The sequence below is a fragment of the Micromonospora marincola genome, assembly GCF_056150385.1.
On the sequence record NZ_JAXCFT010000004.1, the window covers coordinates 323,348 to 381,018 of the forward strand.

Consider the following 57,671-nt stretch of genomic DNA (forward strand, 5'->3'; position numbering starts at 1 on the left):
TCGCCGGGTTCGCCCCAGCCGTTGAGCATGACGACGCCTTGGCGCAACCATTGTCCGGTGGAAGGGCGGAACACCGCGGGGTCGCTTTTGCCGTCGCCGTCGTAATCACTGAGCCGTACGCCTTTGCTGCGCCACTGCGCCACAGTTTCGCCCCGCAGGACACTCAGCAGTGCGAGCTTGTTGTCGAGGCTCGTGACCTTGTTCCGATCCTCGCTCAGATGGATGTGCCAAAGGTGCGACGAGTCCGACGAGACCGCGTAGTCGTACCGGAAGTCCCAGCCCTCCACGGTGCTGTCACTGTCAGTCTGTCCGTAGAATTCCCGCCATCCGTCCAGCCGGGGATCGTTGGGATCCTTGCCGGAGGTCAGTAGTCGCGTGGAATACCGGGCGATGCGGCGGTAGTCAGCGTTGAGGGCCTGGGCGTTCGGGGCGACAGGGTCGGCGGACGGCGACGGATCACTGTCGTCCACCCGGTACCCTTGGCCCTCCGTCATCGTCGATGGGTTACCGTTCAGCGCAGCAATCCCTTGAGCCTCGGGGAAGGTCCAGTCGTAGGCGGCTGCCTTGTCCGACGGCCCTCCCTGATCCTCGGTGTCACGGACGGAATAGTTGTTCGAAACGTTCGCCGCGCGAGTGTTGTGGTAGCCGCTCTTGTTGGCATAGATGCCGCCGTTCTGCGTACCCGAATCAAGCTTCAGGAGCTCCTCCATCAACCACCAGGAGGCGTCGGTGATCCTGGATGGATTCGGATTGCTGGCAGCGTTGGCGGGTGAAGCCAGAGCCGGGGTGATGCCGGCGAACAGTAAGATTGAAGCGGTTGCGGCGAGCCCGCGTAGATTCATCGTTCTGGTATCCATTCAGACAGAGTTCTTCCTACTGGCGGACGCGCGTAGACATTCGTCAGTTAAAGATCGGATGTCGGCGCGAGGCTGTATCGTCGTCGATCAGACGATTCGCCAGAATTGCAGCCTGGAAGTCTGGAGTAACGTCAGGCACGCCAAGCGGTGCGCCTGCGTCAATCCCAGGTTTACCTGGGTCAAGGCGACGAACGCTTGTTCCTGCGGTCAGTGTGCGCGCTGGCCAGAGCTATGCTGGCTGGACCGAATTGACACGTATCGTGTCGTGGAGCGATTCGTCGGCACCCGCTAATGGATATGCATCGATGTCGTGCATCGTTATGGCCCCCGTAAGCCGTGAATGTGACACACCCGCCCGACCACTAACTTCGCAGGGCGGATTGGCGCAACTGTATAGGCGCGCGGGCGATCGGGCAAGACCCTATACGCAAAGGTCATTGCGTTGTCGGGTAGCTACTGTTCACGGCGGGGATTAGCTCGTCCGCACTTGGCCTTGGTGGCTGCTGGACGGACCGCTCGGAGGGTGCCCGCGCGACGCGGGCACCCTCCGAGAGCCGGCGGTGCCGGATCCCGGCTCGACCTCAGCTCGTGGGGCCGGACGCCGCCCCACCGAGGGTCACCTTGAGGATCTTCTCGTTGCTGTTGTTCGGGGTGCTGTCCTTGTCCCCGCCGGTGCTCGTGGTCAGCCACAGGTTGCCGTCGAGGGTCGGTTCGACGGTGCGCAGCCGGAAGTACGTCCCGACGAAGTACTGCTGGAGGTTGGTGAGCGTGTTGCCGCTGATCTCCGCGCGGTACATCCGGTTGCCACGCAGGCAGGCGATGTAGAGCACGTCCCGGACGATCGCGATGCCGCTGCACGAGGCGTCGGCCACCGGGTACGTCCGGATCGGGGCCCTGAAGTTCGGGTTGGCGCAGTCGCCGGAGGTGCCCTCGCAGGCGGGCCAGCCGTAGTTGCCGCCCTTGACGATGATGTTGGTCTCGTCCATGACGTTGTTGCCGAACTCCTGCTCGAAGAGCCGGCCCTGGGAGTCGAAGGCGAGTCCCTGCGGGTTGCGGTGGCCGTAGCTCCACACGTAGTTGCCGAAGGGGTTGTCCGCAGGCACGGTGCCGTCGGGGTTGAGCCGGAGTACCTTGCCGCCCAGGTTGTTGGTGTCCTGGGCCACGTCCGGGTCCTGTCCGTCACCGGCGGCGGCGTAGAGCTTGCCGTCGGGGCCGAAGCGCAGCCGGCCGCCGTTGTGGTACTTGTTGCGCGGGATTCCCGTGACGAGTACCTGCCTGGTGTCGGTTTGCAGCGTGCCGTCGTAGCGGATGCGCACGATCCGGTTGTCGGTCGTGGTGGTGTGGTAGATGTACAGCCAGCGGTCGGTGGTGAAGCTGGCCGAGACGGCCAGCCCGAGCACGCCGCCCTCGCCGTTGGTGCCGGCCACGTTCGGCACGGTGCCGATGCTGTGCTTATTGGTGCCGTCCGGGTTCATGGCGACGATGTCGAACAGGTCGCGCCGGCCGTAGAGGACCGTGCCGTCGGGCAGTTGCACCAGGCCCCAGGGCAGGTCCTTCTCGGTGGTGACCGCCGTGGCGCCGCAGATCGGGCTCGTGCAGCCCGAGCCGGTGTGCGCGGTGACCGCGGCGCTCGCCCCCGAGACATTGCCCTGGGCGTCCCGGGCGGTCACCGTGTACCGGTAGTCGGTGTTTGGCGTCAGCCCGGTGTCGGTGAACCTGGTCGCCGGCGGGTTGCTGGCGGTGCCGGTGGTGGAGCCGACCGCCGTACCGTTGCGCAGGATCGTGTAGCCGGTGACCGCGACGTTGTCGGTGGAGGCCGACCAGGTGAGGGTCACGTCCGTGCCGTTGACAGTCGCGGCCGGGTTGGTCGGCGTGCTTGGCGCAGACGTGTCCTGCTGGCAGAACGGCGGGGTGACCGAGAGCGTGGAGCTGGCCTGCGAGACGTTGCCGGCGGCGTCGCGGGCGTTGACGTACCAGCCCCAGGTGACACCCTGCACGACGCTGAGCGTCGCGGTCAGCGTCCGTCCCGGGACCGAGGTGACGAGCTGGCCGTCGTGGTAGATGTCGTAGAAGGCGACGCCCACGTTGTCCCGGGAGGCGTACCAGGAGAGCGTGACGGACTGGCAGGTCAGCCGGGTGCTGCGCAGGCCGGTCGGCCGGGTGGGCGGGCTGGTGTCGGCGGCGAGCCGGGCCGCCTGCCGGCTCCCGGTCGCCGGCGCGGCCGGCGCGGCGTTGGCGGGTACGCCGGTCAGGATGGTGCCGGCGCAGACCAGGAGGGCGAGCGGGACGCGGTGTCGGCGCTGGCGAGGATTAATCCGCACGGATGCTTTTCCTTCCGGGGGTTCTTGGTCAGTACGGGTAGCCGGGGACGTTGAGTCGCACGCTGTACAGGCCGGAGTCGTTCGTCCGGCCGGAGGTGATGTAGAGGGTCTGCCGGTCGGTTCCGCCGAACGCCACGTTCGTGGTGCCGGCGCCGCCGGAGCGGATAGTGCCGAGCTGCGCGCCGGCGGGCGAGTAGACGTGGATCAGCCCGTCCGAGCCGGAGGCCCAGTACACGTTGCCGGCGCAGTCGATGGTGACCCCGTCGGGACCGCCGAGGTAGTTCACGAAGACGCTGCGGGCGCCGGTGCTGCCGTCGGGCTGGACGACGTACCTGTAGATCTTGTTCTCGGAGTAGGCGCCCACGTAGAGCGTGCTGCCGTCCGGGGAGAGCGCGATGCCGTTGGGTTGCCGCAGCCGGTCGTCCACGAGCGACACCTGGCCGCCGGAGACGCGGAAGACGCTTGTACGTCCGCTCATCTGGTCGGGTCGGTTGCCGCGCTGGAAGTTGGGGTCGGTGAAGTAGACGACGCCGTCGGAACGGGCCGTGACGTCGTTAGGTGAGTTGAACGCCCGGCCCTGGTAGTTGGCGGCGACGGTGCTGCGGGTCTGGTCGCTCAGCCGGTATGCGGAGACGTTCCGCTGGTCGTGGGTGGCGGCGATGATCTGCTGGGCGTCGGGGCTGAGCGCCAGGCCGTTGCTGCCGGCGTTGGCGATGAAGGTGTCGAAGGTCGCCGGCGGCGTGAACCGGCGAATCGTGGATGGTTGCACGTTGTTCGGCCCGGTGCCCGCGGCCATGTCGGACATCAGCAGGTAGCCGCCGTCGGCGATCCAGACCGGCCCTTCGAGGAACGAGAACCCGCTCTGGATCTTCGTCGCGGACACGGAGCTGGCCGGCAGGGGTGGGCCGTACCCGGTGCCGCCCGGGCAGACCCCGGGGGGCGCGCCGGGTGGGCCGGCGAACGGGCTGGTGTGAACGTTCACATGAGCGGCGTCCCGAGGTGCCGGGGGTGCGGGTGTGGCACCGGCGGGGCCTGGTGCGGTGGTGAGCGCGAGGCCCAGGCCGGCGAGTGCGGCGATGGTTGGACGCCAGGTCATCGGGGTACTCCAATCGGGGTCGGTGAATGCGAGGCCCGTGGTTGTCGGTGAGCTGGCCCGGCCACCGACGCCTGTTATCGATAAACATCAATATATACGTGACGCAGCTTAGGCGAGGAAGCAGCGCCCCGCATCAGTTCCCCACGATCACCTTGTCCCGGTGGCCGGGTTGAGCGCGTGGTGCCTCGACTATTCCTCTCGGGCGGGACAAAGCACCCGGCGCACGGCGTCACGCAGCCATTGGTGGGCGCCGTCGACGCTGTGGCGTGGGTGCCAGGCCATGCCGATCGTCAGCGGCGGCAGTGGCAGTGGGATTTCCAGTAGGCGCAGTCCCAGCGCATGCGCCGCGTCGCTGAGCCGTGACGGAGGCTCGCCCGGCAGGGCGGTCGGCACCAGGCAGACCATGTCCTCGGCTGCGGCCAGCATCATCGCGGCGAGGTGTCCGGGCAGGACTGCGCCGACCTGACGGCTGAGCCCCTGCGCGGCCAAGGCCGTGTCCAGCGGCCCGGTAAAGCGTCCGCGGCGGCTGACCGCCACGTGCTCGGCCGCAGCGAGCCTGGCGGCCGTCAGAGTTCCTTCGGTGAGTGGGTGCCCGGCCCTCACGCCAGCCGTCATGCGCAGGGTGACGAGTTCTTCGACCCGGGTCTCCGGGTCGACGTGGTCGATGGCCCCGATCTCCAGGTCGATCCGTCCGTCACGCAGTGCGGGGCCGGCCTCCCACTCCTCCGCCAGCACCCGCAGCGAAACGCCCGGCGCCTGGCGTCGGGCGAGCCGGAGCAGACCGGGCGCGACTGCGGCGCCGACCAGGTCCGCAGCCTGCACGGTGAAGGTGCGCCGCAGTGCCGCGGGGTCGATCCCGCCGCTCGGGGCGAGCAACGCCTCCAGCCGTCGTACCACCGCTGCGGCCTCGTCCCGCAGCGCCTCGGCGCGCGGAGTGGGCACCATCGTCTGTCCGGCCCGCACAAGTAGTGGATCTCGGAGCACCCGGCGCAGCCGGGCCAGGGTGCGGCTCATCGCCGCGGGGGAGGTCCGCAGCCGAGCGGCGGCGCGGGTGACGCTCTGCTCGGTCAGTAGGGCGTCGAGAGCGACGGCGAGGTTGGCGTCAAGGTTCGGGGTTGGGCTGCTCACCGCACTTATTCCACTCCAGGCAATGATTGGATGCTGAGGTTCCCATTGTGGCAATGCGGCGGCCCCCGCACGATGAATGAGTCCCGCCGAGCCGACAATCGAGGTTTCATGATCGTCATTACCGGTCCCACCGGAAACATCGGGCGGCAGTTGCTGTCGCTGCTGATCGAGGCCGCACCCGCAGTCCGTGAGGAGTTACGTGTCGTCGTCCGGGATCCGGCCCGGCTGCCCGAAGGCGTCCGTGGACGGGTCGAGGTGATCCTCGGCTCGCACGGCGACGCCGCGACCGTGGAGCGAGCCCTCACCGGGGCGGACGCCGTTTTCTGGCTGGTGCCGCCGGACGCCTCCGTCCCGCCCGACGAAGCCTACAGCGGCTTCACCCGCCCGGCCGCGCGGGCTTTCGCCACTCACGGCGTCGGCCATGTTGTCGCCGTCTCGGCGCTCGGCCGTGGAACCCCGCAGGCCGCCCAGGCCGGGCTGGTCACCGCCTCCCTGGCGATGGACGACCTGATCGCCGGCTCCGGCGTCGCCTACCGCGCCCTGGCCTGCCCGTCCTTCTTCGAGAACCTGCTGGAGGAGGTCGACTCGATCCGCGACGACGGCGTCTTCACCGACACCGCCGCCGCGGACCGTCCGGCCCCCATGGTGGCGGTCGCCGACATCGCCGCCACCGCGGCCGTGCTGCTGTTGGACCGCTCTTGGGCCGGCGTGGGCAATGTCCCTGTGCTCGGCCCGCAGGACCTCTCGCCCAACGATCTGGCCCGCATCATGACCGAGGAACTGGGCCGTCCGGTCCGCTATCAGCGTCAGTCGCTCGACGAACTGCGCTCCACCATGCTCGGCTACGGCCTCAACGAGGCGTTCGTCGAGGCCATGGTCGACATGAAACGCGCCAAGGATGAAGGGCTGGACTCCGGCGTCGACCGCTCCCCGCAGGCGGGACCGGCAATCGCATTCGCGCGGTGGTGCGCCCGAACGCTCAGGCCCGCCGTCCTCGCCACGCAGGAGATCGTCGATGCCCACTGAGCGAACCGAGCCACCGGTCACCGCTTTCATGCTTGTCAAGACCACGCCCGAGTGGCTTGCGATGACCGTGGCCGAGCGCGTCGAGGCATTCACCACCCACGTTCTCCCCGTAATCCAGGCCCGCACCCGCGGTGTCCGCTCCCGCTTCTACGACACGGAGTTCTACTCAGCGCGGATCACCGACATCTGGGTCTGGGAGGCGGACGACCATGACGCCTACCGCCTGCTGATTGATGCGTTGCGCGAGACCCCCTTCTGGGACCGCTACTTTCAGGTCGTCGACCTGGTTGTGGGCATCGAGAACGGCTACGCCCGCACCTACGGCCTGAAGCCCCTGGCGACCCTTGCCACCTGACGCTCGACAGACCGGCGCGGCAGGTCGGTACGCTCGAACGGCAGGGATACCCCCCTGGCCGGCGGACCGGAACCCAGTTCCCCGATGGGAGCGATCGAATGGGGGGGTGGAGGTCCCGAACCCGCTGAACGAAGGTGTGGCGATCTACACGCGACGGCTCTGCGCGTCGGCGTGACGGCACAGCGATGCCCGTGCTGGTGGTGCGGCACGCCACCGGACTCGCGCGTGCCGGCCACCATCGACCGAGACGAGGAGTTGCCATGACCGAGGTCGTCACCTACCGGCCCGGACCGGCGGAGATGTCGTACACCTTCGGCGGCCGGGAGCCGGTCCTGCGGGTCCGGCCCGGCACCATCGTGCAGCTGTACACCGAGGACTGCTACGGCGGTCGGGTGCGGGGGATCGACGACCTGCCGTCACGGGTGTGTGAGTTCCCCTACCTCAACCCGGTGACCGGACCGATCCACGTCGAGGGCGCCGAACCGGGGGACACGCTCGCGGTGCACGTGGTGGCCATCGAACCGGCCCGGGACTGGGCGGTCTCCAGCACCTTTCCGCACTTCGGCGCGTTGACGGGTACGCACGTCACGGCCACGCTGCACCCGCCGCTCGATGAGCTGGTCTGGATGTACGACGTCGACGTCGCCGCCGCCACCGTGACGTACCGGGCCCGGCGTGGCGACTACACGGTGGCGCTGCCGCTGGATCCGATGCACGGGACCATGGGGGTGGCGCCGGCGGCGTTCGAGTCGCGGATGACAATCGTGCCGGACGCCCACGGCGGCAACATGGACTCGCCTGAGCTGCGGGCTGGCGTGACCGTGTACTTCGGGGTCAACGTGCCGGGCGCGCTGTTCGCGGTGGGTGACGGTCACTGTCGGCAGGGCCACGGTGAGGTGTGTGGCACCGGGGTCGAGGCGGCGATGAACACCACGCTGATTCTCGACCTGGTGAAGGGCGTATCGACCCCGTGGCCGCGACTGGAGGACGACGACGCGCTGATGAGCACCGGCTCGGCCCGGCCGCTGGAGGACGCGTACCGGATCAGTCAGCACGACCTTGTCACCTGGACGGCCGAGCTTGTGGGGTTGGACCAGCTCGACGCGTACCAGCTGGTCAGCCAAGCGGGGGAGGCGCCGGTGGGCAACGTCTGCGACCCGAACTACACGATGCTGGCCCGGGTGGCGCGGCGCTATCTGGGCGGGGTGGTCGCGTACGGCGGCGTGCACGCGCGACTGCGCGAGACGGGTCGGGCCCACCTGGCCCACCGATGACCCTCGATCTCGACCCGACGGCGGAAGGGGCGCGGTGCGCTCAGGGCGCCTGGTCGTCGTCCAGGAGCCACTTCTGGATCTCGGTCAGGAACTGCTGGCGCTCGCCCGTGCTCAGGCTGCCGACGACCTCGAGAACATCCTGCTCGGGGGAGACCACCAGGACCTGGCGGTCCCGCAGCGCGTCCTCGCCGAGTTCGCCGATGACGCGGCGCAGGTCCTCCTCCGGTTCCGGATCGCGGGCGATGATCGCATTCCAGCCGGTCTCGGCCAGGATTCCGCAGGCCATGAGGATCTCCGACCGATACTGGCGGATCTTGCCGTCGAGGCCCGACGCGGCGGAACGCTCCAAGATCTGGCGCAGGACGTCGGCTGCCTCGGGATAGCGGCGAGCCGCGCGATGCACCAGATAGATGTTCTCCATGGACATGATCTCGCCCGGTCCATGACCACGTCGCCGATAGCAGTCACGAGCCAGGTGGAGGAGATCCAGCGCCAGTGGCAGCCGACCGGCGCGGAGGTGGTGGTATCCACGTTCGTTGAACAGGCGGGCCTTCGACGCACGCTCGCCCGGGTTCTCGCCGATGTGCTCGCGCAGCTCGTTCCGCTTCCGTTCCCGGTCGACAGCGGCCTCGTCGGCGGCCTGCGCCTCGGCGTCCCGGCCCAGGGCGGAGAGGATCTGTGCCTGCTCCAGATGGACGACCGACAGCGACTCCAGCACGCCGTTGCGCCGCGCCACGTCCTCGTACGACGCCACGGCCAATTCTGTGTGGGCGAGGGCCGCCTCCGCCTTGCCCCGGCGGAACTGGAGGTCCGACAGCGCCCTCAGGGTCGTCCCGAAGTAGCGCGCCTGGGTGACGAGGTGGAAGTTGTCGAGTTGCCGGTACAAGGTCACCGCTCGTTCCAGCGCGGTCTCCGCCTCGTCCGGTCGGTCGAGGTCGGCCAGGAGCATCCCGCGTACGCTCACCGAACGGGCGAGGTGAGCGACCAGCTCGGCGTCCCCGCCGGCGGCCAGTTCCGTCCAGATGGCGATGGCCTCGTCGAGCGGGACGAGCGCGTCGGCCGGAGTATCCGTCCGCATCAGGGTGATGCCGACGCCGTGCAGCGCCGCGGCGAGGTTGACGCGGGCGGTGGGCGAGCCGTCCGCGGCGATCTCGCGGGCGAGCGCAACGGCTTCGGACACCGTTGCGTGGCATGCCTCCTGGTGTCCCAGCCGGCCCAGGTCGACCGCGAGGTTGGTAAGCGCGGTGACCAACTTCCCTCGGTACGCCGCCCCGGCGTCCGCGACCAGGTCCCGGTAGATGTCCACCGCCCGCCGGGACGCGGCCAGGGCGTCCTCGTGGCGCTCGAGTTCGGTCAGGACACTGCTGTACGTCAGCAGGAAGGAGGCGAGCCGAGCCGCCCGCGACCGCACCCGGTGCGGAACGTCGCCGAACCGGCGGGGCTCCTGACCCGGTGCCCCTTCCGTCCCCGCGAGCAGCCCCTCGTGAAGCTCGCTCGACTCGGCGAGCACGGCCGCCGCCTCGACCGATCGGCCGGTGGCGATCAGAATCTGCGCCGCCAGCACGGCGCCGCGGGCGAAGTCGAGACCGTACGCCTCGGCGTTCACCTCGAACAAACGCCGTCTTATCTCGAGCGACTCCGCCACCGATGCCTCGGCGGCGGTCCATGACTCCAGCTCCGTGTGGATGTCCGCCACATCGTGCAGGGCCTTCGCCAGGTCCGGCGAATAGGTGTCCGGACGTTCTTCGACGAGCCGCCGGTATATCCGGATCGAATCGATGAGCGGGCGCAGCGCCTCCCGGGGGCGGCCCAGGTTCTGCAGGGTCGCTCCCTGGGTGCCGAGCGCCATCGCGTGCTGCGCCAGGTGGTCGTGGCTGTCGTCGGCCGCCAGCGAGCCGAGGATGCGAACCGCCCTCTCGGCCGCTTGGAGCGCGTCTTCGCTCCGGCTGGCGCTGTTGAGATCCACGGCGAGGTTGTTGAGGGCGATGCCGAGACCAAAGTCCGTCCCGTGCTCCGTCTGGTTCAAGGCGGTCAGCAGCGTCACGCTCTCCTGCGTGGCGGCGAGGGCGTCCTGGTGGCGACCGACGTCGCTCAGTCGGAACCCGAGGTTCACAAGCGCGGCGGCGAGTTCCTTCGGGTACGGGTCGAATCCGTTCTGACGGAGGGCGCGGAGGAGCTGGACGACCCGCTCGGCCGCGGCCAGGGCCTGCTCGTGTTGTCCGGCGTAGGCAAGCCGCTCGCTGAGCTTCGAGTACCAGTAGTAGTGCTCTCTGACCGCGCTTGTCCGCCCGACATGGTGGTGAGCGAGGCGTTCGACGATGGCCGCGACCGCGGCGTCCAGATCCACGTGCCGTTGCGATGGCAGAGCGGGCTCGATGGCGCGGAGCACCGTCATCGGCGCGTACTCCGCCACGATCGACAGGGCGGTGCCGCCCATCTCCAGGATCAGACCCGGGTGGGCGGTCAGCAGCGGGTATACGTAGCCCTCGAGCACGTGCCGCCGGCGACGCCCGGTCTCCGCCAGGACCGTCCACACGGCGCGCCGGTAGCTCGTGACGACATCGTCGACAACGGCTGGCCCGTCGTCGGCGGCCCCACGGGCGAGCAGGCGTCTCGGCAGGTCGGCGCACCACTGGTCGCCGCCGCGCCCGCTCGTCGACAGTTGCCGGGCGATGAAGTCCTCCCCGAGCCGGTCGGGGTACAGCGGCTCCAGGGCCGTCTCCGCCCGGGCCGGGGGATAACTGCGCTGGTGGTCGTCGAGCAGGGTTTCGGCGGCCTGCGGCGAGGACGCAAGCTCCACCATGGCCAGGGTCCGCGCGGCGTCGGGCCGGGGCATCGGTCGGGTCAGGGTCGCGATGCTCACCAGGCGTCCCATCATCTGCGGATCCACCGTGAGGTGGCCGCCGTCGTGCAGAGCGGCCCAGTGCGCGTACTCCCGGTCGAGCAGGTAGTCCGACAGCGCGCCCGGGTCGGCGGGCGGCGTCCCGCCCCGGGCCGCCGCGTCGACGGCGACAAGCGCGGCCATGTGCAGCGTCAGGACCGACCGGTACGACGGGTCATCCAGCGGGCCGGGCGGATTCGACTCCGCCATCTCGGGCAGCCGATACGCCCTGCGGAACCGGCGTACGGCCGCGGCGTACACCTCCCGCCGCTGGTCCTCGGTCTCGCCGAGCGGAGTGAGGGCCTGCTCGCCCAGTCTGTAGCGGGCTGCGCGCAGCGGGTGACGCACCGCCAACCACCATGGGCCGGCGGTGCGGGCCAGCAGCAGCACCTTGAGGTCCACGCCGAGCCCCGGACCGGGGTCGCGGCAGAGAAGTCGTTCGAGCGTGGAGCGCGGCCAGCGGTCCGCGTAGTCCACGATCAGCAGCGTCTTCGCGGGGGAGTTCCGGTGGGTGGCCGGCCGGGCCGCGCCGGGGTGGTGGGCGGTGAGGACGGTCCATCCGGCCGCGGCGGAGCGGGTGGCCAACTGGCGGGCCAGCCGGGTCTTGCCCTGCCCGCCTGCGGCGTGGACCAGACGCAGCCCGGCGCCGGGGGTGTCGCGCCACCGGACCAACTCGTCCAGCTCCTGCTCGCGCCCGACGAAGTCCACCACCTCGTTCTGGCTGGCCAACAACTCGCTTGGGGGACAGCCGGTCCAGTCGGCGTCCCCGTCGCCCGGGGGAACGAAGCGGTCCAGTACAAAGTCGGTCAGCCCGAAGTGCTGGGTCCGTGCGAGGTAGAGATCGCGTCCCGCGTTCACGTCGTGGACCTCGTATGGGCCCTCCCGCTCGACGGTCATCGATCGGAGCGCTTCGTGGCGTCGGGCGGTTCGTCGCAACTGCCGAAGTACATATCGCGGTTGGCGATCGAGATGTTTCCTCCCGCATGCAGGTCACCGGTGCGGATCGACGAGGTGTGGGCGGTGTCGACGGCCGGCGTACCAGCACCCGGAGCGCTGTCGGGGGCGGACGACCGGCCGCCGTGCCGGGCCCGCCAGGCGATGAGGGTGCCGATGACGCCCGACCCCACGCCGACGGCGTTCAGGAACAGGCTGAGGATGCCGGCCAGTTGGCTTCCACGGGTGAGATCGGTGTGCGCGAGGAAGATGCCGAGCCCGACCAGGAGAGCGGCGAGGACGATGAATGCCACGGCGACGTAACGACGCGTCATCGCCGCATCGTGACACACTCCACGTCGGCGTCGACAGGGACGCCAGCAGCATCGGCGGTCAAGACCCGGTGTCGCGGCGTCACAGGGCGGCGGGCGGCGGGTGGGGCAGCGGGCGGGCGCCTTCCGGGCGTAGGCCGTCGAAGATGATGGCGAGGTATCGCCGCCACAGGTCGGGCGGGGCGTCTGACACATAGCTGGTGACGTGGTTGGGCGCGCACATCAGCAGGATGACGTCGGCGCCGGTGACGTCGGCCCGCACGGAGCCGTGTCCACGAGCCCGATCGACAAGCTTGTGCACAGTGCGGAACATCCGCTCGCGGGCCCTGATCACGTCCGCGTTCAGCTCGCCGGCCTCCTGCAGGAACGACAGGTCGCGTTGCTGTCGTTGGTCCGCGGCGACGGTGAGGAACTCCAGCAGCGCGGCGCCCGGGTCCGCCGCGTCGAGCAACTGTTCGCCGACCGTGTCGAGCGCGTCGATCCGGTCGAGGACGATCGCGGCGAGCAGGTCGTCCTTCGTGGCGAAGTGACGGAACAGGGTGCCCTTGCCGAGACCGGCCCGGCGGGCGATGTCGGCGACCGAGGCGTCCAGGCCACGCTCCGCGAACTCGTCGGCGGCGGCGGCCAGTAGCAACCGCCGGTTGCGGGCGGCGTCGGCGCGCAACGGGCGGGTGGTGGTCACGTCGCCACCCTAGCAAGTTGACCGTGCGGTCCGCTTATTGCTACCTTGGCGACCGGTAACATGACCGCTCGGTCCGTTTATGGGGGAAGCGCATGAAGGCAGTTGTCGTGACCGGCTACGGACCACCCGAGGAGTACACGGTGGGGGAGGTGCCGGCGCCCCGGCCCGGACCGGGACAGATCCAGGTCCGGATCGCCGCCGCATCGATCAACCCGGCGGACGTCCGGCTGCCCGGCGGCGATTTCCGTGCCGTAGTTCCACTGGAGTTTCCACACGTGCCGGGCAACGACTTCGCCGGCACGGTCAGCGAGGTCGGCGCCGGCGTAACGGCCTACCAGGTCGGCGATGAGGTCTTCGGTCAGGCCGTGCCACGGGCGCTGCGGGCGATGGTCGGCGGGACCCGGCCTTCGCTGAGCACCGGATCGCTGGCCGAGTACGCGGTCTTCGAGGCCGACACTCCGTTCCTGGCGCACCGCCCGGCCGGCCTCGACATCGAGCAGGCCGCCGCCCTTCCCACCGTCGGCCTGACCGCACGGGCGCTGATGGCCACCGCCAAGGTGCAGCCCGGCGAAACCGTCCTGGTCATCGGCGCGACCGGCGGCGTCGGAACCGCCGTGATCCCGTTGCTCGCTGCCGCGAAGGCGCGGGTGATCGCCACCGCGACCGCCGCTGACGCCGGCATCCTCCGCGCCCTCGGCGCCGACACAACCATCGGGTACGCGGAATCCGAATACCCCTCCGACGTCGACGTCGCGTTCAACCTGACCCTGCCGAGCGACAACCTCGCCGCAGTCGCGGGCGTCATCCGCCCGGGTGGACGCCTCCTCACGATCACCTACCCCGTACCGCAGCAGGACTGGATCGACCGCGACGACGTCGGGCTGCACTTCGTGCTGGACATGGACGGGACCCACGGCGGGATGCGCGAGGTCGGTGAACTCGCGGCAAACGGCGAACTGCCGGCCACGATCGGCCGCCGCTACACCCTCGACCAGGGCGCTCAAGCTTGCGTCGACTTCGTCCGCCGGCACACGACCGGGAAACTCGTCGTCACGATGTGAAACCCACTGCCGTCGACGCTCTTGCGCTCCGATCATCCAGGGACACCGCGCGTCGCTGGGCGCCCGCCTCCGGATCTTCCGGCGATGCTCGTCGACGGCCTGAGCGACGCGGGCGGCGAGCGTCGCCCCGACTGACCATGTGGGGAGGGAAGTCCGCTCGGTCGATGATTGAGCATCTCCGGCTCATCGGTGATGATGAGGCGTGCGGAGCGTGCGGGTACGCCGACTGCTCGCAGTCATCGTCATCGGCGCGGCCGTCGCCCTGCTCGCTTGGGTCGGCTGGGCGGTCCGCGCACGTGACCTCGACTGGGGCAACAAGGTTGCGGGCATCGCCGGATTCCTGCTCCTGGCCGCCGGCACGCTGGCGGCGGCCGTGAGCCGGCTCAGGGGATGGGCCCAGCCGAAGCCCCTGTCCAACGTCGACCTCCAGCAGGCTACCGAGAACCTGGCCGTGGCGCTCGGGCGCGTGTGGGCGAACGAGGAACGACTACGGCGGATCAACGATCCCTGGCCGCTGCCGGTGCGCTGGGAGACCGTCGACGGCCCGACCACCGCCGGCGGAACCGGCGGACCGATCGGCGCTCCGAGTCACAGTACCGGCGTGTTCACCGACGTCGCGGCGTTCTTCACCGCCATGACCACGCCACGGCTGGTCATCCTGGGGAGGGCCGGATCGGGTAAGAGCGTGCTGGCGGCCCGGCTGGTCCGCGATCTCCTGGCCGCACGGTCGGCCGGAGACCCCGTACCCCTTGTCGTCCCGTTGGGTAACTGGCAGGCCGGGGCGGCGCTGTCCCGGTGGCTGGCCGACGAACTGGTGAATCTCAGCCCGGGACTCGCCACGCGGGTCCTGGCCGGAGACGACACGCCCGTCACTCTCGCTCAGGCGCTTGTCGACGCCGGCGGCATCCTTCCCGTCCTGGACGGCTTGGACGAGCTGTCCGCGCCGGAACGCGCCTGGGTGATCGAGCAGATCAACGCCTACGGCTCGGACCGGCCGCTGGTGTTGACGAGCCGGCCGGAGGAGTACCGGCTCGCGGAGCACCACGCCGGGCGTTCGATAGCTCTGGCCACAGCGGTGCGCCTGCGCCCGCTGTCCACCGACGAGGTGCGGCGATACCTCCTGGACGCCACCGCGGGCGGTCGGACCGGGCGGTGGCAGGCCGTCTTCGATAACTTCACCGCCGCCCCGGACGGAGCGCCGGCTCAGGTGCTGACGAACCCGCTGATGCTGTGGCTGGCCCGAACCGTGTACGAGCGCCAGCACAACGATCCGACCGAGCTGCTCGGCTTTGCCGATGCGGCGGCGATGGAACAGCACCTGCTCGAAGCTTTGATTCCCGCGGTCTACGGCGATCGGCCCGGCCCGACCGGGTTTCGCTGCCGCCCCAAGCAGGCGCGGCGGTGGCTGGCTGCGCTGGCCGCCGACCTGAACCGCGCGGACAGCCGAGATCTCGCCTGGTGGCGGATGACCGATCCGAATCTCGCCTGGGCATCGCTCGTCGCGGCTGTGCGCTCCGCCGTACGCATGGCACTTCTCTGGGGCGCCGTCGCCCTCGTCGTCGCCATGGACGCGGCGGACGCGGGGCGGAACCTCTTCGTCGAGATGGGCAGGCTGGCGTCGGCGGGCCCCGTCGGCATCACCCTCCCGCCAGAAATCTCGAATGAGATCGATATCTTGTTCGAGCCTTACGGGCTGCCCCAGGTTGCCGTCGGCGTGCTGTTCGAACCGGGCATCTTCGCCTCGTGGGTGGTGCTGTGGATGATTCTGGGTGCCGCCTTCACCGCGCTGGGCCGCTCCGTCACGGTCCCGCCACTGCCCTCCGCCCTTGGACGCCGCCGTCTGCCCTGGCGGCTCCGGCTGGCCATGGCCTGGGCCGCCGTCGCGCTGGCAGGGCTGGTCACCGTCGGCGTGGTGCGGACCTGGCAACCACAGGTGGCGTTGCCGGAGCTCAACGGTTTCCTGATGGTGGCAGCGGTGTTCGGTGTCCTGGTGGCGGCGAACGCGCCAGCCTGGCTGGTGCAGCCGGTGGACGTCTCCCGCGCCGTCGGGCCCGCTCAGCTCATGCGGATGGACAGACGCGCCGGACTGATCGCCACGGTCGGCAGGCGCGCCGTCTACACGATCCTCATCTGGCTGTTCGCCGGCCCCGTCATGCTCGTCGGGTATCTGGTCTATGTCGTGGCCGACACCGCGGGGACCGCACTCTTCAGCGCCTTCGGCCCCGCGTCCCGGCGCTTCGCGGCGGTTCGGCTGTCCTACGCGCTCAGGTTCCGCCTGCCCTGGCGGATCATGCCATTTCTGATCGACGCCCACCGGCGCGGTGTCCTGCGACAGATCGGCGCCGTCTACCAGTTTCGTCACCTCCGGCTCCAGAACCATCTCGCCGAGGCCGATGCCGACAGCCTTGTGCAGAAGCGGTTGGAACAGTTCGTCACCTGGATCGAGCGGCGGCGAAACCTTCCCAGGGCGGGTGCGCTTGTCATGCAGCCGCTGCCCTGGTCCCGGCAGCGCTGGCGCGACCCCGCCCTGGCCGCGAGGCTCGCCGCCCGCCCGTCGCCTCCCAGGACCCAGGTTGCTGAGCCGCTCGACGGGTGGATCACCGACTGGACTGTCGCCCAGACCTGGCAGTTGGGTTCCTGGCGTCAACTGGCCGACGACAGCGCCACGCTTCCTGGCGAGCAGGTGAGACTTCACCTGCGCCTGCATCCTGTTGCGCTGCTTGTCCGGACAGCGGCACCAGGCGTCGTCATCAGCCTGTTCGTCCTTCCGTGTCTCTCCCTGCTGATTCCGAGCCGTCTCCTGCTGGCGGGCGTGCTGCTCATCGCGGTGGCTGTTCCACTCTTCCTCTCCTTCGATGATCATGTGACTGTCACCGACCGGCGGATGCTTGTGGTGGCGCTGTCCCACCGCGTCGAGGTGCCTCTGCAACGGATCATCGACCTGCACTACGAGCAGTCCCCACTGGGTCGGCTGTTCGGCTACGGACAGGTGGAGGTCGTCACCGCCGACATCGCCCAGGGCGGCGCGACAGCCCGACGGGCCAACCGCCGAAGTGTCGGCTGGCATGACGTGGAGGCAACCGCTGACGGGACAGTGGTTGCCCATCTCAGGGGCGTCCGAGATCCCGGCCGCACCTGTGAGCTGATCCGTCGCCTGCTCAACCCAGGAAACGCCCCACCCACCACCCAGCCCAACGGGTGCCCCACCGACACGTCGACCATGCCCTGAGCAGAATCGCTCGCTTCCCACCCTCTGCCGTGGGCAGGCTGTCGAAATGAGAGCGAGCTTCAGCGGTGAGTTGGCGACGTACTACGCGAGGCACCGACGCGGTTACCCGCCCCAGGTCCTCGACGCCCTCGTCGGGGCCTTCGGTCTCGGCGCCGGCGACCGGGTGGTCGACCTCGGCTGCGGCACCGGCCAGTTGAGCCTCCCACTCGCCGCCCGGGTCGGGGCCGTCATCGGCGTGGATCCGGAGCCGGACATGCTGGCCCTGGCCCGCCAGGCCGCCCACAACGCCGCACACGCCAACGCCACGTGGCTGCTCGGCGCGGACAGCGACCTGCCCGCGCTGGGCCGGCTACTCGGCGAAGGGACGATCGGCGCGCTGACCGTCGCTGTCGCTATCCACTTCATGGACCGCGACGTGCTGTTCAATGCCGCCCGGCCGCTGCTGCGTCCCGGCGGCGGCGTCGCCGTGATCACCAACGGCGCACCTCTGTGGCTGCAGGACACCGAGTGGTCCGGCGCGCTGCGCGGATGCATGGAACGGCTGTTCGGGCATCCCGTCACGGGGACGTGCCAAACCGATGAGGAGGGCCGCCGACGCAACCAGGACGCCCTCGTCAGCGCCGGCTATCGATACGCTGAGTCGTCGGTGCGGTACGACGCACCGCTCACCGTCGACGACATGGTTGGCGGCGTCTTCTCCGCCATGTCGGCCGACCGGCTGCCCTCCCCGCAGGGCCGGGCCGCGTTCGCCGGCGAGGTCCGCGACGCCCTCGGGGGGCGTGACAAGGTCACCGAGCGGGTCCACGTCCGGCTGCAGTTCGGCCTGCCGGACTGACCGCCGACGTGCCGGCTCACCGGCAGGGGACGCCGTTGAGCGAGAAGCTCGTGGGGGCGGCGTTGCTGCCGCTCCACGTCGCCTGGAAGCCGAACGAAACGCTCGCGCCGGCCGCGATCGTGCCGTTCCAACTGGGATTGCGGATCGTGACGGCGGAGCCGGACTGGGTGTGGGTGGCGCTCCAGAGCGTGGTGATCCGCTGGTCACCCGGGAACGTGAAGGTCAGGGTCCAACCGTTGACGGCGGTCGTGGTGGTGTTCTTGATCGTGACGTCGGCGACGAATCCACCGGACCATTCCGACTGCTTGTGGTAGGTCACCGCGCAGGTTGGGCTGGGTGCCGGGTCGGCTCGGACCTCGTTCGTCGCGATCGACACGTTGCCTGCCGCGTCCCGGGCCCGAACGTAGTAGCGGTTGGGCCCGGACGGCGCGAGTGCCACCGTGTAGCTGGTGCCGGGCACGGTGGCCACGAGCGTCGAGACGAAGACCCCGTCCCAGCGGTAGACGTTGTAGCCGGTCACTGCGACGTTGTCCGTCGAGGGCGTCCAGGTCAGCTTGGCGGACGTGGTGGTCACGTCGCTTGCGGTGAGCGTCCCCGGGGCGCTCGGCGGCACGGTGTCGGGGCCGGTGTCGGTCGCCGGGGTGATGATGGTGAGCGGGTCCGACCACTGTGAACTGTGCCCGCCCGAGTCGCTGGCCTGCACCATGAATCGATACTGCGTGGCCGGCTTGAGGGTGACCGTGGCCGTGGTGACGTTGCCGACCCGGACGGAGTCCCCCAGGTCGTAGAACGCCTGAAAGTATCCGAGCGTGTATCCGGTGACGTCGCAGCAGCCGGGCTCGGCCGCCGTCCAGGTCAGGGTGACCGACGTCGTGGTGATCCGGCTGACCGCCAGGTTCCTCGGCGCGGTCGGTGGCAGGTCGGCCGGGGGCGTCGAGTCGGTCGCGTCGACCGTGTTGGACGCGGCCGACAGGTTGCCCGCGGCGTCCCTGGCGCGTACGTAGAACTGGATGTGCGGGCCGGGTCCCGTGGTGGCCGACGGCGGCAACTGGTACGTCGTCGACGTGGTGGTGCCGAGCAGCGTGGAGGTGAACCAGCCGTCGAACTTGTAGACCTGGTATCCGGTCACGCCGATGTTGTCCGGCGCGGCCGACCAGTAGAGCGTGCCGTTCCGGTTGGTCAGGTTCGTCGGCGAACCCGGTGGCACGGTGTCCGGGCCGTTGTCGGTGGCCGGCGCCACCACGATGATCTGGTTCGACCAGGGGGAGGCGTGTCCCACCGAGTCCTTGGCCGCGACCCTGATGTGGTACTCGCGGGTCGGCGAGATGGTGAGCGTGGCCGTGGTGACGTCTCCGACAGTCGTGGTCGGGATCACGTCGCTGAACGGCTCGGGGTACATGATGGTGTAGTTGGTGACGGCGCAGCAGCCGGCGGTGGCGGCGGTCCAGCTCAGGGTGACCGACGTCGAGGTCACCTGGGTGGCCGTGAGCAGCGTGGGCGCTGTCGGTGGCGCCGGTGAGATCGGCGGGGTCGCCGGCGGGACGCTGGCCAGGGCCGACAGGGTGCCGGCGTCGGCCGCGGGGGTGGAGGCCAGGACCACACCCAGGATCCCGACCGGCAGTACGGCGGCAGCCACGACCAGCGGCCACAAGCGACGGATCAACCTTGCGGGACCAGTGACCACCATGGCTGAACGATGTCGCCAGAGATAGACGTACGTCAAGGTGTTGTTCGGCAGATGAGAACTCAGGCGGGCCGCTGCGCGGTGTCGTCGTCGCGGAGGCGGTCCAACTCGGCGAGGTACATCGCCTGCATGTGGTCATGGTGCCGGACCAGCAGCCGGATCTCCTCGACGCGGTAGCCCTCGATGAGCTGCCGCGCCCGCTCGGCGAAGCGCTCGTACGGGCGCTCGATCTCGGCGATCCGCTCGGGCCGCGGGGTGACGATGACCCGCCGCCGGTCCGCCGGATCACGCTCGGTCGTCACGTAGCCCGCCTGCTGGAGCCGGCGGAGCATGCTGGTGACCGCCCCGGTGGTGAGGTTGGTTCGCTCGGCGATCTGCCCCGCGGTGGCGGATCCGGTGTCCGCGACGTGGTCCAGGCACTCCAGGTCGCTCACGGTGAGGCCCAGTCGCTCCGCGATGGCGTACCGGAACACCATCGACAGCCGCGACGTCTCCCGTCCGGCGCGCATGAGGTCGGCGATCGCGGAGGCACGGGCCGGCTCGTGGGACATGCCCGCAATCATGCCTCCGGAACGGTGACCCGGTGCAGCCGAGGTAACACGCGGGTCAGCAGCCAGTGCGGTGCGGCGGCTTCTCCGGTGAGGCGGCGCATGAGCGTGGCGGCGGTGTCGACGGCCCGGAAGGCGTACGGCACCATCTCGTCCTGGTATTTGGCGATGGCCGCCTCCACCGGCGTGCCGCTCGTGCGGGCCTCGACCAGCCGACGGCCGAGCAGGGCGGCGTCGCGCAGCGCGGTGTTGCCGCCGTGGGCGCCGAACGGCGGCATGACGTGTACGGCGTCGCCCATCATCGTCGCCCGGGGCACCGCCCACAGGCGTGGCCGCCGGCCGGTGGCGAAGAGGTTGAGCACCGTGGCGTCCAGCTCGGCCGTGTCGACAAGCCGCCGGACCAGCGGGTGGAAGTCCGTACTCATCCGGGCCGCCAGCTTCCACAGCGTCCGCAGGTCCCCGCGGGCGCCGACGGGCAGTTCCTCCCGCCGGAGCAGCAGCGCCCACATGACGTAGTCGTCGCCGGTGGGCGCGTAGCTGCCCGGGGCCAGGCGCGCGAACGCCTCCGCCGGGCTCTCGCCGAACCGCATGGAGGTGAAGAAGAAGGCGCGGCCCGGCCGGTCGGCGATGGCCAGGACTCCGCTGGTACGCAGCGCGTCGGGGATGACGCTCGCGCCGTCGCGTCGCAGCGGCGACCGGCCGTAGATGCCCACCATCGGGGTGTCCGAAGGGTCGGCGTCCGGCATGAGCTGCGCGCGTAGCGCGGAACCGACGCCGTCCGCGCCCACCACGACTGTTGCCGGGGCGGCCCCGCCGTCGGAGAACCGCAGCCGTAGCCCGGCCGGGCCGTTGTCGTCCACCGCGATGGCGGCCTTGCCGTAGTGGATGCGCCCGTCCAGCCCGGCCTGCAGGATCGACCGCAGGGTCAGCCGGTCCACCTGCCGGGTCGCGTGCGGGTCGTCCTTGAAGGTGATCGTGAAAGCGTCCCGCAGCCGGCTGTCGGTGAAGCGCAGGTGCCCGCCGGGTTCGTCGCCGGTGGCGAGCGCCAGGCGGTACAGCGGGCGGGGCAGGCTCTCGCGCAGCGCCGCCAGCCCGTACCGGTCGAGGATGATCCGGTAGCCCTGCCGCCTGACGAAGGGGCCCGGGTCCCGCTCGTAGATGTGCACGTCGACGCCGGAACGCAGCAGGTAATGGGCGAGGCAGAGGCCGGAGAGCCCGGCGCCGGCGATCGCTACCGAGAAGCCTGTCGATATGCTCATTCGGTTATCTTAATCACTAAGATGATTTCCGCGCACGCCAGCTCACCAACCGAGCCCGTCGCCGCCCGCCGACGCCGCCGGGACGGCCGGGGCGGCCAGCTTGAGGCGGGGGCGGTCGGCGTCCGGATGGCGCAGCTCGTCGAAGATCGTCAGCGCCTCCCGCCACGCCCGGCGCGCGGCGTCGAGGTCACCGGCGGCCCGCAGGCTGTCGCCCAGGTTGTCCAGCACCTCCGCCTCGTCGTACCGGTCGCCGAGTTCCCGGTGCAGCGCCAGCGCCCGCCGGTAACAGTCCGCCGCCCGGTCGTGGTCGCCCAGGCCGTGCCGGACGTAGCCGAGGCTGTCCCAGGTGAGCGCCGCGCCGTGCCGGTCGCCTGTCTCCTCGTGCAACCGCAGGGCCGCCTGGCAGCAGCGCAGCGCCGGCCCCGGCTCGCCGAGCCGGGCGTGCATCCAGCCCAGATTGTTGAGCGCCTTGGCCTGCCCGACCCGGTAGTCGGCGGCCCGGTACAGGTCGAGGGCCAGCCGGGTCTCGTCGAGCGCCGCCCGCAGCCGGCCCTGCCGCGCGAGCACCCAGCTCACCCCGAGATGCGTGTGCGCCCGTCCGGTGTCGTCGCCCAACTCGCGGTACAGCTCCAGGTCGCGTCGGTAGTGCCGGTGCGCCGCCTCGTGCTCGCCCGACCAGGTGCAGGCGATGGCGAGACCCCGGTGCGCCAGGGCCTGACCGGCCAGGTCACCCCGGCGCAGCGCCGACGCCAGGGCGGTCCGCTGCGCGGCGGCCAGCTCCGGCCAGTGTCCGCTGCGGTCGAGGTACGTGGTGAGGGCCGCCGCAAGCGTCCACGCGTGCCGGTCCAGGCCGGTGCCCGCGGCCTGCTCCACACACGCCAGCAGGACGTGGTGCTCGGCGGCGAACCACGCGGTAGCCCACGCGTGTTCCGGGCGGTCGCCCACCGTCACCCCCGGCTCGGGCGGCGGCAACGCGGCCGGCCGCGCCAACCGGTACGGGTCGAGTAGCTGGTCCGCCGCGTGCGAGGCGTGCAGGTAGTGGTCGAACAGGCGGCGTCGGGCGGCGTTCCGCTCGGCCTCCGGGTCGGTGCCGCGACACAGTTCCGAGGCGTACGCGCGGAGCAGGTCGTGCATCGCGTACCGGCCGGCGGTGCGCTCGGTGAGCAGGTTCGCCCGGGTGAGGTCGGCAAGCGGCGGGCCGATCCGAGCCGGCGGCAGGCCGGCGAGGCTGGCCATGGCCGCCTGCCCGGCGTCCGGGCCGGGGTGCAGCCCGAGCAGCCGGAACAGCCGTGCCGAGTCGGCGTCCAACGCCCGGTACGACCAGGAGAAGACCGCCCGCACGTCGGTCGTGGGGTCGCCGGTGGCCAACGCGGTGAGCCGGTCCGGCTCGGTGTCCCGCAGTCCGGCGGCGAGCGCCGCCAGCGGCACGGCGGGCTGCCCGACGGCGTGGGCCGCGACGACGGCCAGGGCCAGCGGCAGGCCGGCGCAGTGGCGCACGATCTCGTCCAGCGCCGCCGACTCGCGGCCGGCGCGACCACGACCGAGCCGACCGGCAAGCAGCTCCCGGGCCTCGGCCGGCGGAAGCAGATCCAGCGTCACCGGGTGGGCCCCGGCGTTGACCACCAGGCCCGTGAGCCGGTTGCGGCTGGTCACCACGACCAGGCTGCCCGAGGATCCCGGCAGCAGGGGCCGCACCTGCTCGTCGTCGCGGGCGTTGTCGAGCAGCACCAGGACCCGGCGGGCCGCGAGCAGGGTCCGGAACAGGGCGGCCTGCCCGGGCAGGTCGGTGGGCACCCGCTGGGGCGGCACGTGCAGCGCCTCCAGGAAGCCGCGCAGCGCCTCGCCCGGCGACACGGCCCGGCCGTCGAGGTCGAACCCGCGCAGGTTGACGTAGAGCTGGCCGTCCGGGTAGCGGTGCGCGACCCGGTGGGCCCAGTGCACCGCCAGGGTGGTCTTGCCGACCCCGGCGGTGCCGGCGATGGCGGAGATGACCACCGCCCGGCCCGGACCGACCTCGCCGCCGCCCCGGGCTGCTCCGGCCGGATCGGCGGGCAGCAGCGCGTCCAGTTGCCGGAGCGCCGCCACGCGGCCGGTGAACCAGGCGGGGTCGCCGGGAAGCTGCGCCGGAGGCGGACCGGTCGGCTCCGCGGGGGCGGGCTCGGCAGGCGTCCGCCCGCGCAGCACCCGCAGGTGGGCGCCGCTCAACTCGGGGCCGGGCTCCACGCCCAACTCGTCGACGAGGTGGCGGCGGGTCTCGGCGTAGAGCCGCAGCGCGGCGGCCTGCTGGCCGCAGCCGGCCAGGGCGAGCAGATACCCGGCCACCAGCGGCTCCCGCAGCGGATGCTCGGCCACCAGGGGGCGCAGGGCACGCGCGGTCGCGGCGAACCGGCCGAGGCCGAGTTCCACGGCGGCGAGCCGCTCGTACGCGAGCAGCCGCTGTTCCTCCAGGCCGGCGGCGGCAGCGTCGACGAAGGCGCCGGCCGCGCCGGACAGGGCCGGCCCCCGCCACAGCGCCAGGCCGTCGCGCAGCAGTCGCGCCGCCTCCACCCGCCGGCCGGCCGCCTCCTCGGCGCCGGCCCGCTCGACCGCCACGGTGAACTCGGCGAGGTCCAGTTCGGCCCCGCGTACGGTGAGCCGGTAGCCGCCGCCCTGGGTGGTCAGCAGTTCGGCGGCGCCCGCCTCGCGCAGGGCCGCCCGGATCCGGGAGACGCAGACCTGCACCTGGGTCCGGGCACTGGCCGGAGGGTCGTCGGCCCAGAGCGCCGACACGACCTGCCCGAGAGCCACCAGCCGGTCGGCGTTGAGGAGCAGCAGCGCGAGCACCGCGCGTTGCTGAGGGCGGTCGATGGGAAGGACCCGCCCCCCGGCGGTCACCTGGACGGGGCCGAGGACGGACCACCGCATGGCTTCCTCGTCAGTCGTGATCGGACGACCACAGTCTATGGACGGCGCGGCCGGCACGGCCGGCGCCAAGCCGTCGGATAGCGGACGGCAAGCGGCCCCGCCCAGGCTCTCCTCAGCCGACGGGCCCGCGGGTCCGTCGGGAGGCGGGCCGGCGCGGCGTCGGCCGAGGCGGACAGGGAGAGCGACATGCGAGCAATCAAGGGGCGGGGCGTGTTGACGGCGGTCGTGTCGACGGCTGCGGTGGTGGCCGGCATGGGCTGGGCGGCGCCGGCCTCGGCGGCGCCGGCGGGGTTGGAGACGGTCACCCAGTCGGCGGCCGACAGCAGCGCGGACAAGTCGGCGCTCGCCTCCTGCCCGACCGGCAAGGTGGTCACCGGGGGTGGCGGCTTCCTCCCCGCCGGCTCGTCGGCCGCCGGGCGCGTCGGGCTGGACCGGCTGGAGCCGCTGGCGAACGGCACCGGGTTCATCGCGACCATGCGGGAGGTGGGCCCGGTCAACTTCGCCGGCGACTGGGGGCTCCAGGCCCTCGCCCAGTGCGCCACCGCGCCGGCCGGATACCAGGTCGTGGCCGCGACCGGGGCGGTCGGGACGGAGTACGTCACGGCGAGCTGCGGGACGAAGAAGGTCATCGGCATGGGTGGGCGGATCAACAGCGGCCTGGGCGACGTCGTGCTCGACCAGGTGGTGCCGTCGTTCGACCTGACGTCGGTGACCGTCCGGGCGGTCGCGGTGCAGGGCACCTCGCCGGCCGGCTGGAGTGCCACCTCGATCGCGGTCTGCGCCAACGGGCCCGCCGGGCTGGAGCGGGTCGTGACCATCGGGACGAGCGCGAGCAACTCGTCCGACAGTGGCCTCAAGGCGTGCCCGGCCGGCAAGGGCCTCTACGGCGCGGGCGCGGACATCAACGCCGGCAACGGGCAGGTGCTGCTCACCGGGGTCAACATCACCGGGGGGAACACCGCGCGGGTGCGGGCGGACGAGGACGCCGACGGCTTCGCCGGCTCGTGGAGCCTCAACGGATACGGCATCTGCGGGAGCTGACCCCGGGCCGGGGCCGCCGGTGGCGGCCCCGGTCGCCGGCCCGGACGGGGCGGACGTCACGGTAGTCATCGTGGGCGGCTTCGGCAGCGGTCCGGCCCGGTCAGTTCCCGGGCATTCGGCAACCGGCACGTATCGCGCGCGAGGTGGAACTGACGCGCCAGGCGCCTTCTGCCGTGGCGAGCGGCGTCGCCGGGTTACCTGCGGACGGCGGTCAGGCGCCAGGTGGCATAGGCGAGGGTGACGTCGCCGTCGACCGCGGGGGTGATCGTCGACAGGATCTCGGCGAGATCATCCGGTGGCAGGCTCGCGAGGCCGCCGGACGTCGTGATGAGTTCGAGCAGTTGGTCCGGGGTGTAGGTGCGCTGCCAGTCGTAACGACGGATCTCGGGTTCGGCGAAACAGCCGGACGCGCGGACTCCCTCGGCGGCGCGGTCGTAGAGGGCGCGGTAGCCGTCGAGAATGGAACCGGTCGGCTGTTGATAGGGCAGGTTCGGCACCGCCCGGCGTAACCCGTCAGCGAGCGCTGTGGCAATCGGCGACGGCAGTTCGTAGACGTGGCCGAACGGCGCGAGGACGCCGCCCGGGCGCAATATCTCGGCTGCCTTGGCGGCTCCGGCGACCGGGTCAACCCAGTGCCAGGCCGTGCCGGAGACGATCGCGTCGAAGGTGCGGCCGGCGGGCTCCCACGCCTCGAAGGTCGCCACCTCGACGTCGATGCCGCTCGCGCGGGCGAATTCGGCCATCCGAGGGTCGGGCTCGACCCCGAGGACCGTACGCCCGGCGGCGCGGATCTGGCGGGCTGCGATCCCGGTTCCGCAACCGACGTCGACAAATGCGGGGCCCGGTGCGGCGGCGACGATGTGCTCGATCAACGCATCCGGATACGGCGGCCGACTGCGGTCGTAGCGCCCGGGGTCGTTTCCGAACGACTCTGCGACGCGGCGGGCCTCGTGTGGTTGCGACGGTAGAGTGACCATGTGCCCACTCTAATGGGCGATCGCCCATTAACGAAGCGGGAGCCTTCCATGCCGACCGGCGTAGCTCTGCGCGATCCGCGCCAGCAACTGTTCGACGCGGCCGTGCGGGTCCTCATCCGCGGCGGCGTCACGGCGTTGACCAGCCGCGCGATCACCGACGAGGCAGGAGTCGCCAAGGGCGTGCTGCATCGGCACTTCGCCGACTTCGACGCGTTCCTGGTCGATCTGGTGCTCGACCGCATCGCGCGGGTGGAGGCGAAAGGTGTCGCACTCCGCGACGCGGCCGGGACGGGGACGGTCGCCGGCAACCTCACCGACGTGATGTTCGAACTCTTCGAGCCGGTCATGTCCGCGATCATCGCGCTCACCATCGCCCGCGACGAGCTGCGCAACCGCCTGCGCGCGGCCGGCACCGCCCGGTTTCCCCTGGTGGGCGAGGCGGTCGCCGCGGTGGCCGGTTATCTGGCGGCCGAGCGCGACCTCGGCCGGATCGCCGCCGACGCGGACGTGCGGGTGCTCGCGCCGACCCTGATCGGCGCCGTGCAGCTCCTGTTCACCGAGCACCGCGGCGATCCGCCGGTCGAAGAGGTGCACAACGTCGTGGCGAGCGTCCTGCGCTGACGCGGTGGGCCGGAGCGGGCCACCTTGGCCAGATACTCATGTTGCTTGTATATTCAGCTCATGCGATCAACCTCGCGTCCCGCGCTGCGGGAACCGTCGTACTTCGTTCTTGCTGCCCTGCTCGGTGGCCCGCTCCACGGCTATGCCGTGATCAAGCGGGTCACCGAGCTGTCGGACGGACGGGTGACCCTCGCCGCCGGCTCGCTCTACTCGGTGATCGACCGGCTGCTCGGCGAGGGCCTCGTCACCGCCGACGGTGAGGAGATCGTCAACGGGCGCGCCCGTCGCTACTACCGGCTCACCGACGAGGGCTACCGCCTGCTCGCCGAGGAAGCCGACCGGCTCGCCCGGGCCGCCCGGGTGGTCATGGACCGCCTGCCGCACCGGGGCTTACCGCAGGGAAGCACCCGGCAACCTTCTACCGCGAGGATCAGACCAGCATGAGTTCCGATGTTCTGGAGAAGCGCTACCGGATGCTGCTGCGGGCCTATCCGGCCGGTTACCGGCGCGAACGCGCCGACGAACTGATCGACACGCTTATCGGCGACGAACCGACCACCCGCCGCTGGCCAAGCGTCCGGGAGACGGCCTCGCTGATCCGGGGCGCCCTACGGGTACACGGCGGCAACGCCGCGCCCCGGCCCACCGCCGTGCTGCTCTGGCAGGGCATCCACCTGGGCGCCATGGCGGTGCTGGCACTCGGCGCGCTCATCGGCCTGGACGACCTGGTCGAGGCGTTCCAGTTCGGTGGGCTCTCGGACCCCCTGACCGCCCTCCGGGACCAGGGCGTCCACGAGGTCATGGTGGGCGCCGCGCTAGTGGCGCTCGTCGCGGGCCGCACCCGCACCGCTGCCGTCCTGGTGGTGGCCGCGGCGGTGGTGCCGACCGTGATCTCCCCGTACCTCTTCCTCAACGGCCTGCCGCAGTGGTGGGCGCCGGTCGTCGCCGCGCCCCTGATCGTGGCGGGCCTGCGTCGTCCGGCGGACGTGCCGCCGGCGCCCCGGGGCAACGCCGTCCTGGTCACCGCCGGCATCCTCGCCCTGCACCTGATCTCCGCCGACGGCCTCCGCATGGTCGACACGGGCGCCCGGATCGGCGCCGCCGCCCTGGTGATCGTCGGATTGGCCGTCTTCCTCTGGGTGGCGACGGCCGACCAGCGGCTGCTGATCGCCGTCGCGCCGACCCTCCTGCTGGGCACGCTTCACCAACTGGGCAACATCGAGTCGGCGGGGGAGTTGCTGCGCCGGCCCGACGCCCTGCCGTCGCTTGTGGTCGCGGTCCTCATGACGGTCGGCGCGGTCGTCTCGACCCGGCTGCGGCAGCGCACCCGCGCCTGACCCAGCTTTCGTCGTCCCGCTGGCGGCTGCGTGCCGCAGACGCCCATACCGTTCCACTCGTGCCGCACGCCGGCCATGGGTGGAACGGTATGGACGTCTCGGAGCGCTTTTGACGTCCATAGCGTTCCACTCGTGCCGCGGCCCGCAGCCGCTGCCAGCGGATATACCTCCCGTGGCCGAGACGGGCTCGTGGCATTACATAGCGTGGTGGACAGGTGTACCGTCCGATGTGGCGACCCGTGGGGATCAGATCAGCGGGACCGCCGGCCCAGCCCGCTATCTGGGAGTACGCCATGTCGCCCATTGCTGATCCGCGCTTCGGAGCGGAGCTTCGCCGGTTGCGCACGGGGGCGCGGATCTCGCTTCGCGCCCTGGCGCATGTGGTGTATCAGAGCAAGAGTCAGCTTCATGATCTGGAGGCCGGGCGGCGGCAGCCGAGCGGTGACGTGGCGAAACGCCTGGATGACGCTCTCGGCGCTGGCGGTCGGTTGATCACCTTGGCGGAGCCGCCTGAGTTGCCGGCCGATGGCGCTGATCGCATTGCGTTCGCCGTTCGTCATCCGACACGGACCGATCCGGCCACGGTCGACGCGCTCGCGGATCTGCTGGCCAGCCAACGGCGTCTGGACGATGTCCTGGGTGCCGCCGCTGTGGTGCCGGCGGTGCAGGCCAACCTGGATCTGGTGAGTCATCTGGCCGGTGAGGCGCATGACGACCTGCGCGGCAGATTGGTCGACCAGGCTGCGCAGTGGGCGCAGTTCGCCGGTTGGTTGGGCATCGCCGCCGGTGACTACAGCTGGTCGCGGCACTGGTTGAACCAGGCGTTGGAGTGGACCGTGGAGAGCGGGCATGATGCCCTGCTGGGAACGGTGCTGTCCTTCCGTGCTGACCTGGCCGGGCAGACGGGGGACATCGCTGCCCTGCTGGGCGTGACCCGAGCGGCGTTGACCCGGCCGGGCATGTCCCCTGGGCAGCTTGCCTACGACCACTATCAACTGGCCCGGGCGTACGTCCTGGCCGGTGACCAGCGCGCGGCGATCAACACGACGGTGGCGGCCGACGAACGGGCGATTGCCGCGTTGGAGTACAGGGGCGAGATACCGCCGTGGGACTACTACCGGGATCGGGCGTTCTTCGACCTGGAGGCCGGGACCACGCGGGCGGTGTTGGGGCAGCACGAGCAGGCGGTGGAATTGTTGACCGCCGGCCTGGACGGTTTGGAAGCCGACTCGGCTTCGGCGGACTGGACCGGCACCTACGTGTGCCATCTGGCCGGTGCCCAACTCGCTGTCGGCGCGCGGGACGGCGCCTTCGAGTCGGTGGAGCGGGCGCGGTCCATCGCTGTTCGGAACCGGTCCAGCCGGTTGTCCGCTCTTGTCCGCAGCCTGTCCGCGTCCATGGACGCGTGACCGGACGCGCGCTTCCTGGAACGTCACCCCTGCTCGTTCAATGCTTTGACCAGGGCAGATCACGTTCGGTCACGGTTGTCGCCGGAGTGTGACCCGCCTGGAGTCGGGCGCGGCGGTGCCGGTCCCTGCCGAGCATGCCGTCGTGCCCCTGCCAGCGGAGGTAGGGATGAGCGAGAAGACCCCGTCGGGGAGCCGAGGCGAGGAGATCCAGGAGGCCGAGCGGGAGGCCGCGCGGCGGCGGCTTCTCCAGCAGGCCGAGGAGGATCGGATACCGGCGGAGGAGACGACTCGGGCGGTGCCGGACCGGCGGTGGCGCCGTGGACAGCAGTGACCTGCTGCCGGTCGGCCGGCGGGTGGCGTACTGGCGTGGCCGGCGCAAGCTGTCCCAGCAGATGCTCGCCGATCGGCTGGGCAAGTCGAAGAGTTGGGTGGACAAGGTCGAGCGGGGTGTCCGGTCGCTGGACCGGCTGTCGACCCTTCGGGAGATCGCCGCCGCCCTGCGGATCGACACGGCGGTGCTGCTCGGCCGCCACGCCCAGCCGGCCGGGGTGATCGAGCGCGTCGAGGGGGTGGAGCGGATCCGCACGGCGCTGTCGACGTACGAGATCGCCCTGGGCCGCCCGGTCGGCCGTGACCCGGTGCTGTCGGCCGAGGCGCTGTCGGGGGAGGTCGGGCACGTGTGGCGCACTTTCCAGTACGCCAGGTATCCGCAGGTGGTCGACCTGGTGCCGCGGTTGCTGGCCGACGCGCAGCGCACCCATGCCCAGGAACCCGGGGCGGGTCGCGCGTTGTTGGTGGAGGCGTACCGGGTGACGGCGTCGCTGCTGATGAAGCTCGGCGCGGTCGATGTGGCGTGGTTGGCCGTCGACCGGGCGATGATCGCCGCCACCGGCGACCGGCTCTCGGTGGCTGCCGCCGCCGTGCAGCTCGGCCCGGTCCTGCGCGAGTCGGGACGGGCGAGACTGGCGACGTCGGCGATGCTTGCCGCCGCCTACCGGATCGCCCCGCCGGTGATCGAGGACGGCACCCCGCACGAGCTGTCCCTGTGCGGAACCCTGCTCGTCCAGGCCGCCCTGGCCGCCTCCCGCGACGGCGACGACCGCACGACGACGACGCTGCTCGTCGAGGCCGCCGAGATGGCCGTACGGGTGGGCGACGGCCACGACCATCACCGGACCGGATTCGGACCCACGGCGGTGGAGCTGGCCCGGATCGTCACCACCGCGGAACTTGGCGACACCCGACAGGCCATCACCCGGCACGAGAAGGTCACCACCCGCGACGGCTGGCGGTGGCTGCCCACCGAACACCGCGCCGCTCATCTGGTCGACGCCGCCCGCGCCCACCTCCACGCCGACGACCCGGTCAACGCCGGCCGCACCCTGACCGCAGTCGACCGCATCGCACCGGCCGAGATCCGCCACCGACCGGCCGGTCAGCGCGTACTCCTTCAGGTCGTCCGCGACCCGCGCGCCCCGACGACGCTCACCGACCTCGCCGCCACCCTCGGAACGGGCTGAGGATGACCGGCCCGGCGCTCGGCAACCCGGTCCGGGCTGGCATCGTCCGCCTCGTCGCCGCTGGGAGGGTCGTCAGGGTAGGACCTCCGGTCGCCCCAGCACCGCCTCGCCGATGACGGGGGCGGTCCGGATGCCCTCTCCCAGGCCCGCCGTCGTGGCGAAGCCACCACCCATCGGGCAGAAGGAGAGCCCACGATCGACGCCTACCAGCGCCATGGCCTGAAGGGCAGCACCGACCTCCTTCAACGCCGTGGCGTAGACGATGGAGTCGTAGGAACGGGCGGGGCGGTCGTAGTCGAGCACGAACAGCACCATCGCCTGAATCGACGTGTGCGGGATCCCCGTCAGACGCTGGGCGAGACCCAACCAGCCGGCAATCGCCGGCGCAGGTCCCGACGCCGGCGCCAGATCATGGCTCACCGCGTCGTACTCGTATGCGCCACGGGCCAGGTCATGGACGGAGGCCGCGATGACGACAGCGGACAGCCCGGACAGCGCCCCACCGGTCGGCACCGAGCGCCACGCCCGCTCACTCGCGACCGTGCGTTCCAGCCGACGAACCCGGAGCGACGCGTCGAGAACGGCGCTTATCTCCGCGCGCCCGATGGGCGTACCACCATGGTCGCGCAGCGTCGACCTGGCGGCGATCGCCTCCCGTAGCGTCATGCCCGCCCCCGGGCGATCGTCATGGCTGAGGGCGATGCGCTCCGCCGTCAGCGGGCGCCGCACCGGATTCTCGATCTCCCAGTGCGCCGTTCCGGTCTTGGCGCCGTACAACCCGAAACTCGTGTCCAGGCGCGTCGCCCCGTGGAAGACCGAGTCGTGGAACTCCCACTCCTCCGGGTGCGGGTTCCGCTCGGTGGCCAGCAGGCCGGCCCGGTTCATCAGCTCCAGCAGTTCGTTCTCCGGATCGGCGTCCACCTCGACCTCCGCCCGGGCGATCAGCCGCGCGGCGAACTCGACGGCCCACGTCGAGGTCAGGACGACGCGATCCGCCGAACCACCGCCGGCGAGTTCAGGCCCGTCGGGGCCGAAGCGCATGTGGGTCGCGGGCCGGGCCCGGACCGGTCGGGTCCACGGGTACGCAGGGGAGTGGCGCACTCGACGGGCACCCGGTTCATGCCGGGCGAGGACCTGCTCGGCGCGGACGACCTCCGCGGCGAGGACGCCACGGGCGTCGAGTGTGGCCAGCTCGTCGCAGGCTGCCCGGGAGAGGTCCCGGGCAGCCGCCGGCCCGCTGACGGCGGTGAGGATCTCGCGGCCGACGTCGGGTGGCATGCGGACCACCATCCTGCGCCCGCTGTGGGTCAGCGCGAGGCCGTCGTGGTGCGGCTCGATGGTCCATCCCGCCGCGGGAACCCAGCGCCTCATCGCTTCGACCCGATGGGCGGAAGCACCGTTCCCGGCGCGGCGGACATCGGAACTCCCTGGAGCCGCGACGGTGTGTCCATCCGAATGAGACGACCGCCCTGGATCACGGCCTCGACGTCTCTGCACGCGGAGATGTCGACGAGCGGATCCGCGCGCAGCAGAACGACGTCGGCCACCGCGCCGTCCCGCAGGGACCCCAGCTCCGGGCGACGGAGGGCCTCTGCCGCCCCGCAGGTGGCCGAGGCGAGCGCCTGGTGCGGGGAGGCGCCCCACTCCACCATGGTTTCGAGTTCGGCCGGCAACGAGTCGAAGCCCACGCCTGCGACTCCGGCGTCCGTCCCGGCGATGAGGGTGACACCTGCCGCCACAGCTCGCTCGAAACTGCGCCGTGCCTCGGGGAGCTGGCGGACGGCCCGCTCCACCAGCTCTCTGCCGCCCTGTCGGATCCAGAGCTGCGGCTGCCTGACGATCGACTGGAGGGCGACACCTGTGAAGCAGAGGGCGGTGCCCTGCTTCGACATCGCGCCGGCGGTGGCCTCCGATATCGCGAAGCCGTGCTCCAGGGTGTCGCAGCCGGCTTCCACCGCCGCGTCGATCGAACGCTCGGAGAAGTTCGCGTGCACGGCCACGGGAACGCCCAACCAACGGGCCTCGGCGATCGCCTCCCGCAGCTCCTCCGGCCGCAGCTCCATCCGGCGCGCCGCGCTCCGCATCATCAGCTTGATCACGTCTGCCCCGTCGGCGGCGTTTCGACGCACGAGCGCGCCGATGGATCCGGGTCCTTCGGACTCGACCCCGAGCCAGCTTCCGTGCCCGCCGACGGCGGTGATGACCGGGCCGGCGACGAATGGCCTGGCGCCGACGAACAGGTGCCTGGCCCAGGCCTTGCGGATGGAGTATCCGAGGTCACGCGGCGCACCCAGGTCGCGAACCGTGGTGATCCCGCTCCGCAGCGCGGTCGCCAGATTGGCGACGGCCGTGAGTGTCATCGTGGTTGTCGAGATGTCCGACCAACTCGACGCGGTCCTACCGTGAGCGTCGCTTGTCGCATGGACGTGCATGTCGATGAGGCCGGGTACGGCGAACAGGCCGGTGCCGTCGAGACGCGGGAGATCAGAATCCGCCGTGGTGCCTGTGCTGACTGTTCCAGAGGTGATCGACAACGGGCGGCGGGCGGTGGTGCCGGACTCCGGATCAACGACCGTGCATCCGGCGATGGCGAAGTCGGTGGTCGGCGGGGCTGTCAACAGGGTCCTCCGGTGACGCGGGCCGATCGCGCTGCTTCGCCGTGCCATCCCCGTGCGACCGACAGATTCACGGCAAGAGCCACCAGTTCGTCTGCCTCGTCGCGACGGCCGGCCGTGTGAAGCCAACGCGCCAGCTCCGTCAGCGCGAGGATCCGGGCACCCAGGTAGGCGTGCCGGCCGGTGCCCGTGTCCGCGTGGGACGTCATCGCGTCTGTCGCCTGGCGCACGGCGGCGCGCAGCCACAACTCCGGGTCCGGACCGATGCCGACAAGTGCTTCGAGCGCGTTCGCCTCGTCTTCGGGCACGTCGTGGGAGGCGGCGAGGGCGATGCCGGGCGCGAGGTAGGCGTAGACCGGCTCGCGGTGGGCTCCGGTGAGCCGGACGTGATCGAAGTACCTCTTCGTCACCTGTAGGGCGGTTCGGGCCGCGTCGTGACGTGCGGCGGCGAAAGCCTGATGCGACAGGATGAAACCGAGCTGGCGGAACGCCTTGGCTCCGCGTTCGGTGTCGCTGCCGGCGCGGATCTGGTCGATGAGGTCCGTCGCGCGCTCGTAGGAGGACGAGGCGTCGGCGACGTCACCGGAGATCAGTTGGACGTATCCCAGGTTGTGCCACGACTGGGCGGCGGCCATGAGGTCTCCGACGCGCAGGCGTGCGTGAATGGCTTCGCCGAACTCGTCGACGGGCGGGTCCTCGTCGAAATGGTGAAATCGCCATACGCCGAGGGAGTGGCAACATTCGGCGAGGGTCGAGAGATCGCCCGAGTCTCGGAGCAGTGATCTGGCTGTTTCCGCCAGCTTGATCGCGTCCGCCCCCCTGCCCTGTTTCTCCACCGCCCACGCCGTGTTGAGCAGCGCTCTCCCTTCACCCACGACATCCGCGGACGCGCCGCATTCCGCAGCGGCGCGGGAGAACCGTTCTTCCGCCTCGACGTATCGAGTGGGATCATCCAGACCCAACTGAGCTGGCGTGAACAAAAGCAATCACCTCGGCCCCGTCGACTGATTACTTACTGATCGGCGTCGATCATATCGTTCCGGGGGGTGGTTCACGAGGGTGTGCGGGTGGCCCTCCGGACTCCGCTGTGGACGCCAGGTGCGCCGGGCCTACCGCATCTGGCGGCGGGGGCCGATCGAGGGGCGGTGGGCTACACTGGCCCGGAAAGGCGTCGAAAGGGACGAGTACCACTGCACGCAGCCAGGAGAGACCCGGGGATGGTGGAAGCTCGGGGGCGTGCGCAGTGGGAAGATCACCCCGGAGCCGTCGGAAGAAAGGCGTCGCGCCGAGTAGACCCGACCGCAACTCAATGAGAGGGCCGCACCTGTGGCCAAGGAGGGTGGTACCGCGGGGCTCCGGCCTCGTCCCTCCACCGAAGTTCGGTAACCGCTTCGTTGGAGGATCCATGTACCGCCCTGTTCCCGCGCAGGCGAACTTTCCGGAAATTGATCACGGCATCCTCGAATTCTGGCGTGATCGCAAGGTCTTTGCCCTCAGCCTGGAAAGATCTCAGGGTCGGCCGGAATGGGTCTTCTACGAAGGGCCGCCCACGGCGAATGGCAAGCCCGGGGCGCACCACATCGAAGCCAGAGTGTTCAAGGACGTCTTTCCCCGTTACCAGACCATGAAGGGCTTCCACGTCGCGCGGAAGGCTGGTTGGGACTGCCACGGACTGCCGGTCGAGCTGGCAGTCGAGCGCGAACTGGGTTTCTCCGGTAAACGCGACATCGAGGCCTTCGGCATCGCCGAGTTCAACGCCAGGTGCCGCGAATCGGTGACCCGGCACACCGATGAGTTCGCCCGGCTGACCGAACGCATGGGCTACTGGGTAGACATGGACGACGCCTACCGGACGATGGATCCGGAATATATCGAGTCGGTGTGGTGGTCACTCAAGCGGATCTTCGACAAAGGGCTGCTGGTCGAGGACTTCCGGGTGGCGCCGTGGTGCCCGCGTTGCGGGACCGGCCTCTCCGACCACGAACTCGCCCAGGGGTACGAGACGGTCACCGACCCGTCGGTGTTCGTGCGGTTCCCCCTCACCTCGGGACCGCTGGCCGGCCAGGCTTCCCTGCTCGTGTGGACGACGACTCCCTGGACCCTGGTGTCAAACGTCGCGGTGGCGGTCAATCCCGATGTCACCTACGTCGTGGCGACCGACGGCCAGGAGAAACTCGTCGTCGCGGAGGCGCTTGTCGGCGCTGCCCTCGGCGACGGATGGACAGTCGTCGGCGACTCCTTCAGCGGCAAGGACCTTGAGCGCTGGACCTATCAGCGACCGTTCGAACTGGTCCAGGTCGAGGATGCGAACTTCGTCATCCTCGGCACGTACGTGACCACCGAAGACGGCACCGGTCTGGTGCACCAGGCGCCGGCGTTCGGCGCGGACGACCTGGCCGCGTGCCGGGCGTACGACCTTCCGATGGTCAACCCGATCCGCCCGGACGGCACGTTCCAGCCCGAACTCGCGCTCGTCGGCGGCGCCTTCTTCAAGACCGCCGACGCCGTCCTGGTGGCGGATCTCGCCGAGCGGGGACTGCTCTTCCGCCAGGAGCCGTACGAGCACAGCTACCCACACTGCTGGCGTTGTCACACGGCGCTCTTGTACTACGCCCAGCCGTCCTGGTACATCCGCACCACGGCGATCCGTGAGGCGCTCCTGCGCGAGAACGACGCCACCACCTGGCAGCCGCAGAACATCAAGTACGGCCGGTACGGGGACTGGCTGAACAACAACGTCGACTGGGCGTTGTCCCGGAGCCGATACTGGGGCACGCCGTTGCCGATCTGGCGCTGCGCGGACGACCACCTGACCTGCGTCGGCTCGTTGGCCGAACTCAGCGAGCTGACCGGAACGGACCTGTCCGACCTGGATCCGCACCGGCCCTACATCGATGACATCACGTTCGCCTGCCGGTGCGGCGCCGACGCGCGGCGGGTCCCGGAGGTCATCGACGCGTGGTACGACTCGGGCTCGATGCCCTTCGCGCAGTTCGGGTATCCGCACAAGAATGTCGAACTCTTCGAGAAGCGGTATCCCGCGAACTTCATCTCCGAGGCGATCGACCAGACGCGCGGATGGTTCTACACCCTCATGGCGGTCGGCACCCTGATCTTCGACAGGTCGGCCTATGAGACGGTTGTCTGCCTGGGGCACATCCTCGCCGAGGACGGCCGCAAGATGTCCAAGCACCTGGGCAACATCCTCGAACCCATCCCGCTCATGGACGAGCACGGCGCCGACGCGGTGCGCTGGTTCATGGCCGCTGTGGGCTCACCGTGGTCGGCCCGGCGCGTCGGACACAACACCCTTCAGGAGGTCGTCCGCAAGACGCTCCTGACCTACTGGAACACCGTGTCCTTCCAGGCGTTGTACGGCCGGGCCGCCGGCTGGTCCCCATCGGCCTCGGATCCCGCGCCGAGCAGCCGGCCGCTTGTGGACCGCTGGCTCCTGTCGGAACTCAACAGCCTGGTACGCGACGTGGACGCCGCGATGGGGCGCTTCGACACCCATGAGGCCGGCCGGTTGCTGTCCACCTTCATCGACGACCTCTCCAACTGGTACGTGCGCCGCAGCCGCCGGCGCTTCTGGCAGGGGGACCCGGCCGCGCTGGCCACCCTCCACGAGACGCTGTCCACCCTGACGCTCCTTCTCGCACCGATCACGCCGTTCGTGACCGAGCGGGTGTGGCAGGACCTGGTGGTCCCGGTCACGCCCGACGCCGCGGAGTCCGCGCACCTCGCCGCGTACCCCACCGCGGACGAGTCCCTGATCGACGCAGAGCTGTCCGCACAGATGCTTCTCGTGCGTCGGCTCGTCGAACTGGGCCGATCGGCCCGCGCCGACTCCGGCATCAGGACCCGCCAGCCGCTGTCCCGCGCGGTCGTGTCGGCGGCAGGTTTCGCCGACCTGTCGGCGGAACTCCTCGCCGAGATCGCGTCGGAGCTCAACGTCGTCTCGGTGGCGCCGATCACCGCCACCAGCGGCTCGCTCGTGGATACGACGGTGAAGGCGAACTTCCGTCCCCTGGGCAAGCGGTTCGGCAAGGCGGTCCAGGGCGTCGCCGCGGCGATTCTCACGGCCGAACCGACCGCCCTGGCCAACGCCCTTCGCGCGAACGGCGAGGCGACGGTCGACGTCAACGGCGAGGCCGTGGTCGTCAGCGTCGACGAGGTCGTCATCACCGAGACTCCACGCGCCGGATGGGCGGTCGCCAACGACGCCGGCGCGACGGTGGCGCTGGATCTGGACATCACGCCGGAACTCCGCCTCGCCGGGCTGGCGCGGGACGTGATCCGCCAGATTCAGGAGGCCCGTAAGTCCACCGGCCTGGACGTCGCCGACCGCATCGAACTCCGCTATGAGGCGACCGCCGACACGCTCACCGCGCTGACGGCGCACCAGAACCTGGTAGCGGACGAGGTGCTCGCCAGCGACTTCGCGGTCGGCCGGCCGACGTGGGCAGATGCGGTGGCCTTCACCGACGAGGCGCTCGGCCTGACGTTCTGGCTGCGTAAGGCGTGACGGCGAACCGGGGCCACGACCGCGCTGCCGGGTGAGCCGGCGGCGTGTCGTGGCCCCGGCGGTCCGCCGGCGGCCGGGCGGGTCGTCAGCGAACCCCGTCCGTGGTTAGAACACCGAAGCGCCCGGTGTGGAACACCAGTGCGTCCGTGCGGTCGCCGTGGCCGAGGCTGAGCACCGAGCCAACGAATATGGAGTGGTCACCGCCCTCGTGCACGGCGGCCAGCTCGCACTCCACCCAGCCGAGGCTGCCCTCGATGATGGGAGACCCGGTGTGCTCACCCGGCCGGAAGTCGACGGTCCGGAATTCCCGCTCGTCGCGCGGTCGACTGGAGTTGGCGAAGTAGCGGGCCAGCGCCTCCTGGCCCGCGGCGAGGATCGACACCGCGAACGTGCCGTTCGCCAGGATCGTGGTGTGCATGACGGCGGACTGCTTCACGCACACCAGCACCATCGCCGGGTCGAGCGAGACCGACGCGAACGCGTTGGCGGTCATGCCGTGCGGGAGGTCCCGCCCGGATGTCACCACGGTGACGCCCGTGGCGAAGGCACCCATCACCGCGCGCATCCCGGTCGGGTGTCCTTCGCCGGCGCAGCGGTCTGGGGCCGTGGGCATCTGCTTCGCCGCTGTCACAGCTCGGCCGATCTCCTCGCGAGAATCAGCTCGGTGGTCTCTCGTATCGTCAGCCAGTCGAAGTTCGTCGGGTCGTCGAAGCCGGCGTCGGGAAAGTCGCCGCCCAGCCGCGCCAACAGCTCCACCGCGAGGAGCGAGTCGCCGCCCGCCGCGATGAAGTCCTGGTCGACGTCCACCGCATCCGTCTCCAGCAACTCCCGCCAGAATCTGGTCACCGTTTCGAGCACCTCGGGCGAATCCACGTCGCTCTCCTCACCGAATCTCCGAGAGCGTGCCCTCGGCGCGCGCGATCAGATTCTTCAGGTCGTTCTTCAGCACCTTGCCGTTCTCGGTCACGGGCATCGACCTGATGGAGAACACGCGGCGCGGTATCTGTTTCGGCGGCAGACGCTCCAGCAGGTGCACCCGAATCTCGTCCAGGCTTATCCGGTCCGGTCGGAGGACCAGGACCGCGGCGACGTACTCGCCAAGTCTGGGGTGCGGGAGCCCGAGGACGGCTGCGGCCTCCACAAGCGGGTGCGAGAGGAGTGCGATCTCCACCGGACGGGCCGAGAGCTTCTCGCCGCCGACGTTGAGCACGTCGGAGACACGGTCGCTGAGATGCAGACAGCCCTCCTCGTCGAGATGGCCGATGTCTCCGGTCGCCGTCCAGCCGTCCGGGAGGAAGGTCGTCGACGGCACGTCGTCGTGCAGGTAGGAGCGACGCCCACGGAAGCGCGGGCAGGACATCTCGACCCGTCCGTTGATGCCCGGCCCGACGACGAGTCCCGTATCGAGGCTCCTGATCCGAATCAGGGTGCCCCTCGCCGGTCTCCCGACGACATCGGGATCGGCGCCCGCCGAAGGCGTCTCCACCATCGCGGGCCAGGTCTCGGTGGTTCCGTACGCGTTGACGACCCGTACCGCCGGCAGCATCCGGCCGAGCCGTTCCACGTGGCCCGGATTCAGCGGCGCCGAACCGCAGTGGATCGCGTCCAGGGAGGCGAGCATCCCGCGCTGCGCCGAGGTGAGATTCGTCAGGTGGGCCAGCATGGCGGGCGTCAGGAACATCAGTGTCACCTGATATTCGGCGACCGCCTCGCACACGCCATCCGTGGTGAACTCCGGCAGCGCCGCGACCGCCCGGCTGATCGGATACGTGAGGCCTGGCCCGTCGATTCCCTGGAACGGGGCATACATCATCATGAGCGCCGCCGCCGTACCGATCGGGAAGGAGTGCAGGATCGGGGGTCCGGTGCCGCCGTGCGGGGACGGCGGATGGGCATAGACCTCCGCGAAGAGTTCGTGCGGCGTGACGACCGCCTTGGGCAGCCCGGTGGTGCCGGACGTGTAGAGGATGTCGGCGGCCTCCTCGGGGCGGGGCGTCGCCGGCGGGGGAACCCAAGGCTCGCGGTGGAGATCCCCTACCGTGAAGACGCGATAAGGATCGCCATCGGGGCGGTTCGTGACGAGCGCCGGATCCGCCGCGATCCATGCGGTGATGCCCGCGTCCCTGGCGATGAAGTCGAGGGCGGACGCCGGCGTCCCCGCCGAGACGGTGACACAGACCGCGCCCAGCCGTTGGACCGCGAAGTAGGCGATGCACAGGTCGATCCAGTGCGTGCGGTCGAACAGCAGACCGACACGCATGCCCCCGCTGATCCCTGCCTCGTGAAGGCGTGCGGCAAGCGTGAGCGAGCCGTGCCACCACTCGGCGAAGGTGAGTTCACGCGCAGCCGGCTCGACAAGGGCGAGACGGTCGGGAAGCTCCCGGGCAACGCGCTCAAGCAGCCCGAACGCTCCGGTGGAACGGTCCATCGTTCGTCCTTCACCTCTCCTCGTCACGGTGCCACCCGGGCCTCGACGCGCCGGCGGTCGGGTTCGACCTCGTCGGCGACGTAGGCCGCCGCGAGGTGATGGACGAACGGCTGGAGGCCGAGCGTCGACACGAGGGTGGGATCGGTGAAACCCGTCCGGGTGGTCGAGCGGAGGCCCCGCGCCCGAAGAGCGCGATCGACCTCCGCGCTGAGCCGTCCGCCGTCGACAAGAAATCCGCGGAACGCCTTTTCGTGTCGATAGCGTCTGCGGTAGGCGACGAGATCGCCGAAGACCACGATGGCGAACGGGGTGAGAACCCCGAGTCGCGGATTCGCCGCGACATCGCTTGACGCCAGGCGCATGCCCGCGCCGTAGGAGGCGGGGTCGGCGACCGTGACCCGCACCCGACCATCGACGCGCGACACGATCAACAGCCCGTGGGCCGCCCCGTAGCTGTAGAGCAGCTCGGCGGGGTGCACCGCCTCCCGCAACCGCCGGCGATTGGCGCGCACCCGGGTGAGAGCGGTCCACACTATCGCCGACCACGGTTCCGGAATCCGCTCCGGGCTGCCCATGGGAATTGTCGGCTCGCGTAGGGCAGCCAGGTCGGCCGGCGAGAACAGGCGCAGCGTCGACTCCCGGACACCTCCGGTCGAATCCGCTCCGTCACGGAAGTGATCGATTCCGGCCCAGGCGTGATAGCGACGCACGGCTCCCCACGGTGCGCCGTCAGGTGCTTCGCGTTTCACCAGGAGACCCAGCCGGATCAACTGCCGTACGGCCGGATCGTCGAATTCCCGTGCGTCGACCTGGCGCAGCAGCCGTTCGACGCGGCTCGCGTCGAGACGCCACGACCGGCCGAGCGCCGGCGCGCTGATCCGGATGGTGTCCGGGCCCTCGCTCTCCAGGGTCGTCCCCGACGCCCACGCGTACGCGGCTCCCATGTCACAGCCCCGCCCAGCAGACCGCACCGACGGCCAGGTGGGTGCGGGGGTCGAGCCCGACGACGTCATGGAATCCGGCCAGCACCGCGTAGTTCCCGCGGGTGGCCCATCCCCGGTCCGAGCCGTACCCCTCAAGCTCGCCCATCGCGAGTCCGCCGATCCAGAGCTGCTCCATGTAGTTGTCGGCGGCGTCACGCTCCGCATCAACGGCCACCGTCACGACGATCGACGCGTGCACGTCGAACCCCGTCCGGCCGTACGCCACCGGAAGAAAGGCGGACAGCTCCGCACTGAGATCCTGCCGGCGTCTCGGGATCAGCAGTTCCCCGTTCGGCGTGTACCACCCGGACCTCAGCTCGCCGGCTTCGAGAACCGCGACGTGGAACCCGACCCCCTGCGCCGCATACCGACGACAGCACCGACCCGCCGCTTCGAAGAGCGTGGCGGGAGACAGTCGTGCGTCGCTGACGACAGGCGGGTAGTGCTCGACGACCGCTCCCGCGTTCGACGGGTCGGGCAGCGCCTCGGGCATCGAGACCGTCCGTGGCGAGGACTTCGTCCGCATCGCTTCGTCGACCAGGTCGAAGGCCGCACCCCACCCGTGCTGCTGCCACCGTGCCCGATCACCGGCGAAGGTGGGATACGTACGCCATCCACCGGCCTCGAAGACGACGATGCCCTGATCGGTCGGAAGGACCGGCCGGCCTCCGTCACGCCGCGACATGCCCGTACCTCTTCTGAGCCCTGGCCTCAGACAAACGGGTGGTCATTGCTCACCCCGCCGCCCGAGCGTCGCAGAAAGGCCCCGACCTCAGCCGGGAACCGCGGGGCGCGGAGCAGGGGGAATGGATTGATCTGAAGGTGGAGCAGGGCGGGGACCACCGCGCGGGCGACCACGGCGCCGGAGGCCCACGTCGGGGTGATATCGCTGTACGCCCAGCGGAATCCCTCCGCGGAGACGGCATCGCCGATCTCGGTCCAGGTGCGTCCACCCGAGCTCGACGGCTCCTGGACGTCGGAATCCTGGTCGGCGAAATAGTCGCCCAGGTGGGCGCGCCCGTGCCGCGCCCACCACAGCGCGCGGGTGTTGATACCCACCGGCGGCTCTTCGGGGTCGCCCCGGCGGAGGAGGCGCCAGCCGAGGTGGAAGATGTGGACGGCTTCGATCGCCGCCGAGCGGACCGCATCCGCCGCATTCGCGTGGGCGGCCGATCCGAAGGCCACCTCCGGCAACCCGTCGCGGGTGCCGACGATGGCGCACAGGGCGACCTGCAGTCCGAAGTGGCTGCCCGGCAGGACCCCGACGACCACGTCGGCCGCCCCGTGGAGAATCTCCGCGATGTCCTGGACGGAGTAGCGGTCGTCACCGGCGTGGACCCGGGCCGCGCGCCGACCGGAGTAGACGGCCGCCGCGACGGCGTGCCGTTCGACGACCTCCGAGAGCGCGCGGGTGAGGGCGGAGTCCCAGTCCACCCCGCACGCGGCGCCGATCGACGTCATCGGTTTGATGCGGGCCGGATCCGAGTCGTGGACGCGCATCCGCTCGACGTCGGCGGGTACGAACATCTCGCCGTCCGGGGACTGCATGGTCACCCAGGTGTTCTGCATGTGCGCGTCCCACGCGAACGGGCGGAGCAGTGGCTCCGCGGAGCACTGGTCCGGGCTGAAGGTCACCCGGTCGTCGAGACGGATGGCCGTCGAACCGAGCTCGGTCGCGGACGCCCGCACCGGCGCGAGGGGCGGCTCCTGCAGCGCGGCGCGCTCGACGGCTTCACCCAGTGCTCTCTCGTCGGCCCGTGCGGGGTCCAGATCCCACGCGACGCCGAGCACGTCGTCGTCCGCTTCGACAACAGATCCGAAGAGCCCGTCGAACGGGCTCGTGAACCGGACGCATTTCCAACTATCCCGAACGACCGCGGCGGTGAGTGCCATTCTCTGGGGTCAGCCTTTCCTGCTGGTTTTCCGACCGAAGGTGATGGTGTAGACCGGCGCCTCGTCGTCCGAGAGGTTGAGCAGTCCCGCGAGGACGTTGTCATTTGTCGCGGGAGTGATCAGCGCACCGCAGCCGTGCGACTCGGCGGCGATGATCAGTTTTTGCGCGACTCGGCCGACCTCGATGTACAGCTCGCGCAGGGCCCGCTCGTAGGGGAACCTCTCCTGGCGCCGGGGGAAGTCGACGATCAGCACGACCGTGGCGCTTGCCGTCATGGGCGCCTGCATGCCGCACATCAGGTCGGCCAACTCGCGGCGGAAGTTGCCGGAGACGAGCTGGTCCGCTCTCTCACCGGCGAGGTCGAGAGACCAGATGCCGGAGTCGAGTCCGTCGATCGCGTAGACGATGCCGGCCATGCGCACGCCCGCAAGCGAGCCGGCCGGCTCGAAGGGCTCCAGGAGCGCGGAGAAGTCGCGGAAGATGCCGGCGACGACCTCCCGGGGAAGGGGTTCCGGCGCGAAACGGCGGGTCGTGCGCCGTCGCACCAGCAGGTCGCCGACGCTGATCTCGTCGGTGTCGAGGGGAGTGCCTTCCGCTGCCCAGTTCCACTGCGGAGCCGACGTCGTCCGGCGCGCCGGACGTGGCTGACCGTCGCGGGCCGGGTGCCGAACCTCTCGCCCGCTTTCGGAGGTCTGCTCGGACCAGTTGAAGTAGTCAAGACTCGGACGCCATCCGTTCGTGACCCAGTCGGTCGAGATCGGATCGAGGTCGACCGACAGGGGCAGCTCGTGGTCCTCGACCTCGGGCGAGTTCGACACGAGTTGGCGGGCGAGTTCGGCGGCGTCGCTCCGCACGGACTGAACCGACTGGGAGTCTTCGAGAAGGGCGGCATCGCCATCGGGTCGGATGACGAGGAGTGGCGACCATGTGGTGGACATCAATCCCGGCTTTCTGCAGGACGATCGGCTTCGTGTACGAGGGTCGCGGCGATGGTTGCCTCCACGCGGTGGTCGGTGCCGAGGGCATCGGCGATCCTCTTGCCGTCAAGGTGCTGGGCGTGTCGAACCGCCCAGCCGTATGCGCGGCCCAGGTATTCGGCGGTGCCCATGAGGTGCCCGACGTCCATGTGCACCGTCCGGAAGGTTCTCGGCTCCCGGTAGCGGTAGCGGTTCCGCGCGAAATAGGAGTTGAAAAAGATCAGCGCGTAGGATCCGATGCCCTCGGTGATGGCCGACAGGTCCCCCAGGTGACGCGACGAGCCGCTGAGGTGATCCATCCGGTCCAGCGACCCGTCGATGGTCGCGACCTGATAGACGCCGTCGTCAATTCCGTCGACGGCATGCGTGACGACGGAGAACTCCGTGGGATGCCGGCTACCGCCGGAGGGGCTCGTCTTGCGCAGCAGGTCCGCGGACTCCTCGAACGGCATCCGCGCTTGGCGAACCGGTCGGGTCAGCAGGGCGAGCAGCGACGCGAGGCGGTCGTGGTCGAGTGGCTGGGGCGCCACCGCATGCCTGGTCGCCGCCGACGCGGACGCGGAGAACAGCTCCGGGGCGGGGTCCGGCAGGACGTACGCCCGCTTGGGGTCGTGCAGTCGCGGCCGTGCCCGATCGACGTCGGGCTGCTGCGCGTTGTATGCGACCATCCGGCGCACGTCCTCGGCAGAGTTGCCGTCCGCCTCGTAGAACTCGAAGGGATATCCGTAGGTGCGCGCGTGATAGCGGGCGGCGGCCCGCCATCCGTGCTCGGCCCACGACTCCAGCCACCGCCGTGTCTTGATGGCGTCGGTGTCGTCGTCACGCACGAGGTATCCGTGGCCGACGAGCCACTCGGCGATCAGCTCCGCGCGGCGCACCGAACCGATCGCCGTGACGATCGGCTCCGACAGGGAGTGGACAGTGCCCGGAGCGAAGGCGGCGACGAGCAGGCCCGCGACTGACGCGGGCACCTTGTGTCCGTTCAACCTGTCGTCTCGACTGATCAGCCACAGGTCACCGCCGGCCGGCTCGATGCGCACGAGAGGATGCGCACGATACCTCGCCGAACGGGTGTCAGCGCCATTTACTGCGACAGCCTCAGCTAGCGTATCCAAAACAGGTTCCTATCTTTTCGAATGGCACTGACTCATTCGCGCCGCACCGATGTGGGAGCAGGGCGGCGCGATGTCAGGAAGGCGCGTGCTAACCGGCCGGAAGGCGACCGGTTAGCACGCAACAGTTGGACTACAGGGCCGTGAATGCGCCGGTGCAGCCGCCCTGGATAAGGGCCGTCGAGAAGAGGTCTACCTCCTCGAAGAGGTTCTCGACGTTCTCGGTGGACGTTTCCTGGACGGTCTCGTTGAGGGAGACCTCGGCGTTTTGCGCGGACATTTCCTGCGCGGTGGTTTTCATCATGGGGAAAGCATCACAGCGCAATCCATGCATGTCAATGTTTAGTGATTCCGGGACCCGGCGTGTCGATCGGTGCGCTCGCTGAGCTGGCCCTGTCGAAGAGCTGTTGAGGACGGCGCTTCAGTGTGGACGCACGACATCGGCGCGGAGCGCTGCGCATTTCGTGCTTGCGCTCAGCTGACCTCGGTCTGGACCCGGGTCGCCGCTTGTGCGGAAAGCTGCTCCCACTGCTGTGACAGCCCGCGGGTGAGGCGGGCCACCAGCGGAAGGCAGTGCGGTGGAAGTGCGTTGATGATGTCAGGGTCGGAGATGAGGCTGAATTGCTGATGCAGCATGCGCAACAGGGTGCGGCCGGCCTCGGTGTAGCGCACGGAGGGATCCTTGGCGAGGTTCTCCAGCGCCGAAGCGGCAACGTCCCGGATCGGCTCGGGCGCAACGGCCGGCTCCTTGGCCGCGGACAACCCGCGAGTCGGAGACGGAGAACCGGTCGAGCTTTCGTGCTGTCGCTGACGTACGGTGCGGACCGTGTTCGGTGACACGCCCGCGAGCCGGGCGATTTCGCGCAGCGAGGCATCCGGGCGTTCGGCCAGGAGCGCGACGACCGCCTTTCGGCCGGTGTCGGCGTCGGTCGGCCGCACCCGTCCGTCCCGGCCGGTCCGTTCGGCCGGCATGACCTGACCGCTGCGCTGTCTCAGCGTGCCTATCGTGTTGCCCGACAGGCCGGTGGCGCGGCCGAGCGACCGGTCCGACCAGTGCGGAAACATCTCCAGTAGACGCTCGGCCGCGGCGCGGCGGTCGGCCAGGGTCAGCGGGAGACCGTGCTTGACGTTGCTTGTGACGCTGCGCAGAAACGCCATCTGATCGTCGTCATCGAGCATCAGTGCCCGGATGGTGTCCGCACCGCGGAGCAGCGCCGCCTCCAGGCGATGCATCCCGTCGATGACACGCATGGTGCTCCGCTGCACCAGGATCGGCGGGTGCGGCAGCTCGGACTGGGCCAGCAGCCGCACGTGCGTCTCGTCGATCCCGTCCGCGCGGGGGCCCTGACCCGGCAGGAGCGACCGGATCGGCACCGATACAACCTCCTGCTGGCTTCCTTCGGTCCACACTTCCACGACCTCAAGCGGATCGTCGCTGTCGATCAACCTGTCCTCCCCGTGAACAGCTGCTGATGCCTCGCTGACCGGCTCTCCGTGGGCTTGGTGTTCTCCGTTCGTGGGGTGAACCGGTCGGCAATACCGAACAACCAGTCGAAAGTTTCGGGCTCCGGTGACGCCGCTCGTGGGGGGCCGAACCTGAGCGCCGTGATGGCCTGCGGTATGTGCAACTGTAGCTTCTGGGCACTTGCACGGGAGCCCGATCACACCTGGAAATTTCCTGGGGTCAATGTCTTCGCTGCACCGAGAATATCGGCGACTTCCCGGAAGTGTCGCCGTGTGGAGCGCCCGCGGACCGCGGGGCCGGCGGAAAGATCAACGTGTGACCGCATCCGCCGCCTCCCGCGTGAACCGGTGCGGCCGCATGGCGACCCGGCAGCCGCGAAGCGCCTCGACGACGGCGGCGCCGGAGGAAGCGCTCGTGTCATGGCCGGCCCTGGGGTCGGCCACCATCGCCACCAGGGAGGTCTGACCATCGAACGTCTCCACCGCAAGCCGTAGGGTCGTGCCCGGGAGCGCTTCACGTAGGCGCACCGTCGTGGTGGGTAGATGAATCCAACTGTGGTCGATCTTGACCCAGTCATCCGTCGCGCGGAACGACACGACACCTGTCTCCGCGACGAGTTCCCCGGTGCTGAGCTCGGGTCGCAGAACCGCGCTGACGAGGATCGACTCGAACGCACGCAACCACTGCTCCGCCTCGGCGGGAGCTACGTAGGCGGTGTCGACGAGCGTCAGTACCTCGAGCATGTCGTTCCGGCGGTCCAGGTAGCAGAACAGGGTGCTCGTGCTGCACTGGTCGCCGCCCCGTCGTCCCACCGAGGTTCTGGCGCGTTCCTCCCGGAGCCGTGCGGCGGTCGGCTCTCCCACGGACAGCGGCACGAAGAGTCGGCTGTTGAGCCAATAGGAGAGGTCGAGCGGGAAGCCCCGGTGCGCCTCGACGCGCTTGCGCGCCTCCAAGAGGCCCTGGTGCGGGAAGCGCCCGGTCAGGGTCGCATGGCGGACGGCGCCTTCGGACCGGCGCAGCAGCGCGTCGAGGTCGGCGTCGTCAATCTCCACGCAGGTCGGAACGTCCTGGGTGAGGGAACCCACCACCGTCGCCATCTCCCGGTCGGCCCGGTTGCTGACGCACACCTGGAGGTGGGCCCGGCCCAGCCCGCTGGCGTGGGCAAGCACCAGGGAGAGAACAGCGTGGCCGACCGCTGTCTCGCTGACGCCGTGCCGTCCGGCCAGGTGGCTCAGGCACCACGCGCCGGCCGACGTCTGCATCGCCACGTACTGGTAGCGGGGACGGCAGGGCTCGACCGGGAGCCGCGGCAGCATGCTCTGGGGCATTCTCGCGAGGTTGCGTTCGTGCCGAAGCAGGGCACGGGCTCCTTCCCGCCGGCCGGCCTCGCTGTTCTCCCACCGGCTGACATCGACGGGATGGATCGGCGACGGCTCGTCGCCGGAGAAATCCGTCTCGAGGACATGGCGGAGGTGCCAGGCCAGCCAGTGGGCGCCGACGAAGTCCGACGCGAGATGGTTGATGGCCAACAGGACGAAGGCCGGACCACCCCGATCGGTCAGGATGCGCACGCGAATGGGAAGGTCCTCGGCCTCGAACTGGGTTCCCGCCAACTCCCCGGCCGATTCGAGGGCCGACGTGAAGGTGGCCGCATCGGTGGCGATCACCGCGACCTGGATGATTCCCTCGGTCATGACCCGCTGCTGTGCCGCAGGTGCGGTCGGCGTGTAAAGGGTCCGTACGGACTCGCACGCCTCGATCATTTCTTTGATCGCGGACGCGACGGCCTCGACCGTCGTGCCAGGTTTTATCCGGTGCGCGAATCTGATGTTCAGAGAGGCGTTATCCGGTCGGAGATCCGCCATCAACTGCGCCATCCGCTGCTGGCCCCAGGTCAGTTCGGCGGTTCGTCCGGACGACGCGTGAAAGCGAATTTCCACATTTCTCCGTCCCCGTGCGCACCTTCATCGGCGAATAATCCGCCAAGAAGTCATTCGTTTCAGAAAAAGTGGCTCGCGTCGGAGCGTATCTCTGGCACGCGGGCGGGGCAAGACGGTTGTCGTGGCGATGGAAATGGCGCATGCTCGCCCGGTGACATTGATCCAAGTGGTGGGTCTGCGTAAGGTTTTCCGCAAGCCGGACAAGGCGCCGGGGTTCCGCGGCTCCCTCCGGCACCTGATCCAGCGTCGATTCTCCGAGCACGTCGCCGTGGACGGCATCGACCTGTCCGTGGCGCCTGGCGAGGCGGTGGCATACGTCGGGCCCAACGGCGCCGGCAAGTCCACCACGGTGAAGATGCTTTCCGGGATCCTGGTTCCGACGGCCGGACAGGTCCACGTCGACGGCCTGGTGCCGCACCGGGCGAGGGTGGAGAACGCGCGGCGCGTCGGCGTCGTCTTCGGGCAGCGTACGCAGCTCTGGTGGGACCTGCCGGTACGTGACTCGCTCGAACTTCTGCGGGACATGCACGGTCTGGGCGCCGCGCGATACCGGGAGACACTGGCCCGCCTCGACAGCGTCCTCGGCCTGGCCGAACTTCTCCCCGTCGTCGCCCGCAAGCTGTCGCTGGGGCAACGCATGAGGGCCGACCTCGCGGCGGCTCTGATCCACGAACCGCGGATCGTCTACCTGGACGAGCCGACGATCGGCCTGGACATCTCGGTGAAGGACCGGGTGCGTTCCTTCGTGCGCCGACTGGTGGCGGACGGAACGACAGTCATGCTCACCACCCACGATCTCGCCGACATCGAGGACATCTGCCGGCGCATCGTGATCATCGATGCGGGACGGGTGGTCTACGACGGTGACCTTCAGTCGGTGAAGGACGTCCACGTCCGGGAGCGGTCGATGTCCTTCGAGCTGGCAACCGTCCTGCCGAGTGTCGAGCGGCTCACCGCACGACTGCCGGGAGTCCAGGTTCGCGGGGGGTCGGACGACCGGGAGCTCACGGTCACCTTCGACCGCCTGACGGTCGGCGCGCGGGAGGTGCTGGCCGCCGTGCTCGCCGAGGCGGAGATCGTCGACATGCACATCGACGAACCGGCAATCGAGACGGTCGTCCGGAAGGTGTACGCGGGACAGCTACGGCTGGAGCCCGGGACATGACTCCCGTGACCGCCGGCGCGACGCCGTTGCCGGCCGACACCCGCGCACGCCGGATACGCGCCTACCGGAGCATGGCCCGGGCGGCGCTGAAGAGCCTTCTCGCCTATCAGACGAGCTTCCTCTTCGGCATGCTGGCCTCGGCGTTCGGGGTTCTGTCCATGCTGTACCTGTGGCGCTCGGTGCTCTCCGCCGGCCCACGGCAGGGCTTCGACTGGCCGCACATGAAGGCGTACCTGTTGGTGGCGTTCGTCGCCGGATCGCTGGTCTCCAGCTACACCGACTACCGCATGGCGAACCGCATCCAGCAGGGTGAGGTGGCCATGGACCTGGTTCGGCCGGTCGACTACCAGTGGTCGCGCCTGGCCGAGAGCATCGGGTTCGCCGTCTACGAGGCCGGTACGGCGATCGTGGTCGTCCTGGCGGCCGTCGCGCTCTTCGGCGGCATGCCGCTGCCGGACCGGGACACCCTGCCGCTGTTTCTCCTGTCCGCACTGCTGGTGCTGCCGCTGCGGTTCGGAGTCGTGTATCTGAGTGGTCTGCTCGTCTTCTGGACCCAGAACTACGTGGGTGTGCAGGCCGCCCGGATCGCCCTGATCACGTTGTTCTCCGGAGCGCTCGTACCGTTGGTCTTCCTGCCCGAGGGGATGCGAGTCGTCGCCACGTACCTGCCGTTCGTGGGGATGGCGTCGACCCCGGCCCTGCTCTACACCGGCTCGCTGGACGGCAGCGGCGCGACGACTGCGGTGCTGGTCCAGGCGGGCTGGGCGGTCGGGTTGTGGTGGCTGGCGCGAGTGATGTGGTCGGCCGCCTGTCGAAAGCTGACCGTCCATGGTGGCTGAGGCACGACGAACCCTGTGGCTCTACCGCCGGCTGCTTGGTGCCCAGGTGCGCGCCACACTCCAGTACGAAGCCGACTTCTGGATCATGAGCCTGTCCGCGGTCCTCGTACAGGCGGTCGGGGTGATCTTCCTGTGGGCGATCTTCCGGAGCATCCCGGAGATCAACGGTTGGCAGTTCTGGGAGGTCGTGCTCATCTATGCGCTCGTGGTCGTCGCGGAGGGGCTGAGCGTGCTGTTCGCGCAGGGCGCCTGGACGCTTGCGGTGACTGTCAACTACGGGCAACTGGACGCGATGCTGCTGCGGCCGTATCCACCTGTGCTCCAGGTGCTCAGTTCCGCGGTGGGGATGAACGGCCTGGGCAATCTCGTCCTCGGAACCGGTCTGCTGATCACCGCGGTGCGGCAGGTCGACGTCAGATGGGACCCCGGTCGCGTCGCGCTCGGACTGCTGCTCGTGATCGCCGCGGCCGGCGTGAAGATCGGGCTCAACCTCGTCACGAACTGCGCGGCCTTCTGGTTGCGGTCCCCGTACTCCATGTTCGCGTTCTCGATGCACAGCTTCGGCGAGCTGGCTCGGTTCCCCATCACGGTCTATGGATTCGGTGTCCGGATCGCCCTCACGGTTGTGCTGCCCTACGCGTTCATGAGTTTCTTTCCCGCCGCGGCCGTTCTCGCCCACGGAACGGCCCGTTGGCTGGGTCTGCTGACGCCGCTCGTAGCCATCTACTGTCTGTGGCTCGGGATGACCGTGTTCCGGCACGGGCTCGCGCGATACGAAAGTGCCGGTCACTGATGTCCGAGCAGTTCGGCGGTTTCCTCATGACTTTGGCCGGGACCCTGCGTGTCGTTGTTCCGACCCCGCCCGAACACCGGATCTGGATCAGTAGGACCGAGGCGTTGGACACCCTGCGGTGTACGCCCGAGGAGTTGGCGCGGTTGGTTGCCGCCGGTCTCCCCGAGGAGGGTGGCCGGCACGACTACTGCGACGTCTGGAACCTGGGACTTCTCAGTGGCACCGGCCGCAGCAACCCGGAGCGAATCATGATCTTCTTCGCCCGGATGCTGAAGTCGTTCGGCGCGGACTGGGTTTCCGCGCGGCGTTACGAGATCGTCGGCTGGGCCCGGTGTCCCCGTGCGGACCAGTGCCAGTCGTCCGAGTGGATCGCGCCCGTCCTCCCGGATGTGCGGTGGCAGCGGGAAGACATCCAGGTCGGCCGGGCGGAATGGCATGGCCGGGTGGAACTGAGCGGAACCAACGCCACGGTGCGGGATCCGCGGGCGCGGGAGGTCTGGAACGACCTCATCCGGCGGTACCGCTTCCACTACACGCCAACGACACTTTCGTCCGACATCGCCAGCACCAGGCGTCGGGGAGTTGGCGACTGCGGCTCGCTGTGTCAGCTACTGCTGGGTGAGCTGCGGGAACTGGGCATCCCGGCGGAGCTGGAGTGGGGTTACATCTTCGGCGGCGCACGACTGGTTCTCCATTCCTGGGTGCGGATCGTGGACTCCGATGGGCAGTCCAAAGTTCTCGACCCGGCCATGGCCCTCCTGTCCGACATCTTCTTCACGCCCGAGTACAAGGCGTTCTGCTGCGGATCCACAAGCAACCGGGTGCTACGTCGGGCGAGACGCGAGGACATGTACGCGGCTCACCCGTGCGTGGTCGACAACAACAGGATCTTCTACGAGTTCTCGCTCCGGTCGATTCGCTCCGGCCAGGCGTCGGGGCCTGCGGTGCAGTAGGGGAACAGGATGAATGGTTTCGAGGTGGGTGTGGCACGCCACGACGGAATGCCCGGCCGTCCGGTCATCATCAGCGACGGGTCACCGCCGCTCACCGCGTGCGAGCTGCACCGTGATGCTCTCGGCCTGCGACGTCGCGTACCCCGAGGTGCGACAGTGGCCCTGGTGGGGCAGAGCGCCCGCCTGGTTGCCGCGGCCATGGTCGCGATGGAGGGCTGGGCCGCCCGGGTCGAGTTCGTGGGCGAGCTGGGCCCGACCGTCAGCTCGGCGGAGGCGGTGGTGCTCCGGGAAACCGGGGTTCAGGTCTCGATGGGCGCCGACGGATCGCACGGCGGACCGTCGGCGGGGGACGGGACCGCCGAGGTGCGGACGACCTGGCGGATCTTCTCCTCGGGGACCACGGGGACGCCCACGCCAAGTGATCACAGCATCGGCTCCCTGACGCGGCGGACCCGCCCGGCCAACCCCGGGCCGGATCGCGGCGACCCCGAGCGGCGGCGCTGGGGACTCCTGTTCGCACCGACGCGGATGGCGGGCATCCAGGTCCTCCTCCAGGCGATTCACGGCGGCGACACCCTGGTGGACGCCCGCGACGCCGCTGGCCTCGACGAGCGGCTTCAGCGGTTCGCCGGGGCCGGTGTCGACGCGCTGTCCGCGACTCCGACGATGTGGCGGATGATTCTGCGCAGCAAGGCCTCCGACGACCTCCCGCTGCGACAGGTCACCCTTGGCGGTGAGATCGCGACACAGTCGTTGATCAACGCGCTGAGACGTCGGTTCGCCGCGCGCGTCACGCACGTCTACGCATCCACCGAGGCCGGCGCCGCCTTCTCGGTGAGCGACGCCAGGGAGGGTTTCCCCCGAGACTTTCTCGGCACGGCTCCCGGCGGTGTGGCACTGGAGATCCGGGACGGTGTCCTCTTCGTGCACGCGCCGGGAAGCAGCTCGGCTCTGCCGGACGGATTCGTCTGCACGGGCGACCTCGTCGAGCTTCGCGGTGATCGGGTCCATTTCGTCGGCCGGAGGTCGGGAATGGTGAACGTGGGCGGGGACAAGATCTCGCCGGAGCGGGTCGAGGAGGTGATCCGTGGGCATCCGGCGGTGGCGGACGTCGTGGTGACCCCCCGGCGCAGCCCGATCACCGGTTGGATCCTGACCGCCCAGGTGCTGCCCTCGCCGCTCGGCGGCGGTCTTGATCCCGACGAACTGGAGTCGGCAGTGCGGTCCTTCGTCGCCGACCGTCTGCCCCGGTCGCACACTCCGGCGTGGATCACCGCGGTTCCCGAACTCTCGTTGTCGCCTACCGGGAAGGTCAGCAGAGCGTGAGCGAGGCGTTGCCCCCCAGCGACCGCCCATGCGTGGTGGTGACCGGAACCAGCAGTGGCCTGGGGCGCGCGGTGGCCCACCGGCTCGACCGCGACGGATACCGGGTGGTGGGCGTCGCCCGCCGCGAGGTCGAGCCGGAGGAGGTGGGTCCGGGCTACGTCCATGTCCGCGCCGATCTGAGTGATCTTGACGCCCTGCCGGGGCTGGCGCGTGAGATCGTGGCGGCACATGGAGCCCCCTACGCGCTGGTGAACAATGCCGCCCGCGGCACGGACGGGCTCCTGCCGCTCGTGCCGGACAGGGCGATCTGGGAAACGGTGCGACTCGACCTGGTTTCGCCGATGGTGCTGACGAAACATCTTGTCCGTCCGATGATCTCCGCGGGCCGGGGGCGTGTCGTGAACGTCTCCTCCATCGTTGCCTCGACCGGCTTCCGTGGACTGTCCGTCTACGGCGCGGCGAAGGCGGGGCTTGAGGGATTCACCCGTTCGCTGGCCCGCGACGTGGGGCGGCGCGGCGTGACGGTGAACGCGGTGGCACCAGGCTTCCTGGACACCGAAATGACCGGCGGCCTGGGGGCGGAGAGCCTGGCGCGCATCAAGGGCCGCAGTCCGATCGGTCGGTTCGCCGGCCTCGACGAAGTGGCCGCCGCGGTGACCTACCTGCTTTCCCCGGACGCCGCAGGTGTCACGGGCACGCTGATCACCGTGGACGGCGGTTCCACCGCATGACGCGGGACCGGGTATGTCGCACGACCAACAGAGGGGAAGGTGGCGCAGTGATCGAGCGGGAGCGCGTAGCGGAAATTGTCCTTCGCGAAGTTGTCAAGCTGCTCAGGGAGGAAGGGGTCGAGGACGCCGATGTCGGCCTCCAGAGCGGGCTGGTCGGCAGCGGCCTGGACAGTCTCGCCTTCGCCGTCCTCGTCACGCGGCTCGAACAGTCGGTGGGGTTTGATCCCTTCCTCGCGTTGGAGGACGAGGTCTTTCCCCGGACCGTGGGGGAGCTGGTGGAGGTCTACGTGAGTGGTCAACTGGAGAGCAGCGCGCCGCACCGGTGAGGGTGGGAGTAGCGCTGATCTCCACGCCGTCGCGGGCGCGTTTGTGTCACGGTGGAGGTCGGGGTGGCGGGCGTGGACCGGGGGACACGGATGCGGTTGGAACGGATCGGCATGGTGGTGCACTCCGGCAAGGCGGAGGCGACCCGGGCCGCTGACGAGATCCGGGCCTGGGGCGTCGACCAGGGGATCGAGACGGTCGAGCTGGACGTGTGGCACACGACCGGGCGGCGCACCGGCCGGGACGAGGCACGAGCGATCGGCTCGCTCGACCTGATCGTCACGATCGGCGGGGACGGAACCTTCCTGCGCGGCGTGCACATCGCCGCGGCGGTCGACTGTCCGGTCCTCGGGGTCAACGTCGGGCGGGTCGGGTTCCTCACCGAGGTGCCGCCGGAGCGCGTGCTCGATGCGCTTGAGTCGGTCCGGGTCGGCCCGGTGGACGTGGAGGAGCGGATGACCCTGACCATGCGCGCCTCCCGCCCCCTGGAGATCCCTCCGGAACTCGGCACGCTGCTGCGCTTCGGCCGGGGTCCGGCGATGCCTCCGCCCGGGGTGCGCGACAGCACGCCGGAGGCCGTCGGCTGGGGGGTGCCGTTGGACGTTGTCGCCGTCAACGACGTGGTCTTCGAGAAGCTCGCCCGGGACCGGCAGGCGAGCCTGGGCATATACATCGGTGGGCGGCTGTTCGCCTCGTACTCCGCCGACGCGGTGATGGTCGCCACCGCCACCGGTTCGACTGCCTACAGCTTCGCGGCCGGCGGGCCGGTGCTGTCGCCACTGCTCGACGCGCTCGTGTTCACTCCGGTCGCCCCGCACATGGCGTTCAACCGCAGCCTGCTGTTCTCCCCGCAGGAGTCCGTGGGGGTGCGGGTGTTGCCACGGTCGGGGCAGGTCGCGGTGAGCATCGACGGGCAGTTGCGGGGGGTGCTGGACCCGGGCGACTGGGTGGCCGCGTACGCCGCGCCGTGGCGGTTGCGCATCCTCCGGTTCGGCTCGACCGACTTCTTCGGACGCCTGCGGGACCGCTTCTCGCTCGCCGACGCGCCCGCCGCCACGGCGGACGGGGATGCTCCCCTGGTCTACCGGCCGGACAGCCCGGTGCCGGAAGACCTGCGGCATCTGCGGGACATGAGCGGCGGATAACCGGATAATCGGTTGGCGCGTCCGTGGAGTCCCGACACACTGCGTCGGTGAATCCTCCTGTTCTCATCGTGGGCGCCGGGCCCGCAGGTCTGGTGGCCGCACTCGAACTCGCGCGTCGTCGCGTCGACGTCCGGCTTGTCGAGCGGGCCGCGTCGCCCGCGCCAGGCTCGCGGGCGAAGGGCATCCAGCCCCGCACGCTTGACGTGTTCGACGCGCTCGGCGTCGTCGAGGAGGTGCTGGCCTCCGGTGGGCCGTTTCCGCGTTGGCGGAGCTATCGCGGAGGCCATCTGGCCTGGGAGAAGTCGCTCTACGACATGCTCGGGATCGGCCAGCCGACGGCGTACCCGGGTGTTCCCTATCCGGAGACCTGGATGGTGCCGCAATGGCGGACCGAGGAGATCCTCCGTGACGCGCTGCGTCGACTCGGCGTGGAGGTCGAATATCAGTCGACGCTCGTCGCGGTCGCCGAGGACGGTGCCGGGGTCACCGCCACGATCCGCCGACCCGGCGGGACCGAACGTCTCCGGTCATCCTTCGTCGTCGCCGCCGACGGCGCGGCCAGCACCGTACGGAAAGCCCTCGACGTCACGTTCGACGGTGTGACCAGGGACGACGAGCGGTTCCTCACGGCGGACGTCCGCACGACGGGGCTTGACCGTTCCTACTGGCACAACTGGTCGCAGCCCGACAATCCGGCGGCCCGGGTGTCCGTCTGCCCGCTGCCGGGCACGGACACCTACCAGTTCGTCGCTCCGCTCCTGCCGGGTGCGGACGCCCCCGTTCTCGAACTGGCCACCGTCCAACGGCTGTTCGACGAGCGGTCCGAGGGCGTCGCGGTGACCTTCGACGATGCTCCCTGGATGACCGTCAGCCGGACGAACGAGCGGATCGCGAGCCGGTTCCGCGTCGGTCGGGTGTTCCTCGTCGGAGATGCCGCGCATGCCGTTCCGGCGGCGGGCGGTCAGGGGATGAACACCGCCATCCAGGACGCACACAACCTCGGATGGAAGCTCAGCATGGTCCTGCGGGGCGCTCCGCCGGACCTTCTGGACACCTACGAGGAGGAACGCCGTCCCATCGCCGCGCGCCTGATGAACGGGCTGGACGCCGCCGATGACCGCGGCGAGACGGCAGACATCTTCCAGC

48 protein-coding genes and 2 pseudogenes (1 of these 50 cut by a window edge) are annotated in these 57,671 nt (G+C 70.0%); 23 read left to right on the forward strand and 27 right to left on the reverse strand.

The window, feature by feature from the left end:
* Positions 1–128: 128 nt before the first annotated feature.
* The 5 genes and pseudogenes from SM450_RS12755 to SM450_RS12775 all read right to left on the reverse strand — a co-directional run.
* Positions 129–398: pseudogene (locus tag SM450_RS12755) on the reverse strand (hypothetical protein); the annotation flags it as partial.
* Positions 399–530: 132 nt separating this feature from the next.
* A pseudogene (locus SM450_RS12760) lies at positions 531–842 on the reverse strand (hypothetical protein); the annotation flags it as partial.
* Between the two features lie 596 nt (positions 843–1,438).
* Positions 1,439–3,178, reverse strand: a complete 1,740-nt coding sequence (locus tag SM450_RS12765) for a PQQ-dependent sugar dehydrogenase (protein WP_474619919.1) — start codon at positions 3,176–3,178, stop codon at positions 1,439–1,441.
* A gap of 28 nt (positions 3,179–3,206) precedes the next feature.
* Entirely contained in the window at positions 3,207–4,274 is a 1,068-nt protein-coding gene (locus SM450_RS12770; RefSeq protein ID WP_474619920.1) for an SMP-30/gluconolactonase/LRE family protein, read from the reverse strand.
* A 189-nt stretch (positions 4,275–4,463) separates the two neighbouring features.
* Positions 4,464–5,402 (reverse strand): LysR family transcriptional regulator, encoded by a 939-nt coding sequence (locus tag SM450_RS12775; protein ID WP_474619921.1) that lies wholly within the window; start codon positions 5,400–5,402, stop codon positions 4,464–4,466.
* Positions 5,403–5,474: 72 nt separating this feature from the next.
* Between SM450_RS12775 and SM450_RS12780 the strand changes: the two genes are divergently transcribed.
* The 3 genes from SM450_RS12780 (at position 5,475) to SM450_RS12790 (ending at position 8,057) form a co-directional block, all read left to right on the forward strand.
* Positions 5,475–6,428 (forward strand): NAD(P)H-binding protein, encoded by a 954-nt coding sequence (locus SM450_RS12780; protein ID WP_474619922.1) that lies wholly within the window; start codon positions 5,475–5,477, stop codon positions 6,426–6,428.
* Complete coding sequence (locus SM450_RS12785; RefSeq protein ID WP_474619923.1) at positions 6,418–6,783, forward strand: darcynin family protein; 366 nt, start codon at positions 6,418–6,420, stop codon at positions 6,781–6,783. Before SM450_RS12780 ends, SM450_RS12785 begins: the two co-directional genes overlap by 11 nt.
* A gap of 260 nt (positions 6,784–7,043) precedes the next feature.
* Positions 7,044–8,057, forward strand: coding sequence for an acetamidase/formamidase family protein (locus SM450_RS12790; protein WP_474619924.1), 1,014 nt, complete (start codon positions 7,044–7,046; stop codon positions 8,055–8,057).
* 40 nt (positions 8,058–8,097) lie between these two features.
* Here SM450_RS12790 and SM450_RS12795 read toward each other — a convergent pair whose 3' ends face one another.
* The 3 genes from SM450_RS12795 to SM450_RS12805 form a co-directional block, all read right to left on the reverse strand.
* Entirely contained in the window at positions 8,098–11,796 is a 3,699-nt protein-coding gene (locus SM450_RS12795) for a tetratricopeptide repeat protein (protein WP_474619925.1), read from the reverse strand.
* Between the two features lie 35 nt (positions 11,797–11,831).
* On the reverse strand, positions 11,832–12,206 hold the full coding sequence (locus SM450_RS12800) for a hypothetical protein (RefSeq protein WP_474619926.1): 375 nt from the start codon (positions 12,204–12,206) through the stop codon (positions 11,832–11,834).
* 79 nt (positions 12,207–12,285) lie between these two features.
* Positions 12,286–12,885 carry a TetR/AcrR family transcriptional regulator gene (locus tag SM450_RS12805; protein WP_474619927.1) on the reverse strand — a complete coding sequence of 200 codons (600 nt, stop codon included), beginning with the start codon at positions 12,883–12,885 and terminating at the stop codon, positions 12,286–12,288.
* A 92-nt stretch (positions 12,886–12,977) separates the two neighbouring features.
* Here SM450_RS12805 and SM450_RS12810 point away from each other — a divergent pair, with 92 nt between their 5' ends.
* The 3 genes from SM450_RS12810 (at position 12,978) to SM450_RS12820 (ending at position 18,010) form a co-directional block, all read left to right on the forward strand.
* Positions 12,978–13,946: an NADP-dependent oxidoreductase gene (locus SM450_RS12810; RefSeq protein WP_474619928.1), complete on the forward strand. Its 969-nt coding sequence runs from the start codon at positions 12,978–12,980 to the stop codon at positions 13,944–13,946.
* A 202-nt stretch (positions 13,947–14,148) separates the two neighbouring features.
* Positions 14,149–17,175 carry an NACHT domain-containing protein gene (locus SM450_RS12815; RefSeq protein WP_474619929.1) on the forward strand — a complete coding sequence of 1,009 codons (3,027 nt, stop codon included), beginning with the start codon at positions 14,149–14,151 and terminating at the stop codon, positions 17,173–17,175.
* 46 nt (positions 17,176–17,221) lie between these two features.
* Positions 17,222–18,010 carry a class I SAM-dependent methyltransferase gene (locus SM450_RS12820; RefSeq protein ID WP_474619930.1) on the forward strand — a complete coding sequence of 263 codons (789 nt, stop codon included), beginning with the start codon at positions 17,222–17,224 and terminating at the stop codon, positions 18,008–18,010.
* 16 nt (positions 18,011–18,026) lie between these two features.
* Here SM450_RS12820 and SM450_RS12825 read toward each other — a convergent pair whose 3' ends face one another.
* The 4 genes from SM450_RS12825 to SM450_RS12840 form a co-directional block, all read right to left on the reverse strand.
* On the reverse strand, positions 18,027–19,646 hold the full coding sequence (locus tag SM450_RS12825; RefSeq protein ID WP_474619931.1) for a cellulose binding domain-containing protein: 1,620 nt from the start codon (positions 19,644–19,646) through the stop codon (positions 18,027–18,029).
* Between the two features lie 110 nt (positions 19,647–19,756).
* The gene (locus SM450_RS12830) at positions 19,757–20,245 is read right to left on the reverse strand and encodes a MarR family transcriptional regulator (protein ID WP_474619932.1); all 489 of its coding nucleotides are present in this window, start codon (positions 20,243–20,245) and stop codon (positions 19,757–19,759) included.
* Between the two features lie 8 nt (positions 20,246–20,253).
* A complete protein-coding gene (locus SM450_RS12835; protein WP_474619933.1) occupies positions 20,254–21,501 on the reverse strand; it encodes an FAD-dependent oxidoreductase in 1,248 nt (415 codons plus the stop codon).
* A 42-nt stretch (positions 21,502–21,543) separates the two neighbouring features.
* Complete coding sequence (locus SM450_RS12840) at positions 21,544–24,405, reverse strand: AfsR/SARP family transcriptional regulator (RefSeq protein ID WP_474619934.1); 2,862 nt, start codon at positions 24,403–24,405, stop codon at positions 21,544–21,546.
* 186 nt (positions 24,406–24,591) lie between these two features.
* Here SM450_RS12840 and SM450_RS12845 point away from each other — a divergent pair, with 186 nt between their 5' ends.
* On the forward strand, positions 24,592–25,446 hold the full coding sequence (locus SM450_RS12845) for a hypothetical protein (RefSeq protein ID WP_474619935.1): 855 nt from the start codon (positions 24,592–24,594) through the stop codon (positions 25,444–25,446).
* A 194-nt stretch (positions 25,447–25,640) separates the two neighbouring features.
* Here SM450_RS12845 and SM450_RS12850 read toward each other — a convergent pair whose 3' ends face one another.
* Positions 25,641–26,423 (reverse strand): class I SAM-dependent methyltransferase, encoded by a 783-nt coding sequence (locus SM450_RS12850; RefSeq protein WP_474619936.1) that lies wholly within the window; start codon positions 26,421–26,423, stop codon positions 25,641–25,643.
* 48 nt (positions 26,424–26,471) lie between these two features.
* On the opposite strand from SM450_RS12850, the gene SM450_RS12855 reads away from it, so the two are divergent.
* The 6 genes from SM450_RS12855 (at position 26,472) to SM450_RS12880 (ending at position 31,310) form a co-directional block, all read left to right on the forward strand.
* Positions 26,472–27,044 (forward strand): TetR/AcrR family transcriptional regulator, encoded by a 573-nt coding sequence (locus SM450_RS12855; RefSeq protein WP_474619937.1) that lies wholly within the window; start codon positions 26,472–26,474, stop codon positions 27,042–27,044.
* 60 nt (positions 27,045–27,104) lie between these two features.
* Positions 27,105–27,488: a PadR family transcriptional regulator gene (locus tag SM450_RS12860; RefSeq protein ID WP_474619938.1), complete on the forward strand. Its 384-nt coding sequence runs from the start codon at positions 27,105–27,107 to the stop codon at positions 27,486–27,488.
* Positions 27,485–28,381, forward strand: coding sequence for a hypothetical protein (locus SM450_RS12865; RefSeq protein ID WP_474619939.1), 897 nt, complete (start codon positions 27,485–27,487; stop codon positions 28,379–28,381). Before SM450_RS12860 ends, SM450_RS12865 begins: the two co-directional genes overlap by 4 nt.
* Before the next feature lie 293 nt (positions 28,382–28,674).
* Positions 28,675–29,790, forward strand: a complete 1,116-nt coding sequence (locus SM450_RS12870) for a helix-turn-helix domain-containing protein (protein ID WP_474619940.1) — start codon at positions 28,675–28,677, stop codon at positions 29,788–29,790.
* Between the two features lie 166 nt (positions 29,791–29,956).
* Positions 29,957–30,121, forward strand: coding sequence for a hypothetical protein (locus tag SM450_RS12875; RefSeq protein ID WP_474619941.1), 165 nt, complete (start codon positions 29,957–29,959; stop codon positions 30,119–30,121).
* Positions 30,108–31,310, forward strand: a complete 1,203-nt coding sequence (locus SM450_RS12880) for a helix-turn-helix domain-containing protein (protein WP_474619942.1) — start codon at positions 30,108–30,110, stop codon at positions 31,308–31,310. The genes SM450_RS12875 and SM450_RS12880 overlap by 14 nt, the downstream gene beginning before the upstream one ends.
* Before the next feature lie 72 nt (positions 31,311–31,382).
* Here the strand turns inward: SM450_RS12880 and SM450_RS12885 are convergent, their stop codons facing one another.
* The 3 genes from SM450_RS12885 to SM450_RS12895 form a co-directional block, all read right to left on the reverse strand.
* Positions 31,383–32,588: a nitroreductase family protein gene (locus SM450_RS12885; RefSeq protein WP_474619943.1), complete on the reverse strand. Its 1,206-nt coding sequence runs from the start codon at positions 32,586–32,588 to the stop codon at positions 31,383–31,385.
* An 89-nt stretch (positions 32,589–32,677) separates the two neighbouring features.
* A complete protein-coding gene (locus SM450_RS12890; RefSeq protein ID WP_474619944.1) occupies positions 32,678–33,928 on the reverse strand; it encodes an amidohydrolase family protein in 1,251 nt (416 codons plus the stop codon).
* The gene (locus tag SM450_RS12895; protein WP_474619945.1) at positions 33,925–34,905 is read right to left on the reverse strand and encodes a hypothetical protein; all 981 of its coding nucleotides are present in this window, start codon (positions 34,903–34,905) and stop codon (positions 33,925–33,927) included. Before SM450_RS12895 ends, SM450_RS12890 begins: the two co-directional genes overlap by 4 nt.
* 425 nt (positions 34,906–35,330) lie before the next feature.
* Here SM450_RS12895 and ileS point away from each other — a divergent pair, with 425 nt between their 5' ends.
* Entirely contained in the window at positions 35,331–38,450 is a 3,120-nt protein-coding gene (ileS, locus tag SM450_RS12900) for an isoleucine--tRNA ligase (protein WP_474619946.1), read from the forward strand.
* A gap of 85 nt (positions 38,451–38,535) precedes the next feature.
* On the opposite strand, the gene SM450_RS12905 is transcribed toward ileS, so the two are convergent.
* The 11 genes from SM450_RS12905 to SM450_RS12955 form a co-directional block, all read right to left on the reverse strand.
* Positions 38,536–39,063, reverse strand: coding sequence for a flavin reductase family protein (locus SM450_RS12905; RefSeq protein WP_474619947.1), 528 nt, complete (start codon positions 39,061–39,063; stop codon positions 38,536–38,538).
* 14 nt (positions 39,064–39,077) lie between these two features.
* Entirely contained in the window at positions 39,078–39,323 is a 246-nt protein-coding gene (locus tag SM450_RS12910) for a phosphopantetheine-binding protein (protein WP_474619948.1), read from the reverse strand.
* Positions 39,324–39,333: 10 nt separating this feature from the next.
* A complete protein-coding gene (locus tag SM450_RS12915) occupies positions 39,334–40,878 on the reverse strand; it encodes a class I adenylate-forming enzyme family protein (protein WP_474619949.1) in 1,545 nt (514 codons plus the stop codon).
* 23 nt (positions 40,879–40,901) lie between these two features.
* Entirely contained in the window at positions 40,902–41,822 is a 921-nt protein-coding gene (locus SM450_RS12920) for a hypothetical protein (protein ID WP_474619950.1), read from the reverse strand.
* 1 nt (position 41,823) lies between these two features.
* Positions 41,824–42,546: a hypothetical protein gene (locus SM450_RS12925; RefSeq protein WP_474619951.1), complete on the reverse strand. Its 723-nt coding sequence runs from the start codon at positions 42,544–42,546 to the stop codon at positions 41,824–41,826.
* 26 nt (positions 42,547–42,572) lie between these two features.
* Positions 42,573–43,754, reverse strand: a complete 1,182-nt coding sequence (locus SM450_RS12930; RefSeq protein ID WP_474619952.1) for a YcaO-like family protein — start codon at positions 43,752–43,754, stop codon at positions 42,573–42,575.
* Positions 43,755–43,763: 9 nt separating this feature from the next.
* The gene (locus SM450_RS12935) at positions 43,764–44,693 is read right to left on the reverse strand and encodes a nitroreductase family protein (RefSeq protein ID WP_474619953.1); all 930 of its coding nucleotides are present in this window, start codon (positions 44,691–44,693) and stop codon (positions 43,764–43,766) included.
* Complete coding sequence (locus SM450_RS12940) at positions 44,693–45,772, reverse strand: nitroreductase family protein (RefSeq protein WP_474619954.1); 1,080 nt, start codon at positions 45,770–45,772, stop codon at positions 44,693–44,695. Before SM450_RS12940 ends, SM450_RS12935 begins: the two co-directional genes overlap by 1 nt.
* Before the next feature lie 205 nt (positions 45,773–45,977).
* A complete protein-coding gene (locus SM450_RS12945; protein ID WP_474619955.1) occupies positions 45,978–46,148 on the reverse strand; it encodes a hypothetical protein in 171 nt (56 codons plus the stop codon).
* Positions 46,149–46,318: 170 nt separating this feature from the next.
* On the reverse strand, positions 46,319–47,290 hold the full coding sequence (locus tag SM450_RS12950) for a ParB/RepB/Spo0J family partition protein (RefSeq protein WP_474619956.1): 972 nt from the start codon (positions 47,288–47,290) through the stop codon (positions 46,319–46,321).
* Between the two features lie 327 nt (positions 47,291–47,617).
* Positions 47,618–49,249: a condensation domain-containing protein gene (locus tag SM450_RS12955; RefSeq protein ID WP_474619957.1), complete on the reverse strand. Its 1,632-nt coding sequence runs from the start codon at positions 49,247–49,249 to the stop codon at positions 47,618–47,620.
* A 151-nt stretch (positions 49,250–49,400) separates the two neighbouring features.
* On the opposite strand from SM450_RS12955, the gene SM450_RS12960 reads away from it, so the two are divergent.
* From SM450_RS12960 to SM450_RS13000, 9 genes are all read left to right on the forward strand, one after another.
* A complete protein-coding gene (locus SM450_RS12960) occupies positions 49,401–50,414 on the forward strand; it encodes an ABC transporter ATP-binding protein (RefSeq protein WP_474619958.1) in 1,014 nt (337 codons plus the stop codon).
* On the forward strand, positions 50,411–51,253 hold the full coding sequence (locus SM450_RS12965) for an ABC transporter permease (protein ID WP_474619959.1): 843 nt from the start codon (positions 50,411–50,413) through the stop codon (positions 51,251–51,253). The genes SM450_RS12960 and SM450_RS12965 overlap by 4 nt, the downstream gene beginning before the upstream one ends.
* Positions 51,243–52,046 carry an ABC transporter permease gene (locus SM450_RS12970; RefSeq protein ID WP_474619960.1) on the forward strand — a complete coding sequence of 268 codons (804 nt, stop codon included), beginning with the start codon at positions 51,243–51,245 and terminating at the stop codon, positions 52,044–52,046. Before SM450_RS12965 ends, SM450_RS12970 begins: the two co-directional genes overlap by 11 nt.
* On the forward strand, positions 52,046–52,999 hold the full coding sequence (locus tag SM450_RS12975; RefSeq protein ID WP_474619961.1) for a transglutaminase domain-containing protein: 954 nt from the start codon (positions 52,046–52,048) through the stop codon (positions 52,997–52,999). The genes SM450_RS12970 and SM450_RS12975 overlap by 1 nt, the downstream gene beginning before the upstream one ends.
* Before the next feature lie 24 nt (positions 53,000–53,023).
* Positions 53,024–54,325 carry an ANL family adenylate-forming protein gene (locus SM450_RS12980; RefSeq protein WP_474619962.1) on the forward strand — a complete coding sequence of 434 codons (1,302 nt, stop codon included), beginning with the start codon at positions 53,024–53,026 and terminating at the stop codon, positions 54,323–54,325.
* Positions 54,322–55,056 carry an SDR family NAD(P)-dependent oxidoreductase gene (locus tag SM450_RS12985; protein WP_474619963.1) on the forward strand — a complete coding sequence of 245 codons (735 nt, stop codon included), beginning with the start codon at positions 54,322–54,324 and terminating at the stop codon, positions 55,054–55,056. The genes SM450_RS12980 and SM450_RS12985 overlap by 4 nt, the downstream gene beginning before the upstream one ends.
* A 47-nt stretch (positions 55,057–55,103) precedes the next feature.
* Positions 55,104–55,382 carry a phosphopantetheine-binding protein gene (locus SM450_RS12990; protein ID WP_474619964.1) on the forward strand — a complete coding sequence of 93 codons (279 nt, stop codon included), beginning with the start codon at positions 55,104–55,106 and terminating at the stop codon, positions 55,380–55,382.
* A gap of 72 nt (positions 55,383–55,454) precedes the next feature.
* On the forward strand, positions 55,455–56,525 hold the full coding sequence (locus SM450_RS12995) for an NAD(+)/NADH kinase (RefSeq protein WP_474619965.1): 1,071 nt from the start codon (positions 55,455–55,457) through the stop codon (positions 56,523–56,525).
* A gap of 47 nt (positions 56,526–56,572) precedes the next feature.
* On the forward strand, positions 56,573–57,671 hold the 5' portion of the coding sequence (locus SM450_RS13000) for an FAD-dependent monooxygenase (protein WP_474619966.1). 419 nt of this gene lie beyond the right edge of the window; the window shows 1,099 of its 1,518 coding nt (coding positions 1–1,099); its start codon is at positions 56,573–56,575; its stop codon lies beyond the right edge, outside the window.

Bases quoted from the DNA above. Each gene is read 5' to 3' on its own strand.
- SM450_RS12790 (WP_474619924.1), top strand. From the start codon at position 7,044: ATGACCGAGGTCGTCACCTACCGGCCCGGACCGGCGGAGATGTCGTAC.
- SM450_RS12975 (WP_474619961.1), top strand. From the start codon at position 52,046: ATGTCCGAGCAGTTCGGCGGTTTCCTCATGACTTTGGCCGGGACCCTG.
- SM450_RS12905 (WP_474619947.1), bottom strand. From the start codon at position 39,063: ATGCCCACGGCCCCAGACCGCTGCGCCGGCGAAGGACACCCGACCGGG.
- SM450_RS12810 (WP_474619928.1), top strand. From the start codon at position 12,978: ATGAAGGCAGTTGTCGTGACCGGCTACGGACCACCCGAGGAGTACACG.
- SM450_RS12935 (WP_474619953.1), bottom strand. From the start codon at position 44,693: ATGTCCACCACATGGTCGCCACTCCTCGTCATCCGACCCGATGGCGAT.
- SM450_RS12820 (WP_474619930.1), top strand. From the start codon at position 17,222: ATGAGAGCGAGCTTCAGCGGTGAGTTGGCGACGTACTACGCGAGGCAC.
- SM450_RS12785 (WP_474619923.1), top strand. From the start codon at position 6,418: ATGCCCACTGAGCGAACCGAGCCACCGGTCACCGCTTTCATGCTTGTC.
- SM450_RS12875 (WP_474619941.1), top strand. From the start codon at position 29,957: ATGAGCGAGAAGACCCCGTCGGGGAGCCGAGGCGAGGAGATCCAGGAG.
- SM450_RS12915 (WP_474619949.1), bottom strand. From the start codon at position 40,878: ATGGACCGTTCCACCGGAGCGTTCGGGCTGCTTGAGCGCGTTGCCCGG.
- SM450_RS12965 (WP_474619959.1), top strand. From the start codon at position 50,411: ATGACTCCCGTGACCGCCGGCGCGACGCCGTTGCCGGCCGACACCCGC.
- SM450_RS12885 (WP_474619943.1), bottom strand. From the start codon at position 32,588: ATGCCACCCGACGTCGGCCGCGAGATCCTCACCGCCGTCAGCGGGCCG.
- SM450_RS12930 (WP_474619952.1), bottom strand. From the start codon at position 43,754: ATGGCACTCACCGCCGCGGTCGTTCGGGATAGTTGGAAATGCGTCCGG.
- SM450_RS12840 (WP_474619934.1), bottom strand. From the start codon at position 24,405: ATGCGGTGGTCCGTCCTCGGCCCCGTCCAGGTGACCGCCGGGGGGCGG.
- SM450_RS12870 (WP_474619940.1), top strand. From the start codon at position 28,675: ATGTCGCCCATTGCTGATCCGCGCTTCGGAGCGGAGCTTCGCCGGTTG.
- SM450_RS12920 (WP_474619950.1), bottom strand. From the start codon at position 41,822: ATGGGAGCCGCGTACGCGTGGGCGTCGGGGACGACCCTGGAGAGCGAG.
- SM450_RS12780 (WP_474619922.1), top strand. From the start codon at position 5,475: ATGAATGAGTCCCGCCGAGCCGACAATCGAGGTTTCATGATCGTCATT.
- SM450_RS12850 (WP_474619936.1), bottom strand. From the start codon at position 26,423: ATGGTCACTCTACCGTCGCAACCACACGAGGCCCGCCGCGTCGCAGAG.
- SM450_RS12845 (WP_474619935.1), top strand. From the start codon at position 24,592: ATGCGAGCAATCAAGGGGCGGGGCGTGTTGACGGCGGTCGTGTCGACG.
- SM450_RS12830 (WP_474619932.1), bottom strand. From the start codon at position 20,245: ATGTCCCACGAGCCGGCCCGTGCCTCCGCGATCGCCGACCTCATGCGC.
- SM450_RS12800 (WP_474619926.1), bottom strand. From the start codon at position 12,206: ATGACGCGTCGTTACGTCGCCGTGGCATTCATCGTCCTCGCCGCTCTC.
- SM450_RS12860 (WP_474619938.1), top strand. From the start codon at position 27,105: ATGCGATCAACCTCGCGTCCCGCGCTGCGGGAACCGTCGTACTTCGTT.
- SM450_RS12945 (WP_474619955.1), bottom strand. From the start codon at position 46,148: ATGATGAAAACCACCGCGCAGGAAATGTCCGCGCAAAACGCCGAGGTC.
- SM450_RS12770 (WP_474619920.1), bottom strand. From the start codon at position 4,274: ATGACCTGGCGTCCAACCATCGCCGCACTCGCCGGCCTGGGCCTCGCG.
- SM450_RS12855 (WP_474619937.1), top strand. From the start codon at position 26,472: ATGCCGACCGGCGTAGCTCTGCGCGATCCGCGCCAGCAACTGTTCGAC.
- SM450_RS12970 (WP_474619960.1), top strand. From the start codon at position 51,243: ATGGTGGCTGAGGCACGACGAACCCTGTGGCTCTACCGCCGGCTGCTT.
- ileS (WP_474619946.1), top strand. From the start codon at position 35,331: ATGTACCGCCCTGTTCCCGCGCAGGCGAACTTTCCGGAAATTGATCAC.
- SM450_RS12835 (WP_474619933.1), bottom strand. From the start codon at position 21,501: ATGAGCATATCGACAGGCTTCTCGGTAGCGATCGCCGGCGCCGGGCTC.
- SM450_RS12925 (WP_474619951.1), bottom strand. From the start codon at position 42,546: ATGTCGCGGCGTGACGGAGGCCGGCCGGTCCTTCCGACCGATCAGGGC.
- SM450_RS12865 (WP_474619939.1), top strand. From the start codon at position 27,485: ATGAGTTCCGATGTTCTGGAGAAGCGCTACCGGATGCTGCTGCGGGCC.